The 57,671-nt window shown below is 62.6% G+C and carries 50 protein-coding genes (1 of these 50 running past the window's edge); 34 read left to right on the forward strand and 16 right to left on the reverse strand.

What is annotated here, in order from left to right:
* The first annotated feature begins 6 nt into the window (after positions 1-6).
* A complete protein-coding gene (locus Q1A52_RS21595) occupies positions 7-1,059 on the forward strand; it encodes a YeeE/YedE family protein (RefSeq protein WP_300019898.1) in 1,053 nt (350 codons plus the stop codon).
* Between the two features lie 12 nt (positions 1,060-1,071).
* Here the strand turns inward: Q1A52_RS21595 and Q1A52_RS21600 are convergent, their stop codons facing one another.
* Entirely contained in the window at positions 1,072-2,121 is a 1,050-nt protein-coding gene (locus Q1A52_RS21600; protein ID WP_300019830.1) for a Fic family protein, read from the reverse strand.
* Positions 2,122-2,737: 616 nt separating this feature from the next.
* Between Q1A52_RS21600 and Q1A52_RS21605 the strand changes: the two genes are divergently transcribed.
* The 25 genes from Q1A52_RS21605 (at position 2,738) to Q1A52_RS21725 (ending at position 34,907) form a co-directional block, all read left to right on the forward strand.
* Complete coding sequence (locus Q1A52_RS21605) at positions 2,738-3,679, forward strand: helix-turn-helix domain-containing protein (protein ID WP_300019831.1); 942 nt, start codon at positions 2,738-2,740, stop codon at positions 3,677-3,679.
* 39 nt (positions 3,680-3,718) lie between these two features.
* The gene (locus Q1A52_RS21610) at positions 3,719-5,014 is read left to right on the forward strand and encodes a ParA family protein (protein ID WP_300019832.1); all 1,296 of its coding nucleotides are present in this window, start codon (positions 3,719-3,721) and stop codon (positions 5,012-5,014) included.
* Positions 5,014-5,964, forward strand: a complete 951-nt coding sequence (locus Q1A52_RS21615) for a ParB N-terminal domain-containing protein (RefSeq protein ID WP_300019833.1) — start codon at positions 5,014-5,016, stop codon at positions 5,962-5,964. Before Q1A52_RS21610 ends, Q1A52_RS21615 begins: the two co-directional genes overlap by 1 nt.
* Before the next feature lie 159 nt (positions 5,965-6,123).
* Positions 6,124-6,741: a DUF4157 domain-containing protein gene (locus tag Q1A52_RS21620; RefSeq protein WP_300019834.1), complete on the forward strand. Its 618-nt coding sequence runs from the start codon at positions 6,124-6,126 to the stop codon at positions 6,739-6,741.
* 13 nt (positions 6,742-6,754) lie between these two features.
* Positions 6,755-8,038 carry a transporter substrate-binding domain-containing protein gene (locus Q1A52_RS21625; RefSeq protein ID WP_300019835.1) on the forward strand — a complete coding sequence of 428 codons (1,284 nt, stop codon included), beginning with the start codon at positions 6,755-6,757 and terminating at the stop codon, positions 8,036-8,038.
* Positions 8,038-8,826 (forward strand): class I SAM-dependent methyltransferase, encoded by a 789-nt coding sequence (locus tag Q1A52_RS21630; protein WP_300019836.1) that lies wholly within the window; start codon positions 8,038-8,040, stop codon positions 8,824-8,826. Before Q1A52_RS21625 ends, Q1A52_RS21630 begins: the two co-directional genes overlap by 1 nt.
* A 14-nt stretch (positions 8,827-8,840) precedes the next feature.
* Positions 8,841-10,424 carry a transporter substrate-binding domain-containing protein gene (locus Q1A52_RS21635; RefSeq protein WP_300019837.1) on the forward strand — a complete coding sequence of 528 codons (1,584 nt, stop codon included), beginning with the start codon at positions 8,841-8,843 and terminating at the stop codon, positions 10,422-10,424.
* A complete protein-coding gene (locus tag Q1A52_RS21640) occupies positions 10,421-11,023 on the forward strand; it encodes a hypothetical protein (RefSeq protein ID WP_300019838.1) in 603 nt (200 codons plus the stop codon). Before Q1A52_RS21635 ends, Q1A52_RS21640 begins: the two co-directional genes overlap by 4 nt.
* A 123-nt stretch (positions 11,024-11,146) precedes the next feature.
* Positions 11,147-11,719, forward strand: a complete 573-nt coding sequence (locus Q1A52_RS21645) for a DUF4255 domain-containing protein (RefSeq protein WP_300019839.1) — start codon at positions 11,147-11,149, stop codon at positions 11,717-11,719.
* Positions 11,719-12,456, forward strand: coding sequence for a hypothetical protein (locus Q1A52_RS21650; RefSeq protein ID WP_300019840.1), 738 nt, complete (start codon positions 11,719-11,721; stop codon positions 12,454-12,456). Before Q1A52_RS21645 ends, Q1A52_RS21650 begins: the two co-directional genes overlap by 1 nt.
* A gap of 13 nt (positions 12,457-12,469) precedes the next feature.
* Positions 12,470-14,647, forward strand: a complete 2,178-nt coding sequence (locus Q1A52_RS21655; protein ID WP_300019841.1) for a cadherin-like domain-containing protein — start codon at positions 12,470-12,472, stop codon at positions 14,645-14,647.
* A gap of 20 nt (positions 14,648-14,667) precedes the next feature.
* Complete coding sequence (locus tag Q1A52_RS21660) at positions 14,668-15,126, forward strand: phage tail protein (protein ID WP_195822711.1); 459 nt, start codon at positions 14,668-14,670, stop codon at positions 15,124-15,126.
* 5 nt (positions 15,127-15,131) lie between these two features.
* Positions 15,132-15,587 carry a phage tail protein gene (locus Q1A52_RS21665; protein ID WP_195822710.1) on the forward strand — a complete coding sequence of 152 codons (456 nt, stop codon included), beginning with the start codon at positions 15,132-15,134 and terminating at the stop codon, positions 15,585-15,587.
* Entirely contained in the window at positions 15,587-15,760 is a 174-nt protein-coding gene (locus Q1A52_RS21670; RefSeq protein WP_195822709.1) for a hypothetical protein, read from the forward strand. Before Q1A52_RS21665 ends, Q1A52_RS21670 begins: the two co-directional genes overlap by 1 nt.
* Before the next feature lie 3 nt (positions 15,761-15,763).
* Entirely contained in the window at positions 15,764-16,456 is a 693-nt protein-coding gene (locus tag Q1A52_RS21675; protein WP_299869632.1) for a peptidoglycan-binding protein, read from the forward strand.
* Between the two features lie 9 nt (positions 16,457-16,465).
* Entirely contained in the window at positions 16,466-18,229 is a 1,764-nt protein-coding gene (locus Q1A52_RS21680; protein ID WP_300019842.1) for a phage baseplate assembly protein V, read from the forward strand.
* A gap of 15 nt (positions 18,230-18,244) precedes the next feature.
* On the forward strand, positions 18,245-18,535 hold the full coding sequence (locus tag Q1A52_RS21685) for a PAAR domain-containing protein (RefSeq protein WP_300019843.1): 291 nt from the start codon (positions 18,245-18,247) through the stop codon (positions 18,533-18,535).
* Positions 18,536-18,537: 2 nt separating this feature from the next.
* Positions 18,538-18,969 (forward strand): GPW/gp25 family protein, encoded by a 432-nt coding sequence (locus Q1A52_RS21690; protein WP_195822705.1) that lies wholly within the window; start codon positions 18,538-18,540, stop codon positions 18,967-18,969.
* Positions 18,966-19,880 carry a hypothetical protein gene (locus Q1A52_RS21695; protein WP_300019844.1) on the forward strand — a complete coding sequence of 305 codons (915 nt, stop codon included), beginning with the start codon at positions 18,966-18,968 and terminating at the stop codon, positions 19,878-19,880. The genes Q1A52_RS21690 and Q1A52_RS21695 overlap by 4 nt, the downstream gene beginning before the upstream one ends.
* 150 nt (positions 19,881-20,030) lie before the next feature.
* On the forward strand, positions 20,031-23,939 hold the full coding sequence (locus Q1A52_RS21700; RefSeq protein WP_300019845.1) for a hypothetical protein: 3,909 nt from the start codon (positions 20,031-20,033) through the stop codon (positions 23,937-23,939).
* Entirely contained in the window at positions 23,936-24,781 is an 846-nt protein-coding gene (locus Q1A52_RS21705) for a hypothetical protein (protein ID WP_300019846.1), read from the forward strand. Before Q1A52_RS21700 ends, Q1A52_RS21705 begins: the two co-directional genes overlap by 4 nt.
* Positions 24,778-26,970 carry a hypothetical protein gene (locus Q1A52_RS21710; RefSeq protein ID WP_300019847.1) on the forward strand — a complete coding sequence of 731 codons (2,193 nt, stop codon included), beginning with the start codon at positions 24,778-24,780 and terminating at the stop codon, positions 26,968-26,970. The genes Q1A52_RS21705 and Q1A52_RS21710 overlap by 4 nt, the downstream gene beginning before the upstream one ends.
* Positions 26,967-30,242: a contractile injection system tape measure protein gene (locus tag Q1A52_RS21715; RefSeq protein WP_300019848.1), complete on the forward strand. Its 3,276-nt coding sequence runs from the start codon at positions 26,967-26,969 to the stop codon at positions 30,240-30,242. The genes Q1A52_RS21710 and Q1A52_RS21715 overlap by 4 nt, the downstream gene beginning before the upstream one ends.
* Positions 30,235-31,596, forward strand: a complete 1,362-nt coding sequence (locus Q1A52_RS21720; protein WP_300019849.1) for an ATP-binding protein — start codon at positions 30,235-30,237, stop codon at positions 31,594-31,596. Before Q1A52_RS21715 ends, Q1A52_RS21720 begins: the two co-directional genes overlap by 8 nt.
* A complete protein-coding gene (locus tag Q1A52_RS21725) occupies positions 31,593-34,907 on the forward strand; it encodes a hypothetical protein (protein WP_300019850.1) in 3,315 nt (1,104 codons plus the stop codon). Before Q1A52_RS21720 ends, Q1A52_RS21725 begins: the two co-directional genes overlap by 4 nt.
* A gap of 18 nt (positions 34,908-34,925) precedes the next feature.
* Here the strand turns inward: Q1A52_RS21725 and Q1A52_RS21730 are convergent, their stop codons facing one another.
* Genes Q1A52_RS21730 through Q1A52_RS21750 form a run of 5 tightly spaced genes read right to left on the reverse strand, consistent with a single transcriptional unit; the run spans position 34,926 to position 38,566 of the window.
* Complete coding sequence (locus Q1A52_RS21730) at positions 34,926-35,501, reverse strand: TetR/AcrR family transcriptional regulator (RefSeq protein ID WP_300019851.1); 576 nt, start codon at positions 35,499-35,501, stop codon at positions 34,926-34,928.
* Complete coding sequence (locus Q1A52_RS21735; protein ID WP_300019852.1) at positions 35,491-36,564, reverse strand: NAD(P)/FAD-dependent oxidoreductase; 1,074 nt, start codon at positions 36,562-36,564, stop codon at positions 35,491-35,493. The genes Q1A52_RS21730 and Q1A52_RS21735 overlap by 11 nt, the downstream gene beginning before the upstream one ends.
* A 3-nt stretch (positions 36,565-36,567) precedes the next feature.
* Positions 36,568-37,251 carry an SDR family NAD(P)-dependent oxidoreductase gene (locus tag Q1A52_RS21740; RefSeq protein ID WP_300019853.1) on the reverse strand — a complete coding sequence of 228 codons (684 nt, stop codon included), beginning with the start codon at positions 37,249-37,251 and terminating at the stop codon, positions 36,568-36,570.
* Complete coding sequence (locus tag Q1A52_RS21745) at positions 37,251-37,919, reverse strand: cupin domain-containing protein (RefSeq protein WP_300019854.1); 669 nt, start codon at positions 37,917-37,919, stop codon at positions 37,251-37,253. Before Q1A52_RS21745 ends, Q1A52_RS21740 begins: the two co-directional genes overlap by 1 nt.
* Before the next feature lie 26 nt (positions 37,920-37,945).
* Positions 37,946-38,566, reverse strand: a complete 621-nt coding sequence (locus tag Q1A52_RS21750) for a glutathione S-transferase (protein ID WP_300019855.1) — start codon at positions 38,564-38,566, stop codon at positions 37,946-37,948.
* A gap of 289 nt (positions 38,567-38,855) precedes the next feature.
* On the opposite strand from Q1A52_RS21750, the gene adhP reads away from it, so the two are divergent.
* On the forward strand, positions 38,856-39,878 hold the full coding sequence (gene adhP, locus Q1A52_RS21755; protein WP_300019856.1) for an alcohol dehydrogenase AdhP: 1,023 nt from the start codon (positions 38,856-38,858) through the stop codon (positions 39,876-39,878).
* 62 nt (positions 39,879-39,940) lie between these two features.
* A complete protein-coding gene (locus Q1A52_RS21760) occupies positions 39,941-42,610 on the forward strand; it encodes an HAD-IC family P-type ATPase (protein ID WP_300019857.1) in 2,670 nt (889 codons plus the stop codon).
* A gap of 15 nt (positions 42,611-42,625) precedes the next feature.
* Here the strand turns inward: Q1A52_RS21760 and Q1A52_RS21765 are convergent, their stop codons facing one another.
* The gene (locus Q1A52_RS21765) at positions 42,626-43,540 is read right to left on the reverse strand and encodes a carbamate kinase (RefSeq protein ID WP_300019858.1); all 915 of its coding nucleotides are present in this window, start codon (positions 43,538-43,540) and stop codon (positions 42,626-42,628) included.
* A 117-nt stretch (positions 43,541-43,657) separates the two neighbouring features.
* Complete coding sequence (locus Q1A52_RS21770; protein WP_300019859.1) at positions 43,658-44,281, reverse strand: hypothetical protein; 624 nt, start codon at positions 44,279-44,281, stop codon at positions 43,658-43,660.
* Between the two features lie 85 nt (positions 44,282-44,366).
* Here Q1A52_RS21770 and Q1A52_RS21775 point away from each other — a divergent pair, with 85 nt between their 5' ends.
* Positions 44,367-45,074, forward strand: a complete 708-nt coding sequence (locus Q1A52_RS21775) for an endonuclease/exonuclease/phosphatase family protein (protein WP_300019860.1) — start codon at positions 44,367-44,369, stop codon at positions 45,072-45,074.
* Here Q1A52_RS21775 and Q1A52_RS21780 read toward each other — a convergent pair.
* Both Q1A52_RS21780 and Q1A52_RS21785 read right to left on the reverse strand, forming a co-directional pair.
* Positions 45,064-45,903, reverse strand: a complete 840-nt coding sequence (locus Q1A52_RS21780; protein ID WP_300019861.1) for a universal stress protein — start codon at positions 45,901-45,903, stop codon at positions 45,064-45,066. The two genes, Q1A52_RS21775 and Q1A52_RS21780, sit on opposite strands and share 11 nt — an antisense overlap.
* Before the next feature lie 54 nt (positions 45,904-45,957).
* The gene (locus Q1A52_RS21785) at positions 45,958-46,443 is read right to left on the reverse strand and encodes an Hsp20/alpha crystallin family protein (protein ID WP_300019862.1); all 486 of its coding nucleotides are present in this window, start codon (positions 46,441-46,443) and stop codon (positions 45,958-45,960) included.
* Positions 46,444-46,591: 148 nt separating this feature from the next.
* Between Q1A52_RS21785 and Q1A52_RS21790 the strand changes: the two genes are divergently transcribed.
* Together Q1A52_RS21790 and Q1A52_RS21795 are read left to right on the forward strand one after the other, a co-directional pair.
* On the forward strand, positions 46,592-47,773 hold the full coding sequence (locus tag Q1A52_RS21790) for a hypothetical protein (protein WP_300019863.1): 1,182 nt from the start codon (positions 46,592-46,594) through the stop codon (positions 47,771-47,773).
* A gap of 20 nt (positions 47,774-47,793) precedes the next feature.
* Entirely contained in the window at positions 47,794-48,225 is a 432-nt protein-coding gene (locus Q1A52_RS21795) for a DUF2267 domain-containing protein (protein ID WP_300019864.1), read from the forward strand.
* 13 nt (positions 48,226-48,238) lie between these two features.
* Here Q1A52_RS21795 and Q1A52_RS21800 read toward each other — a convergent pair whose 3' ends face one another.
* Positions 48,239-48,916 (reverse strand): helix-turn-helix domain-containing protein, encoded by a 678-nt coding sequence (locus Q1A52_RS21800; protein ID WP_195822684.1) that lies wholly within the window; start codon positions 48,914-48,916, stop codon positions 48,239-48,241.
* Between the two features lie 173 nt (positions 48,917-49,089).
* Here Q1A52_RS21800 and Q1A52_RS21805 point away from each other — a divergent pair, with 173 nt between their 5' ends.
* The gene (locus tag Q1A52_RS21805; RefSeq protein WP_300019865.1) at positions 49,090-49,851 is read left to right on the forward strand and encodes a response regulator; all 762 of its coding nucleotides are present in this window, start codon (positions 49,090-49,092) and stop codon (positions 49,849-49,851) included.
* On the opposite strand, the gene Q1A52_RS21810 is transcribed toward Q1A52_RS21805, so the two are convergent.
* Entirely contained in the window at positions 49,818-51,368 is a 1,551-nt protein-coding gene (locus Q1A52_RS21810; protein WP_300019866.1) for an ATP-binding protein, read from the reverse strand. The genes Q1A52_RS21805 and Q1A52_RS21810 overlap by 34 nt on opposite strands.
* 163 nt (positions 51,369-51,531) lie before the next feature.
* Here Q1A52_RS21810 and Q1A52_RS21815 point away from each other — a divergent pair, with 163 nt between their 5' ends.
* Positions 51,532-51,978, forward strand: a complete 447-nt coding sequence (locus tag Q1A52_RS21815) for a universal stress protein (protein WP_300019867.1) — start codon at positions 51,532-51,534, stop codon at positions 51,976-51,978.
* Between the two features lie 13 nt (positions 51,979-51,991).
* On the opposite strand, the gene Q1A52_RS21820 is transcribed toward Q1A52_RS21815, so the two are convergent.
* Positions 51,992-53,122, reverse strand: a complete 1,131-nt coding sequence (locus Q1A52_RS21820) for a site-2 protease family protein (RefSeq protein WP_300019868.1) — start codon at positions 53,120-53,122, stop codon at positions 51,992-51,994.
* Positions 53,123-53,339: 217 nt separating this feature from the next.
* Here Q1A52_RS21820 and Q1A52_RS21825 point away from each other — a divergent pair, with 217 nt between their 5' ends.
* Positions 53,340-53,693 (forward strand): phasin family protein, encoded by a 354-nt coding sequence (locus Q1A52_RS21825; RefSeq protein ID WP_300019869.1) that lies wholly within the window; start codon positions 53,340-53,342, stop codon positions 53,691-53,693.
* Here Q1A52_RS21825 and Q1A52_RS21830 read toward each other — a convergent pair.
* The 3 genes in view from Q1A52_RS21830 to Q1A52_RS21840 are tightly spaced (at most 4 nt apart) and all read right to left on the reverse strand, a layout consistent with a single transcriptional unit that may run on beyond the window.
* Positions 53,690-55,342, reverse strand: coding sequence for an alpha/beta fold hydrolase (locus Q1A52_RS21830; protein ID WP_300019870.1), 1,653 nt, complete (start codon positions 55,340-55,342; stop codon positions 53,690-53,692). The two genes, Q1A52_RS21825 and Q1A52_RS21830, sit on opposite strands and share 4 nt — an antisense overlap.
* Positions 55,339-56,550: an HlyD family efflux transporter periplasmic adaptor subunit gene (locus tag Q1A52_RS21835; protein ID WP_300019871.1), complete on the reverse strand. Its 1,212-nt coding sequence runs from the start codon at positions 56,548-56,550 to the stop codon at positions 55,339-55,341. The genes Q1A52_RS21830 and Q1A52_RS21835 overlap by 4 nt, the downstream gene beginning before the upstream one ends.
* Before the next feature lie 4 nt (positions 56,551-56,554).
* Positions 56,555-57,671, reverse strand: partial view of an FtsX-like permease family protein gene (locus Q1A52_RS21840; RefSeq protein ID WP_300019872.1) — the final stretch only. Its footprint extends 1,247 nt past the window's final position; the window shows 1,117 of its 2,364 coding nt (coding positions 1,248-2,364); its start codon lies off the right edge, out of view; its stop codon occupies positions 56,555-56,557.

Here is a 57,671-nt window from a genome sequence, read left to right on the forward strand (position 1 = left end):
GACAGCATTTCAGACGCAGGGCTTTTGGCCCTGATCGGGCTTGGGGGCGGCCTCATCCTGGGACTCGCCGCACGACTTGGACGTTTCTGCACCCTTGGCGCCATCGAAGACGCGCTCTATCAGGGCAGCGACATACGGCTGCGTATGTGGATACTGGCCATCGGGGTGGCGGGCCTCGGCACCTTCGGCCTCGTGGCCCTCGGCGCGCTCGATCCCGCACAGACCATCTATCATCTGGCCCCCTGGTCGCCCGCCTTTGCCATCACCGGCGGGCTTCTCTTCGGCTATGGCATGTCGCTGGCGGGCAACTGCGGGTTCGGCGCGCTGGCGCGGTTCGGCGGCGGCGATCTGCGCTCTTTCGTGATCGTGCTGGTCATGGGGATCAGCGCCTATATCATGCTGTCAGGGCCCCTGGCCCAGCTGCGCCTCGCCGGTCTATCGCTCACCGAAATATCAACGCAAACCCGCAGCTACCCGCAACTGCTGAGCATGGCCACCGGCCTCCCTGCCCTGCCCTTCGGCCTGCTGATCAGCGCGGCGATCACTACCGCCGCCCTCTGGTCCCGCGATTTTCTGCGCAGCCCCAAGGCGCTTGCCTGGGGCACGCTGGTGGGCCTCGCCATCGTCAGCGGCTGGGCCGGCACGCAATGGGTGGCCGACGCCCGCTTTGGCGCCGCCCCGGTGAACAGCCATACCTTCACCTCGCCTTTGGGCGAAACGCTGCTCTTCCTGATGACCTCCAGCGGCGGCGGGCTGACCTTTGGCGTCGGCGCGGTCTTTGGCGTGCTGGCCGGGGCCTTCATCGGCAGCCTGATCAAGGGGCATTTCCGCTGGGAAGCCTGCGAGGACCCGCGCGAATTGAAACGTCAGGTGCTGGGCGCGGTCCTCATGGGCTTCGGCGCGATTCTGGCCATGGGCTGCACCATCGGACAGGGGCTTTCCGCCTTCTCGCTGCTCACGCTGAACGCCCCCATCGTCTTTCTGTCGATCTTCACCGGCGCCGCCTTTGGCCTGCGCCAGCTGATCATGGGCCGCCCCTTCGGCTGGCTGCAGTCCTGACCCCCCTGCCCTTCAGGGCAGCGCGTACCACGCCCCCCGCGCCCGCCCGTGCAGCGTCAGATGCCCGTCGTCCACCAGCTTGCGGAAATGCTGTTTCAGCGTGTTCCGGTTTGCCCCGGTCAGCCGCGCGGCCTCCGCCATGGTCAACCGCCCGTGGTCCCGCGTCAGCTGCACCAGTTCCGCCGCCAGTTCCGGCAGCGCCCCCATCATCAGCCGCTCCCGCTCCACCCGCGTCTTCAGCCGCGACATCTGGCGCTGCGCCGCACTAAGGAAAAACTCCATCCACGGCTGCCAGTCCGGATGGGCCGTACGAATGGTGCTCTGGGTCTGGCGCAGCGCCAGGTAATAGGCCTCCTTGCTCTGCTCGATCACGCTCTCCATCGACCCGTAGGGCACGTAGGAATAGCCCGCGCGCAGCATCAGCAGCGTGGTCAGCACCCGGCTCAGCCGCCCGTTGCCATCCTGAAACGGGTGGATTTCCAGAAAGACCACCACGAATATCCCGATGATCAGCAGCGGATGCAGCGCCTTGCGTTCGGTCTGCTCCGCATACCACGCCAGCAGCTCCCGCATCAGCCGGGGCGTGTCAAAAGGCGAGGCGGTCTCGAACACCACGCCGATCTGCACGCCGTCTTCATCAAAGGCCGCGATGGAATTGCTGGCGGTCTTGTACCCCCCGCGGTGCCGCTCGTCTTTGCCGCTGTGCCGCAGCAGATCGCGGTGCAGCTGCAGGATGTGATTTTCGGTAATGGTGATCTGATCCCAGGCGGCAAAGATCGTCTCCATCGCCTCGGCGTATCCGGCCACCTCCTGCTGATCGCGCGTCTCGAACGGCTGCACCTCGATGTTGCTCAGCAGCTGGCGCACCTCCGCATCCGACAGCTTGCTGCCTTCGATCCGGGTGGACGAGCCAATGCTCTCGATCGTCGCCACCCGCCGCAGCGCTGACAGCCGTTCCGGCGCCAGTGTCCCCAACGCCCGCCACGCGCCTTTGAACTCGTCGATCTCCGAGATCAGCGAGAGCATTTTGGGAGAGATGGTCAGGGTATCTGTGGTCAGCATACCCGCAGATACACCCATTTACACCCAATAAGCAACCCACAACCACACCCGTTTACACCCAATACCGGCGCAGGCTGTGACATTTCCAAACCGATGCATCCACCCACTTTGCGGGGGAATCATCCTCCGCGCTGTACCGGGGGATTCGCCAAGCGTGCCCCCCTGCCCCATGGGTACACGGGGAAACTAACCGCTCTACAGATCAGCCGACCCCCTGTGGAAACGCTATGAAAATAAGGGGATAAAGTATACAACTCATGTACTGCCCGCTCAAAGCAAAGAAAATCTTGCCATAGTCTTGGTATTTCGGGCTATATAGGCCTTAATACCAAGAAAACGCGGCAGTAGTCCGTGAATTGAGCAGGCGGCCCAAATGTGGGATCACTTTAAGACAACGAGCGTCCGGCGTCACCCGCAGGACCTTCCCCGACCCTTTTTTGCGCAGCCGCAAAAGGAGGCGCTGATGTAGTATTGGCAACTGCAAAAACAAAGCCGAGCGGCGGCAACCACTCGGCTTCATTCAAAACAACCATGTCGGCTGTCCTTATCTGATACCCAAAGATAGCGCGACACCCCATAACCTGCAAGCTTTTTGCATTGCAGCAACGAGGTAAATATGTCCGAGCACCCGTCATTTGACCGCAAAAAAGGGTTCGTTGCCCTCCCCGTCGAGATCCTCGACATCGACCTGAGCCCAGGCGCCTTTCGCACGCTGGTAGAGCTCTGCCGCATGGCCAATACTGAAGGCTACTGCTGGCCCTCCCTGGATCAGTTGAGCCAACGCTCCGGCCGATCAAAGTCCGCCATTTCCGGCTATCTCAAGGAGTTACGTAGCGCGGATTTGATCGAGACCGAGGAACAGCAAACCGCAAGCGGCTACAACTACCGGCTCAAATATCGCGTGACGTTCTGGCAGGATTGGCGGTCATCGTTGCGGGGTAAAACCACGCCCAGAATTGAACGCAGTGTTCAACCCAGTGAACGCCTCAAGGATTCTAAAAATCATATCCATAAAAATCACTCCGCGATGGATTTAGAATCCAATTTGGATCACTTGCTTGGACAATGGGCCCGCTGCTTCAAGGGCGCGCCCTACCCGTCCGCAAAGACAATGCCCACATCTCAAATGCTGACATCAACGGACGAGCATCTCGCGCGCAGAGCAACGGAATCCATCTCCGCGGATATAGCCGCACAACTTACCAAACTTTGGACGGAATTGAGGTTGGATTCAGGAGAGGCCCAAGTCTCAGAGCAGGTGGAATGGCTACATAAGTCCGGCTTTTCAGAGAGCGAAACTGCGGAAATTATTGTCCATATCCGGAAACATTGGCCACGGCATTGGCGCCAGTTTCCGACCATCCAGCAGTTCGAAAAGCTTGTGAAGGCTTCTGGCATCACCGCCTATGCCCAGAAAAGAAACCTGCTGAAAAGCTACCTGAAACGCTGGGGGCTGGCACAAAAGCACTTGCGTAAAGACACGCCCTCCTGTTCTTTGAACACAGCGTTCATCCCGGCGAAATCAGGGATGAATACACAAAAATATCCGTGGATATAATTGATGGCATACGGGCAGTTTGAGCAATTTATCCGGAATATGAGCCGGGTCATGGGCGCGGTGAACACCAAATTACAGCGCGATTTAACCCTGCGCACCCGCGTTGCAAGGCGGTTTTCCATGGTGGAAGTTGCAAGCTTGCTGGCCGTCGACACGACCTATCTGACCCGGATATCGAATGAAGAGGCGACGTTTCCGGAGGGTGAAAAGCAGGGCCGGGAGCGGACATTTTCGCCCTCTGAAATCATGCTGATCCGCGCGATCATCGGCTCGAACAAGGCGGCGAAGCGACCCTACTTGCACTGGCGACAGGCGGGCGATCCGGTCAAGGTTGTGACTTTCGGTGCGCAGAAAGGCGGGACCGGCAAATCCTTGAGCGCCGCTCATTTTGCGCAATATGTGAACTTGCACTACGGGCTGCGCGTGGGGGTGATCGACGCAGACCCGCAGGCCACCGTCAGCCTCTATTTTGCTGACGAAAAGCTGCCGCTTTTTGAGCCGGACACGCCGACGCTGGCGGATTTTATGGGGGTGGACGATCCGGCTGCGGTGAAGCTGACCCCACCGTCCGGGCGCGATCTGGATCGGATCTGGCAATCCACACCCTGGCCCGGCGTCCGGCTGATCCCGGGCGGGGCGAATATTCAGAACGGCGACATCAGTCTGTTTTTCATGTCGCAGCAATCCCAGGTGCCGGTCTACCGCGTGCTGAAAGATGCCATCGCGACATGGGATGCCGACAACGGGCCGCGCACTGCGAATGACGATCTCCGCGGAGAAGATGGAGCTTTTGATATGGCTGCCTACACAAGGGCCCTGTCGGAAACCGTCGATGTGATCGTGATTGACCAGCAGCCCTCACTGACGCTGATGCAGCTCAACGGGCTGGTGGCGGCGGATAATGTGGTGATCCCGCAGACGATGAAGGGCTTCGATCTGGCGACGCTGGCCACCTATGTGTCCAACATCGGCGAGTACCTGGAGTTCATCATGGGGTTCGAGGCAGATATCGAGATTGGCGCCGGTGAGCATATGGTTCTGCCAACGATCGTGCAGGAACAGAACACGCAGGACACCGATCAGATCCTCGACCTCTACCGCAAGGCACCGCGTGAAGTCATGCAGGTCTGGTACAGCCGGTCGGATGCCATTGCGAACGCCGCCGAAGAGTACAAGAGCATCTATGAATACATGCCGCCCAAGACCCGGCGCGCCTCGGCCAAGGCTTTCATGGCCAACGCCAACGCAGTCAATGACGCGCTGGTGCAGCGCATCTGGCCGGAGCTGCCCCCAAGAGAATTTGCCAAGACCTTCATAGAGGAGCGCTGGAGCTGATGGCCCGCAAACGCAAACTCGATGCCTCAATCCCGGATGAGGCTCTGACAGGCCCTGCAGAGACGGATTCAGACCGCAAGGGCGCCATGGGGGGCATGTGGGCCGGGTCGGCCATGAACATGCTGAAGCAGCGGATCGACGATGCGCATGGCTCCCTGTTTCAGGGGGTGATGGCGGGCACGGTGGTGCTGGACCTTGAACCCTCCCAAATCCGGGATGAGGTCGGCAGCGACCGGATTGCGCCCTGGCAGGAAGATGAGGATTTCGCCGCGCTGGTGGCCAACATCAAACGACGCGGGCAGACGCAGCCCATTCGCGTGCGCCCGGTGGAGGAGACCTGGGAAGCGGACCGCGCAAACCCGCTGGAGACCACGGCGGAATTCTACATCCAGTCCGGGCGGCGACGGCTGGAGGCCTGCCGGGCGCTGGGGCAGCCGGTCAAGGCGGTGATCGCCACGGTGCAGGGGGACCGCGACCTTGCCGATCTGGAAGAACGGTTCCACGAGAACACCATGCGGCGGGACCTCAACGGGTTCGAGGAACTCATCTCCATCGGGTTGCTGGCGGAAAGCCTGCGGGAGCTGACCCAGACCGAGATCGCGGAGCGGCTGAACGTGGGGCAGGGGGATGTCTCGCTGGGTCTGGCCTGCCTGGAATTGCGCGACAAAATCCTTGAGGAAGTGGACATCTCTACCACGCCGAAACGACAGTATCGGGCGATTGTTCCGAAGCTGAAACGGGGGGAACGGCTGTCGCCTTTGCTGCCGCCCGCGCTGACCGGAGACACGGTGCAGCGGTTTGATGTGCGCGGTATTCCGATGACAGCCAAGAAGCAGCCCAAGGGCTATCAGATCCAGATGCGCAACACGAAGGTGTCCGAAGACGATCTGGAGGCTTTGCTGGTCGATCTGGCGAAAGTGGTGATGAATTACCAGATCAAAAAAACCTGATGAATCGTATGTGTGCGAATAAAATATAATTAAATCAATACTTTATGATGAAGCAACACTCCGGTGTGACCTTCCTGCGCCGGTTAGGGTTTGATTAACCAAAGATCAAATGACGTAAGGGAGTTCCGGTGCTACTCTGCCACCATAAGGAGAATCCTCGTGGCGCAGATTTCAGCCTCCGACCGCAAATCCGTTCCGGTTCAGACCCCTGTCAGAAGCTCCGCGTCCTCGCAGCACAGCTCTGATATGTCTGCGGTTGCGCGGCAAGACAGCAGCCTGACTGTGTTGCAACGGCGCGCCGATGACAGCGCCGTGGTGGCGCAGCTGGCCCGATGGGGGCAGGGGGCGGCACAGCTCAAACCGGTTGATGAAGAGGGGCGTGCCAAAGGCGGATTGCCGGGTGCTTTGCGCAGCGGGGTCGAGCGCCTGTCGGGCATGGATATGAGCGCTGTCCAGGTGCATTACAATTCGTCCGAGCCGCAGAAGGTCGGCGCCCATGCCTATGCGCAGGGTACCGATATTCACCTTGCCAGCGGTCAGGAAAAACACCTGCCACATGAGGCCTGGCACACGGTGCAGCAGGCGCAGGGCAGGGTGCGCCCGACCCGGCAGCTCAAGGATGATGTCCAGATCAACGATGACGCCGGTCTTGAAAAGGAAGCCGATATGATGGGGGCCAAGGCGATGTCCCTGGGCGCCGGTGGGGTGGCGCAGGGCAAATCCATCCGCGGGCACCTGTTGTCGACCGCCACCAACACCACCACACCGGAACGTTAAGGCTCCTTTACGCATGTCCCACCGCTGCCCGATCCTTTGCCGTCTTGGTCTGCTGCTGATCCTGACGCTGACCTTCGCCTTGCCCGTCGGGGCCTGTGAGGTGCCCGAGGGTGACCACGATCTGGTGGTGGCCGTGCGGTCGGCGGAACCCTTCACCTACATGGGGCCGGATGGCATGCCGCGCGGGTTCGCGGTGGACCTGTGGCATTCGGTGTCGACGGATATCGACAAGACCACGGCCTTTGTGAATTGCGACAGCATCGATGCGCAGGAGCAGGGGTTGCGCCGGGGCACGGTGGATGTGGTGATCTCGCCCCTGACCATCACGTCGGAGCGGATGCTGACCTATGATTTCAGCCAGCAGTACCTGTCATCGGGGCTGACGCTGGCGGTGGCGCAGGATGGGGCGATCGATTTCGAGGTGGCGATCGAGACCATCACGGACACGGTGTTTCAGCCTACGGTCGCGCGGGCGATCATTCTGTTTTTGCTGCTGAACCTTGTGACCGCGTTTTTGTTGCGGGCCTTCATGCTGAACCTTGCGACGGGGTCGGAGGATGATCCGCCACCCGGTGTCGTGCGGACCTGGATGGCCTATATGCTGGAGGCGGTTGCGCGCACGTCCGGGCTGAAGGGGATCGGCGATGGGTTTGCAACGCTGATGGGCAAGATTTTCGAGATGATCATGGCGGTGGTGGGCACGGCGCTGTCGGCGATGATCCTGGGTGTGATCACCTCGGCTTTTGTCGGGGCCATCGGGGGGAATCCGCCGGTCTCCGCGCAGGCTCTGCCGGGGCTGAACATCGCCGTGCTGCGCTGTTCGACGGCGCAGGAGTTTTTGCGGCGGGAGACGACGGAGGCGGCGTTTCGCGCCGATGAGGGCAGCGAGAAACAGGAAAAGCTGAAAGCGCGGGCGCAGTGGCTGGCGTGCGAAGGTCACAATGCCAACACGCGCAAGATCGAAGCCATGCCGGCGGATGGCTTGCCCGGCGGTGTCGTGTTGACGCCCACGTGGAAGGAGGGGGTCGAGGAGCTCTATCAGGGCAAGGTGCAGGCGGTGCTGGGCGACTGGATTGCGCTGTCTTATATGTCGCGGCGGTCGCCTTATGACGGGCAGATCACCGTGCAGGACAGTGTCTACCGGAACGAGCCCTATGGCTGGGCGATCACGCGTGCGGGCAGCAACGACGATCTGCGTCGGGCCATCGACAGTGCGCTGATCGAGCGGATGCGCGACACCGACTGGCGCAAGCGGATCGAAAACACGCTGGGTTCCGGCGCGATTGCGCCGAACTGATGGGCCAGCATGAGGAGATACGCGCCGCGGCACCGCAGGATCTGACGACACAGTCCTATCTGCTCTATTTCCGGTCCGGGCATTACGACCGGCGCTACCCGAGCCCCAATCTGTCCACTTGGCGGCGGATGCTGGCGCTGCTGCCGCCGGGCGGTCACGTGATCGATTTCGGCTGTGGCAACGGGCGCTATCTGCTGCGTCTCAAAGGGCGGGCAGGGGTGGCGGCCGGGTTCGACATTAACCCCGCAGCGCTGGAGATGCTGGCGGCGCGGGCGGCGGAGATGGGGTGGTCCGACCTGCAGGTGCTGGGCCCGGAGGTAGCGGCGCTGGAGGCGCATGTCAGGGCGCAGGGACGGGCCGATCTGGTGCTCTGTCTCTTTGGCGTGCTGGCGCATATCGACGACCGGGCGGCGCGGATTGCGACCCTGCGCCAGATGCGCCGGTTGCTGAAACCGGAGACCGGGCGGTTGCTGATATCCGTCCCTAACAAGGCGCGTCGCTTCCTGCGGGAACAGCGGGCGGCGGGACCCGCGGCGCAGGGGCTGATCCGCTACACCCGTACCATGGAGGGCACCGAGGTCACATTGCCCTATCAGCTTTACGACCCGGACCGTCTGCGCGCCGAGCTTTCCGAGGCCGGGTTCCGGGTCGATAGCCTGCGCGCCGAAAGCGTGCTGTCCGAAAGCCTGCTGACCACCCATGCGCCGCTGCGCTGGATCGACAGCCTGCTGGTGCGGATGTGTCCGGCGCGGCTGGGCTATGGGTTGATTGCCGTGGCCGTGCCGTGATTCGGTTTCTGAGCGTGGTTTTCTGCTTGTGGGGGCAGGTGGTGCTGGCGCAGGTGCAGCTGCCAGAGACTGTTGACGGGCGGCTGGCCCATATCCTGCAGCGCGGCACGCTGATCGTGGGGGTGAAAACCGACTACCCGCCCTGGGGCATGCTGGATGCAGAGGGCAATATCACCGGGTTAGAGCCTGATTTGGCCCGGGCACTGGCCGCGCGGATGGGGGTCAAGCTGGAGCTGGTCTCCGTGACCGCCTCGAACCGGCTGGCGCGGGTGAACCAGGGGGTCATCGACGTGGTGATCGCCACCATGGGCGACACGGTCACGCGGCGGGCGCAGGCGGGGTTGCTGGAGCCCAGTTATTATTCGAGCGGGGTTGTGGCCTACGGGCCGGGAGACCGGGCGCATCAGTCCTGGGAGGATTTGCGCGGTCAGCCCGTCTGCATGACGCAGGGCGCCTATTACAACCGCACGCTGGAAGAAACCTACGGCGTGGCGGGCCAGTATTTTCCGGCCAATCGCGAAGCCAAGATGGCGCTGTCCTTTGGGCGCTGCGTTGCCTGGGCCTTTGACGACACGGCGCTGGTGCAGCGGGTGCTGGCCAATGCGGACGATCCCTATACCGTGATGGAGGAGCGTATCCTGGTCACGCCCTGGGCGATTGCCGTGGCGCAGGGGGAGGCCGAGGCGACGCTTGGGCGGTTTGTCTCCGCGATGATCGGAGAGTGGCACGCGACCGGGCATATTCTGGCGCTGGAGCGGAAATGGCAGATCGGGGAGAGCGCCTATTTGCAGGGGCTGAACGCGGCCTGGGCGCAGCCGTCTCCGTGCCGGGGGGATCCCTTGCCCGCCCCCTGTCTGGGCGCGCCACCCTTCCCGCAGGCCGAAGAGACCGAGCCCCCGCCTGCCTGGATGCTCACCCTGCGGGACCGCACCGGGATTGATCTGCGGGTTTTTCACGATGCCTACAGCCGGGGGCGGTTGATGCGCGGGCTGGGGCTGACGCTGGCGCTCTCGACGGTGGCGATCCTGGGGGCGCTGGCGGTGGGTCTGGCGCTGGGGCTGATGGATGCGGCGCTGCGCGGGCGGGGCCTCTGGGCGCGCCTGCTGCTGGCGCCGCAACGCATTCTGGTGACCGTCGCGCGGATGACGCCGCCGATCCTGCAGATGTATATCGTGTTCTTTGGCCTTGGCGGGGTGCTGGCGCAATCAGCGCTGATCACCCCAGGGGCCTTTGGGGTCGCCGCCCTAATCCTGTCGCTCTATGCAGGCTCTACAAACGCGGTTTTGCTGTCGCACGCGCTGGCGCAGGAACGCGGCGAACGGCCCGGGGCCACCGTCTGGGCGCTGGTGCCGGGTGCGTTTCAGCGGGCCTATGACGGGCTGGTGGCGGCCTGCGTGAACATCGTGAAAGCAGCGGGCATGGCGAGCGCCATCGCGCTGGCGGAGCTGGTGTCCACTGTCAATCTGATCGTCTCCGAGGGCGGCGATGTTAGCACCTTCATGAACGGGCTGCTGGTCTTTTACTTTCTGCTGATGCTGGGGGTTCTGTGGCTCTTTCGGCGCTTGCGTGGCTGGGTCGTGCGGGAGGGGGCGCGATGATCGAGGTGCTGCTGAGCCATACCGGCTATCTCGCGGGCGGCTTTGGGACCAACCTGCTGATCTCGGTGCTGTCCATGGCGATGGGAACGATAATCGGCGGTGCTTTGGGCTGGCTCCGGGCGCGCCGCATCCTCGGGGCGGGGCAGCTGGCGCATCTGGGGACCAATGTCTGCCGCAATGTGCCCAGTTTTGTGCTGCTCTTCTACATGGCCTCGATGATCCCCAGCGAGGTGACGATCGGCGGCACGATCATGGCGGTGCCGCTCTGGATCAAGGCAACGCTGGCACTGACCTTCCCGGTGATTGGTTTCACCTCGGACCAGGCGCGCGGCTATTTCGAGCAGCGCCGGACGGGCCTCTCCGGTGCTGGGGAGACCTTTTGGGTCGCCTGGGTGCAGTACTTCCTGATCATCATCATGGCCTCTGCCACGGCGTCGGTCATCGGCGCGGATGAGATCGTGGGCCGGGCAAACATCATTATTTCCCAGAACGAAAGCGCACCCTTCCTGCTTGTCACCTATCTTTATGTTTCGCTTTGGTTTTTGGCTTTGGGGCTGGTGCTGACGGGCCTTGTTAAGGCTTTGGGTCGGGTCCGTTAACTTTACGTAAGGGAAAGGGCGCTTGCTTTTTGGCGGCGGGTCGGTACGGTAAATTCAAACTAAAGTTGAATTTTCTATCCGCCCACACGTTTTCGTAGGCGGGTGGCGGGCGGAATATTGTCGATGATTGACCAGGCACTTCAACTCGTACGTGATCGGCTGAATGATCACCTCAGGGTGCGGTTTTCGGTGGCCGAAGACCTGGTGAACCTGTCCTCGCTGACCGATGCCGACGGCAAACCCGCGCAGGCCGCGCGCAACCGGCTGGCGCTTTTCCTGACCAACATCTCCCGCGATGCGGTGCCCAGATCGCGCCCGGGCGGCGGGGCAGGGCCGGTGGCGCAGGCGCAGCCGATGCATGTGGATGTCTATTTCATCGTGGCCTCGGGCCATGACGCGGATCTTTACGGCGAGGGGCTCAAGCTGATCTCTGCTGCCCTGATGTTCTTTCAGGCGCAGCCGGTCTTCACGCCGCAGAACACGCCCGATATGCCACCGGGTCTGTCGCAGCTGACCGTTGAGGTGAGCAACCTGAGCGTGGATGAGATTTCACAGCTCTGGTCCAATCTGGGCGGACGCTATGTGCCGTCGATCATGTTCAAGATGCGGTCGGTTCTGATTGATGCGGGCGCGGTTGCCGGTGTGACGCCGACCATTACCGCGCCATCGCAGCGGGCCGAGGCGGAAGCCGTCTGATGGCCTATGCCGAGATACTGCGCCTCTCGCTGAGGCATGCGTATTTCGGCTCCGGGGTTCCGCCGTTGTCGGTGGCCGCAACCGATGCACAGGGCTTTGGCCGGGCCGGGTGCCTGTTGCGCAAGCGTGGCGCGGTGGTGCATGTGCTGGCGGATGAGGCAGAGGCGCGGCCGGATGCCGTGCAGTTGACCGTCACGGCGCAATCGGATCACGTGATGCAGGTCACGCGCGGTGTGGTCTGGGGCAGGGGGGCGGCGGTTGCGGCCCCGTTGCAGGTGGCGGAGGTCGGCCTGCCGGACGCGGGCGATGCGCCGCCCTCCGATGCCCCCCGCACATTGGGTGCGGATATCTGTGTTTTGGAGATTGACCTGCCTGCAGAGGGGCTGCGCGATCTGACGCTGTCGCTGGAGGCGGTGGAGAGCCACTGGGCCTATCATCTGGTCGGCATGCGCGATCTGGATGGGCTGGAGGTGATCGACAGCGCCGGTGAGATGCGGTTCGAGGACCTTGGCCTTTTGGACCTGCCCGACGGTCGGCCCGCCCGCGTGATCCGTACCGCTGAAGCGCTGGCCGCCCGCGCGCGGCCCGGCGAACGTTTTGCCCTGCAGAAATCCGGTGCCTTCGGGCCGGAGACTCTGGTCTCTGTGCTGCCTGCGGCGACCCCCCCGTTCAAACCCATCCCGGAATCGGGTGCGCCTGCGCGCCTGCAATCCGACATCTTCGTCACGCTTTGGTAAAGGAGAGCCCACAATGGCTATGAAGACCCCCGGTGTATATGTCGTCGAGAAGAGTGCGTTTCCCAATTCGGTCGTTCAGGTTGCCACCGCGGTGCCTGCCTTCATCGGGTACACGCAGACCGCGATGAACGGGAATGTTTCGCTGCACGGCACACCGTGGCGGATCACCTCTATGTCGGAGTTTCACAGCTATTTCGGCGGTGCGCCGGAGCCGAGTTTCGAGATCAAACCCTATGAGGATTTCGATGATGTCTCGCCCTTGTCGGCGAAGGGGGCGGACAAGCCTGCGGCACTGCCCCGGGCGGTGTTCACCACCCAAGGCCCGCGTGGGCAGGAGCAATACGAGCTGGTGCAGAAGAACCGCGCCTTTGCCCTTTACGGTGCGATGCGGCTGTTCTTCCAGAACGGGGGCGGGGCCTGTTACGTGACCTCCATCGGCACCTATGAGGCGGATGAGATCGACGCCGAGGCGATGCTGGCGGCGATTGCGCGGCTGAAGAAAGAGCCGGAGCCCACGATGGTGGTGATCCCCGAGACCACGCGGCTGGTGCGGCAGAATGCGGTCAAGGTGCAGCAGGCAATGCTGAAGCATTGCGGCAACGACATGAAGAATCGCTTTGCCATTCTGGACATGTCGGGCGGCTACCTGCCGCAGGCCGATCCGCTGGGCAACCCGGTGGCGACCTTCCGCAATGACATCGGCATCAACAACCTCGATTTCGGCGCGGCCTATTACCCGTGGCTCGACAGTTCGATCTACCAGTCGCGCGATTTTACCTTTGAGAATATCGAGCCGGGCAGCCGCAAGACGCTGATCGGGCTGATGCGCCGCAGTGTCGGCAAATCAGACGAGCTGCGCCACGAGATCGAGCGGATTTCAGCGCCGGTGCTGATGGGGGATTTCACCCTGTCACTGCCCAAGGGCGGGACCATCGCGCTGACCACCACCGACATCAGCGCCAGCGATGACGAGAGCGATGCCGAGGGGCTGACCTATCTGGTCGAGGGCGACGAGGACGGTATGGCGGGTAAGCTGGTCAAGACCGGCAGCACCGATGCGCTGACCAGCTTTACCCAGGCGCAGCTGGAAGCGGGTGAGGTGAGCTTTATCCACGATCCCGAGAAAGGCAATGCGGGGCAGTTCGACCTTGTGGTGACCGATGAGAATGAGATCGCCACCGACGCGCGCACCATTGCGGTGGAGGTTGTCGGCGGTCTGCTGGACGCGCCTGCCGTGGCGGCGGGCACCTCTGTCGTGGTCGATGTCCCGGCGGATCATCCCGATGGCGACAAGGCCAGCGTGAAGCTGGTGGACGCGGATACCGACGCGGGCAAAGCCAAGACCGAGGAAGGCGTGGGCACCTGGAAAGTGGGCAGCGGCGGCAAGGTCACCTTTGCGCCGGACCCTGCCTTTGTGGGGCCGGAAGCCACGGTCAGCTATACCATCGAGGTCGGCGGTGCGGTGCAGCCGCCGCAGAAAATCCGCATCCTGATGAACGACAGCCAGGACGGGGTGGAAACGGACGGGCCGTCGCCCGAGACCATCGACAAGACGCTGCGCGCGGTGGTGCCGATGTACACGGATGTGATGAACGAGATCACCGGCTACATGAATTCCATGCCCGCCTCGGCGGCAATGGCGGGCATCTACACGATGGTCGACAACAGCCGGGGGGTCTGGAAAGCGCCGGCCAATGTCTCGCTGAATTCCGTGGTGGCGCCGATGGTGAACATCAGCCACGAGGAGCAGGAGAACCTCAACGTCTCGACCACCGGTAAATCGATCAATGCGATCCGGCCTTTCGTGGGTGAGGGGACACTGGTCTGGGGCGCGCGGACGCTGGACGGCAACAGCCTGGATTGGCGCTACATCAACGTGCGGCGGACCATGATCATGATCGAGGAGTCCATCCGGCTCGCCTCCAAGGCTTACGTCTTCGAGCCGAACAACGCGCAAACCTGGGTCACCATGCGCTCGATGATCGAGAACTTCCTGACATCCGTGTGGAAACAGGGCGGTCTTGCGGGCGCTGTGCCCACGGACGCGTTTTCCGTGCATGTGGGTCTGGGCGAGACCATGACGCCGGTGGATATTCTGGAAGGCATCCTGCGGATTACCGTGCTGGTGGCGGTGACGCGGCCTGCGGAATTCATCGAGATCACCTTCCAGCAGCAAATGCAGAAATCCTGAGTTAGAGAGGAAAATCAGACATGGCAGACGACGGTTCCGCACAAACGCAGGCCATCTGGCCGCTCCCCAAGTTCCACTTTCAGGTCAAGTGGGACGATACAGAGCTGGCCTTTCAGGAGGTCTCGGGCCTCGACATCGAGAGCGAGGCCATTGAATACCGGGCGGGCAACAACCCGGTGTTTTCCACCATCAAGATGCCCGGCATGATCAAGACCTCGAACATCACCATGAAGAAGGGGGTGTTCGCCAAGGACAACGCCATCTGGGACTGGTTCGCCGAGATCAAGATGAACACGATCACCCGCAAGGCGCTGACGATTTCGCTGCTGGATGAGGGTCAGAACCCGACGATGGTCTGGAAGGTGCAGAACGCCTTTCCGGTCAAGGTCACGGGCACGGATCTGAAGGCCGATGGCAATGAGGTCGCGGTGGAGAGCATCGAGATCGCGCATGAAGGCTTTGTGATCGAGAACGCCTGAGCCTCATGGACCTGTTTGATCCTCCTGTCGCGTTTCATTTTTCGGTGGTGTTTGTGGGCATGGTCCCGCCGGTGCCGGATATGGCGTTTCAGGAGGTCAGCGGGCTGGAGAGCGGCATCGATCTGGAGCCGCTGGTGGAGGGGGGCGAGAACCGTTTTGTGCATCAGCTGCCGAAACCGGCGACCCGGAGCAATCTGCAGCTGAAACGCGGGATGACCACCGCCGCCAGCGGGCTGGTGCAATGGTGCAAGAGCACGCTGGAGGGGGATTTCGCCGAGGCGATTGTGCCCAAGGACATCAACGTCTCGCTGCTCAACCAGATGCGGATTCCGGTGGCCTCCTGGTCGGTGGGCAATGCCTTCCCGGTGAAATGGAGCGTCGGGAATTTTGACGCGATGAAAAACGAATTGGCCATCGAGACGATCGAGCTGGCCTATACGACTTTGAAGAGGATGATGTGATGGCGATTGAAATCGGATCGCTGGTGGTCAAGGGGCAGTTTGGCCCCGCCCCGCGGGCTGCCGAGCAGGAGCGTGTGGATGTGGCGCGTGCGCTGGCGGAGATGCGGCGCGACCTGCTGGAGGACATGCGGGAGATGATGGCGGATGCGCAGCGCCGGTCGCAGGATCGCTGATCCATGGCGAAGCTGAAGATCATCCGCTGCAAGATCCAGAACGGGCAGATCAAGGAGCAGAAGGGGGAGGCCAATACCTTTGAAGCCACCATCAACCCCCAGGATTATTCCCACAGTTTCGGGCTGAAATATTCCGGCACGGGCGAGGGCAGCAGCACGGCGGGCGCGCTTGGCAAATCCGCGCCGGTGGCGAAATTCGCCCGCTCAGAGCCTGAAAAGCTGGGGTTCACCATCGTGCTGGATGGCACCGGTGTGGTGCCGGATGCCGCCGGTGTGACCGTGGCCGAGCAGATCGATAAGCTGCGCACCATTGCCTATGATTACGATGGCGATGAACATGAGCCGACGCCGGTCAAGGTGATCTGGGGCAAGGGGCTCAAGGCGTTTTTCGGGCGGCTGACGTCGTTGAATGTGGATTACAACCTGTTCCACCCCGATGGGTCCGCGCTGCGGGCCAAGATCAAGCTTGATTTCGTCGAGGCCAAGACCGATGCGGAAGAGGCGCGGGAGGCCAAGCGCAAATCCCCTGACATGACCCATGTGATCCGCGTGCAGGAGGGCGATACGCTGCCGCTCCTGTGCCAGCGGGTCTACAAGGACGTCAGCAAATACCTTGAGATTGCCCGGATAAACGAGCTCGACAGTTTTCGCGATCTGCAGCCCAACACGCTGCTGCGCTTTCCGCCGATGCGATGAGGGGGAACGATGGCTGACAGTCCCAATACCGGCGCCGACGGGCCGATCACAGTCACGATCAAAGTGGCGGGCAGTGCAATCGATGATGAATTGCAGATCGCGCGCGTGCAGGTGGACGCGGGCGTGGGGCGCCTGCCCGAGGCGCAGCTGGTGTTGATGGCCGGGTCCATCGCGGAGAATGAGTTTCCCGAGGCGGATGGGTCGGACTTCAAGATCGGGTCGGAGATTTCCATGGCCGCCGCCTATGGGGACGGGTCGGATCAGGCGCTCTTCACGGGGGTGATCATCGGCAAGCGCCTGCGCATCACCCGGGGCGCGCCGCGTCTGGAGCTGTCGTGCATCGACAAGGCGGCCAAGCTGACGCACACGCGCAAATCCGCGTTTTACGAGCAGAAGAAAGACAGCGATGTCATGGCGCAGATCCTGTCGGATGCGGGTTTGTCTGCCGAGGTCACCGCAACGACGGATACGGCGCGCGACATCCTGCGCCACGCCTGCACCGACTGGGGCTATCTGCGCAGCCTTGCGGACCGGAACGGTCATGTGCTGACGGTGAGCGACGGCAAGGTCACCTCGGCACCACCCGAGGCGGATGGTTCTGCGGCGCTGACGGTCACGCTGGGGATCGATATGATCAGCTTTGACGCGCGGGTGGATGCCCAGACCAGCCTGGGCGGCGCGCAGGCCAGTGCCTGGGATTCCGTGGCGCAGGAGATCGTGCAGGAAAAAGGCAAGGACCCGGCGACGGGCAAATGGGGCAACTACACGCCCTCCGATCTGGCCGATGTGCTGGGCGGGCGCGACCATCTGATCAACACCCCGCGCGAGATCCCGGCAGCGGATCTGAAGCTTGTCACCAATGCGCGCACCTTGCGCACGGTGCTGGCCTCGATCCAGGGCACCTGCAGCTTTCAGGGCTCCGGTCTTGCTGTGCCGGGCGCGGTGATCGAACTGGTGGGGCTGGGCGACCGCTTCAGCGGGGATGCCTATGTGGGCGGCGTGCGGCAGGTCATCGAGGAGGGGGCCTGGACCACGGAGGCCATGCTGGGCCTGCCCGACAGCTGGAACGTGGATGCGCCCGGTTTCGAGGGCGAAAGTGCCGCCGGGCTGGCCGCGCCCATCCATGGGTTGCAGGTCGGCAAGGTGGTCAAGCTCGACGAAGACCCTGACAGCAAGATGCGGATTAAGATCAAGCTGCCGATGATCGCCGACCCGGCCCCGGAGGTCTGGGCCCGCTATGCGCAGCCCTATGCCTCCAAGGATGCGGGCATCCAGTTCATGCCGGAGATTGACGACGAGGTGTTGGTGGGGTTTCTGAATGCCGATCCCAATGCGGCAGTGGTGCTGGGGTCGGTGCATAATGCCAAGACCCCGCAAGCGGAGACCCCGACCGCGGAAAATTTCATCAAGGGCATCGTGACCCGCGAGGCGATGAAGCTGACGTTCGACGAGGAGAAGAAGATCATCACCATCGAGACGCCCGGCGGTCACAAGGTGACGATGGATGATGATGCCACCAGCGTGACGCTGCAGGATTCCACCGGCAACAAAATCGAGATGACCAGCAGCGGGATCGACCTCAGCAGCCCCGGCGACATCTCTCTGACGGCCACGGGGGCGGTGACCATCGCGGCCACCAGCGACACCAGCATCAGCGGCATGAACGTCACCGCCGAGGGCGATGTCGGGTTCACCGGCAAGGGCGGGGCCACGGCCGAGGTCAGCTCCGGCGGTCAGACGACCGTCAAGGGCGCGATGGTCATGATCAACTAGGGGGAGGAGAGGGCAATGCCACCAGCAGCACGGATCACGGATATGCAGACCTGCCCGATGGTGACGGGGATCGTGCCCCATGTCGGCGGGCCGGTGATCGGCCCCGGCGTGGCCACGGTGCTGATTGCGAGCCTGCCCGCGGCGGTTCTGGGTGACAATTGCACCTGTGTCGGTCCGCCTGCGACCATCGTCAAGGGATCGGCCACGGTGATGATCGGCGGCATGCCCGCGGCGCGCATGGGCGACACCACCTCGCATGGCGGCAGCATCGTGCTGGGCGCCCCCACCGTGATGATCGGGGGTTAGCGGTGGCGGATCCGTCTTTCCTGGGGCGCGGCTGGGCCTTTCCGCCCGCGTTTGACAACGGCACCGGCGAAGCCCGTCTGGTGCAGGCCGAAGAGGATATCGCCGAGAGCCTGCGCATCCTGATGGAGACCCGCCCGGGCGAGCGGATCATGCACCCCAACTACGGCTGCCGCCTGCATGATCTGGTGTTCGAGCCGATGAACAGCGAGACCGAAGCGGAGATCGAAGTGGCGATTTCCCGGGCGATCCTGTTTTTCGAGCCACGCATCAAGCTGGGGGCCGTCACGGTGGATGTGCGCGCCGCGCTGGAGGGGCATCTGGCCGTGACGCTGAATTACACGGTGGTGGAGACCAACGAGCGCCACAACATGGTGTTTCCCTTCTACCTCACCGAAGGCACGCTGGTGTCGCAAAAGCCGGTGCCTGCCGCATGAAGGTTGCGGTCACATATCTGCTGGTCTTTGCGCTGGCGGGCTGCGGCGCGGTGGAGGCGGTGCAGACCAGCAAGACGTTCGAGTTGCTGGGGCTGGCGCCGGATGAACCCTGCGTCGTGACCCGCCGCGAAGGCAAGCGGCTGGCCGGGTCCTATCTGCGGCAGCCGGTGGCGTCCGAGGGCAGCGATGTGTTTTTCGTGACCGGCAAGACATCCCGCAAGGGCTTGCCGCGTAATCTGGTGTTCAACGATCAGACCCTGCGCCGCATTCGCCCGCAGGAAGATGGCACATTGGATGGGTCCCGCCGGTCGGTGGCCACACCGATTGACGGGCTTGGCATCGCCGGGCAACTGCCCGCCGCCTATACGATGAAGTACCGCGCGGAGCGGATTGATTATGACGGTCCGGTGGTGGTGGGGCCGAGCCCGACCGGCTTTGAAATCCCGACGACGGGCCGGGTGGTCTATGTGGGCAAGGTGCAGCTGACGCTGACGACATCCCCCGACGCGGGGGCGCCGATCACCACGGTCAAGACTGCCAACTTCACCGCCGATATTGGGTACGGATCGCAGCAGGCACAGTTTACCGTGGACGCAAGCGCTGCCGGTCTGCCGTTCGAGGGCGTGCAGTGGACGCGGCTGGGCCTCTGCGGCACGCGGGTGACCAGTTCGGGGCAGGGGCAGGTGTTTTTCACGCAGCAAGACGGCAGCCGCCAGATCCCGTTCCAGGTCGGGCGTGCGGCGACGCCGATTCGCGCTTTGCTAGAATCATCGCAATTTGCCAGCGCTGACCGGCCTGGCCCGCCGGACAGTTTCGGGGGGACATTCATTATTGCCGGAGATGTCGGCACGCTCAGCGGTGTTTTCATCGCAACACAACCTGAAAGGGAAGAAAATAACGACTCGTTATAGGGTCAAGGACTGCGGTTTTGCTTGCATCAGGCAAGCGGACGCATAGTGTTAAAAGGTCTCCTATTGTTCTCAAACGTTTATGATTGCTCAGGTTTTTGTGGCCAGGGGTGGCCGCTGTTTCAATGACTGCCAGAGGTGTCGATAGCTGCCGTGCATCGAAATTGGGATGATATTCTTGTAACGCCGGGGTCGCTCAGCAGCGACAGGTTGCCGGTCGCGTTGCACCGGGGTCGCACAGATGTGCGGCCTGAAACGCTGGCCGAGGCGTTTTGCAAGGCCGGGCGCAGGCTGCACGCAAAAGATGTGCCACGGGGTGACCGGCCCAAGAGATCCGGCCCCTGGGTGCGGCTTTTCCGGTCCGAACCGGCCTATATTTATTCGGAGCTCGCGTCCTTCGACGTGCGCCAGGCGGCCTTTGCGTTTGACCGGGCCATCGAGACCGATCCGGAGCGGGCCGCGCAGGTCATCTCTGAGCTTGCGAGGCGGTTGCAGGATTGGATTTCACGGCTGGAGACCGGGCGATCCTCGCCGTTTTCCAAACAGATCCAGCAGCTGAATGCCGAGGCCGATCTGCAGGCGCGGCTTGCCAGGCTGACCAGCGTCGCGCCGCCGGGGATCCTGCGGGTGGTGCGCAGCATCATCCCCAATGTCAGCCGCACGCGGGGCGATGCGCTGACCCAGGCGCGCGCGGTGGTCACGGCTTACCGGTCGATCCATGCTTTGTTGCGCAATGCGGTGGAAACACTGCGGCCCCATGCGATTGCCGCCTTCGAGGCACGCATTAAGTCCGGTGATATGGACCCGGCTTTGGGCCTGCTGGTGGCGGAGCTGCAGACGGCATTGCAGGTCGATGGGGTGATCAACGGCGTGATCGACCGGTTTGTGCATTTCTACTACGAGGACATCATCGGGCAGCAGGCGGCCCCGGCCTCGCCGGAACGGGTGCTGTTGCATCTGGATGCGGGACAGCAGGCGCTGTTTCTGCCGGAAGGCACCACGCTCGCCGCGCGCAAGCCTGATAATACTGTGCAGCGCTTTGCCACCGAAGCGCCGGTGCACGTCAGTTCCACCCGTCTGAAATCCGTAGCGACCCTGACCTACGAGACCGACCCGCAGATTTCCTTCAACGCAGAGCTGGGCGGGATCACCGGCCTGCAGGTCACCCATTGGCAGCCGAAACCGGAGGTGGCGCAATCCGCCGGGGCAGGGGTTTTTTCCGTAGGCACCGCAGGGCCGGTGCGCATGGGGCTCGACATCAGCTCGCCGATGCTGGCGCTGGCGCAGGGCACCCGCCGGATTGAGCTGGTGCTGGTGCTGCAACGGGCCTCCGGTCTGCCCGCGTTGCCGGACAAGGCGGAGGTGGCGCGGTTCTCGGAAGATGCTCCGCCGGCAGCGGAGATGCTGGTCACCCTGCAATCGGACCCCGCGCTGGTGCGGGCGTTTTTTCCGGGCAAGCTCGAAGCAGGTATTCAGTCGCTGGCCAAAGGGGCGGAGCGCATGGCCGCCGAGGCGGGGGAGGGCCTGTGCCTCAGCAGGCTTTATCACTATCTGGCGACGCGGATCGAGACGGCGGGGCAGCTACGGTTGCTGCTGGGTCGGATTGTCACGCTCTGCCTGATTGAGCGGGTGCCCTTCCCGCAGGACGGCTTCCGCGATCTGCTCAACAACAAGATCGAGACGCACCGCGCGGCGCTGTCCGAAGGGGTGCGCGACACGGTGGGCATCGGCGATGTGCCCGCCTCCATGATCCTTGAGATTTTTGCCGACGGGCCGGACAGCCTGACGCCGGAAGACCTGTTCCAGAAGCTTCTGGGCGATGCCTTTGACCTGTCGCTGAGCACCGCAGAGGGGCCGATCACCGCGTCGGTCAGTCAGGTCTTGCCGTCGGGCAAGCCGGGGCAGGCGGGGATCAAGCTGGTGCTGGTGCTGGCACCGGGCATGCCCGCGGTCGCGGCGGGGGAGGGGATGCCCGCGCCGACCCTGATGCTGCGCAATGCCGCCAATCCGCGTATCTGCCCGGTCTCGTTTCTGGAGATGTATACGCTGGAGGCCATCGACATCGAGGTGTCGGCAACCGGTATGCAAAAGCTGCTGGCCTGGTCGGACGACGGGCCGCTGGCCACGGATCAGTCGTTCCTGCCGTTCGGGGCGCGGCCGCAGGATGGGGCGAGTTTCATCGTGGCCAGCCCGGAAATGGCGCAGAAACCCGTGACCGAGATTGCCGTGGCCTTGACCTGGGCGGAGATGCCGGACCCTCTGGGCGGGTTTGCCGCCCATTACGCCAGCTATGCCGGGAAACCGGACATCCCGCAGCCGGAGCTGTCGGTGACCTATCTGAGCGGCGACGGCTGGAAACCGGTGAGTGACGCGCCGCTGCCACTCTTTGAAACCCTGCCGGTGACCGGGGAGCTAACACCCGAGCGCAGTTTCAACGGGCGCATCAAGGGGCATTCGGTGCGCGCACCGGGACGCTTGACGCCGGAGATGTTCACCGCGCGGCAGAGCCTGCGCGCCGGGGCCGTGCGCCTGACGTTGTCGGGCACGGCGGGGGGGTTTCACGCCGATCAATACCCGCTGGCGTTGGTCGAGGCGATGCGCCCCCGGTTGCTGCCCTTCCGCGAGCGCAAGATCCCGCCCGCGCCCTTCGTGCCGAAGATCGATGCGTTCGAGCTGTCCTACACGGCGCGGGCGTCCATTGAGGTCAACGCGCCCGATGCCGCCAACCCGGGCGAGCGGATCGTGCAGATCAACCCCTTTGGCCGGGTCGAGGTCTTTCCCAACCGAATGCTGCGCGAGATCGGGGTTTTCCCGCGCAGGCTGGGGTTCGGGCATCTTTTCCTGCATCTGGTGGGCGATCATGCCACCGGGCCGGTGCCGCTGCTCTTTGATATGGCAGAGAGCGGTCATCTGCGGCTGGTGCCCCGGCCCAACCCGGTGAAATGGTTCTATCTGGCCAGCCACGGTTGGACCGAGCTGCCCGACACTGCCATTTCCTCGGATACAACGGCGGGGCTGATGCGCTCGGGGCTGGTGATGGTGGACCTGCCCGAGGACGCCGCGCAGCATTCGCCGGAAATGCCCGCAGGTGGGGTCTGGATGGCGGCGGTGGCAACCGGGCCGGACCTGAGCGTTTTCCCGGACCTGTCGGATTTGCGCACAAACGGTGTTTGGGCCACGTGCACTGATGGCAGCTATCACGACCGTAGCCTTGACCGGGTATGGACCTTCAACCCCGCGCAGCCGGGGATTGCCGCGATCACCGAAATCCCCACCCCCGCAGAGGTGCGCCCGCCCGAGCATCGCGACGCCTTTGTCGCGCGGGTGTCGGAGCGGTTGCGGCACCGCAAGCGGGCGATCACGCCCTGGGATGTGGAACGGCTGGTGCTGGACGCCTTCCCGGAGGTCTGGATGGCGAAATGCCTGCCGGGTTTGCGCCGTGACGATCCCGCCCCCGCGCCCGGTCAGGCGATGCTGGTGGTGGTGCGCCAGCCGCCGCCCGAGCCCACGGCACAGATGTTTGATGTCAGCACCCTGCAGCGCATCCGCGACTATGTTGACAATCACGCACCCGGTTTTGCCCATGTGGAGGTGGTGAACCCCACCTATGACCGGCTGCTGGTGCGCGCCAAGCTGGCCTTCGACCCCTACCGCGACGACGGGGCCATGGCGCAGCGGCTGCAGCGGGATCTGCGGCGGTTCCTGTCGGTCTGGACCGCCCCGCGCGATCTGGGCCGGTTCGGCTGGTCGCTGAACCTCAAGATGCTCAATGCCCATATCAACGATCTCGAATACGTGCGCGGGGTGACGGATTTCTCGCTGCTGCATCTGGCCGCGGATGACGCGGGCGCGCATGTGCTGCTCGATTCCGCGCAAAGCGACTGGCGCGGCACCCTCGGGCCGAGCCTGCGCGGGTCGCGCCCGTGGAGCCTGCCGTTGTCGGCGGACGAACACGCGCTGACCGTGGTGCAGGCCACGCAGAATGAAACGCCGGTGCAAAGCGGGATCAGCCGACTGTCTGTGGGCGGCAATCTTATCGTCGGTCAAAGGAGTCCCTCGTGACAAAACAGGATCGCACCACTCTGAAATCGTTTTTCCGCGACGGGGCGCTGCCGACCGCGCGGGAATACCGGGACCTGATCGACAGCAGCGTCAATCAGGTTGAGGACGGATTTTCCAAGACGCCGGGCGATGGGCTGCAGCTGAATTCCGTGGGCACATCGCTGCGGGTGATGAGCCTTTACAAGGGGTTGGGGGCGCCGCGCCCGGCCTGGGTGATGGAGCACGGCAAGACCGAAGGCGCGCTGCATCTGCGGCCTGAGCAGGGCATTCTGACGCAGGCCGATCCGGCGGCAGGTGTCGAGAACCCGAAGGCCTTGGGCCTGTGTTTCACGGCAGACGGGCGCGCGGGCATCAACACCGACACGCCCGACTGGCGGCTGGACGTGGACGGCGTGGCGCGCATGGGCGGGCGGATCGGCGTCAAGTCGCCCGACATCCCGCATGTGCCTGCGGATGGCAAATGGCACGATATCACGCCTGACATCACCGGCTGTCAGGCCTTCGAGGTGATGGCAGGGGTGGGTGGCACGCCGCGCATGGGGCGCTATTCCATGCTGCATGCCATTGCGATGAACGCCTATCACCCGCGTAACCCAATCCTGAACTGGCTGTTCAAGCGGCGCAGCATCAAGGCGCAGACGGCGGTCTACGGCAGCTATGCCGACCGGCTGAAACTGCGCTGGGTGGCGGGGGAGGGGCGACATTTCTTCAAGCTGCAGATCCGCTCGAACGCGCGGTTCGGCAAGGGCATGGTCATCCGCTACGGGCTGACGCGGCTGTGGTTTGACGCGACCATGGGCGGATCGCGCGGTGAAGGCGACCGCGACGCAGGGCTGCTATGAGCGTGCCTGAGGCCACAGATTTTGAGAGCCTGCGCGCGCGGGCGGTGCAGTTTGCCCAGGCCGCCTCGGGCAACATCTGGACCGATTACAACCTGCATGATCCGGGCGTGACGCTGCTGGAGCAAACCTGTTTCGCGCTCAGCGAAATCGGCTATCAGGCGGCGCATCCGATCCGCGATCTCTTGACGGATGCGGACGGCCAGCTGCGGTATTTTGATCTCGCACTTTACGACCCGCGCGCGGTGTTGCCGTCGGCCCCGGTCACCGATCTGGATCTGACCTCCTCCCTGTCGGACCAGCCCGAGGTTTCGAGCGCTTGGGTCACACCGGGCGCGCGCCTCGGGCTTTACGATGTGGTGGTCATCCCCTCCGAGCCGGAAGCGGGGGAGGTGGATGAAACCGCCCTCGCGGCGCGGGTGGCGACGTGCTTTGCGCAGAGGCGGCCGTTGGCCACCGATCTGGGGCAGATCACCATCGCGCGGAAACGCGACACCGTATTGAGCGGTCGGATCGAGGTCAGCCCCACGGCGGACCCGGAGCGGGTGGCGGCGCGGTTTTACTATCATGTCGCAGCCATACTGCGCGGCCGTACCGCGCCGCGGGACCGCAAGCACGGGGCCACCCGCGATGCGGTCTATGACCAGCCGGAGTTGTTCTTTCGCCCCCGGGTGGAGACCGGCGAGCGCATCCCCGACATCGATGTGCATCTGACACGGCTGCGCGCGATCCCCGGCATCCGGGACATCGGTGAGCTGTCCTTTCGCAAGCTGCCGGTGGCGGACCCGGAGGAGGAGCTGAAACCCGGCTATCTGGCGCTTGTCCTGCCGCAGTCTGCGCAGGAGATCGAGCTGGATCTGCGCGTCGGCGAGAACCGCCTGACGCTCGATCACAACCGCATCCACGAAGAATATATCCGGGTGTCGGCGGAGAATATCTCGCGCGCGCACCACCATCTGGCAGAAGCGGATTGGTCGGTGCTGAAAGACGGTCGGCGGCGGGATTTCACCCGCAGCCATGTGGACGATATGCTGCCCGCAATCTATCGGCTCTATGGCACCTCCGCGCGGGCGGTGCAGAACCCCGCCACTCCCAAAACACCTGTCGATGATCTTTTTGTGCAGTATCGCGATGCGATCAACACACAGCTGGATGGCATGTCACAGGCGCTGGCGCAGCTGCCCGCGTTGTTTGACGCCGAGACGGATCAGGATACGGATGATCCGGCTGTGCATACGCGCCGGATCAAGCTGCTGGATCTGCTGCTGGCGATACAGGGCGAGACCCTGCCCGTCATCCGCCATTCCGGCCTGCACCACTACCGGTCCATCGCGGCGCGCCAGCGGTTTGAGCTGCACTGGCGTCTGGCCTACCTGCGCGCCCTGCCGGTGCTGAATGCCACGCGCGGCACCGGACCCACGGGACCGATGCCCGGCGGGTTCATGACGCGTCTGGGGCTGCTGGCGGATATCGCCGTTGAAACCTGGGCCGCCGGGCCGGGCCGGATGCAGGAACTCGGCTGGGTTCTGGATGATCAGACCGACATGCCCGCGCCCGGTTTTGCCCGCCGCGACTTGCTGCTGCCGCTGAACCCCTTTGACATGATCGTGCCGCGGGATGATCTGGCCGACCCGCTGCCCGGTGAGGTCCTGCAAGGCCTGACCCCCTTGGTGGCGGACGGGGTGATGCACCCGGATCTCTTTCAGCGGGCCGCCGATGCGGATGCCTTTGTGATCAGCCCGGTTAGCGGCGGGCGCTACGCCGTGCTCTTCGACAGCGGCGATGCCGAGATGCTCTACGAGATCGAAACCACTGCTGATAAATTCGAGGCGATTGCGCGCGTAAACGCATTGCGGGCCACCTGGCGGGGGCTGCATGAGGACGCCGAATGCGCCTGTCTGGTGGAAGACGTGCTGTTGCGCGGGCCAGAGGCGGCGTTCGAGGCGCACAGCTGCACGCTGCTGCTGACCGGGTGGACGGCGCGCACCCGGCGCACGAGCTATCGCAGCTATGTCGCCGAGCTGGTGCAGCAACTGGCGCCGGCGCATGTTGTTGTCACTCTGCGGTGGCTGGACATGGCGCAGATGGCGCGGTTTCGGGCGCTGCGGCTGGCCATTGACGCGCAGGGGCCGGAGGCCGATGCCCGCGCCGAGCTGCGCGCCTTTCTGCACGAGATGGAGGGGGCCGCATGAGCGCCCGCCCGGCCCGATATGACGTGGAGGAGCGCCACAGGATCGGGCGTTTCGAGACCGATTTCAAGGTTGCTGCGGAGGAGGGGCCGCTGAGCACGCCGGAGCGGTTGGCGCGTCAGGTCCGGGCAGAGATTTTGCCTGCTTTGGAGGATGTTTTTGCGCATGACAGCGTGGTGGGGTGCGACGCCCGGATCGAGACGCTGGAGATTGATCTTGGGGCGTGGCCCGCAGACCCGGATTGGCCCAGCCTGCGGGACACCCTGCGTGAGCAGCTTCTCGCGGCGCTGGCGCCGTACCTGCAGCAAAGGGCGGTTGGCGAGATCTCAACCGATCAATTGGCCCCGGTGGAACCGCAAGGGTCTGCGCGCCCCTCTGTCGACAACGTGGCGGCCGTATCGCCCGACGCGGTGGGTTCTCCCAGCGGCGCGATCATACCCCTTGTTGCTGGGGATGATGCGCCGCAGGTCTCTGATACATCCGACAAGATCGTGCCGCTTGTGGCCCAGCCGGATCCGGATGTGTTTACGGTCCTGCGCGCGGTTTTCGGGCGCAGCCCGCAGGGATTTGAGAAAGCCTTGGCGCAGTTGCCCGATGGGGCTCACCGACAGGCATTGCAGCGCGTTTTGTCGGAGGCCGGAGCGGTTCCGGGGCACTACTACATCGACGCTATGAACATGGCCTTGATCGGCGTTTTCACCCGCGCCGGTCATCCGTTGGAGATCGCACAGCGCAATGCGACAACACTGACTGCACGGCTGCTGGTGCATCCTGAGGGGGCGGCCCTTCTGCGCCGCGATTCTGGTGCGGCCCCGCAATCAGATGCCGGGTTGCCAGCGCCTGATCCTTTGGAAGGCCCGACAGCGCGCGGATCGGATAGTCCCGCGATGCGGGGGACTGCAGCGGCGGGTGCTGCCCACTCGTCCCAGGTCCGGGGAGAGATCTCCGACGCAGATAAACTGCGGGCCGATTGGAAAGTGCGGCGCGCATCGGTGGCAGGGTTCCTTGCGGGGCAGACAGCCGAAGAGCTGCAGCGCCTGCTTGAACATCTGGTGCCCGCCAGCCCGTCCGAATTTCACCAAACGGTTCAGGGGGTCCTTGCGGATACTGCGCACCCGCAGAAGGCGTTGCTGACGATTCTATCTGCGATTTTGGACGAGACACCGGTGGACATCGAGGCGCTGCGACGCGCCGAGAAGACGGCGGCCAAGGGGGTGTCACCGGAGGCTGAGGAGGCCCGGCGGGGGGCGCGAGAGAGTTCGTTGTCGCCATCCGCTGACGCGGGCCTAGACGGGTGGGCAGGTCGTAGTGAATGGGCCCCGGTTCTGCAGGTGTTCGCGGCGGCGGCGCAGCCAGCGGGGGGCGGACAGCGGGCGCCAACATCAGGTGTTGACCGCAGTGTGCCGGTGCCGATCGAGAACCAAGCTTCGCCGAGGGTAGTTGGCGTGGGATCGCAGCCGACAGCGACCTCGTCGGAGGGTATAGCCGACGGCGGCGCAGGGCAGCCGTCTGGCCTGGATCGTGGACGCGGCAGCACAGATGCACCTCTGCCGCAGGGCGCCACCGATGGCGCGCCAACGCAGCCAAGAACTGACAAAGAAGAAACGACCGCCCCGGACCTTGAAGAGCAGGGGGCAGACTTTTTTCATGCTTCCTCGACGGCGACGACCGGCAGTGTGCCGTCCCCGGAGGACCGTGGCGCAGGTGCTGATCCGGCAGAGCATGGAGCGGGTGAAGCCTCGGAAAATGACACGCCTGAGCGTCTGGTCGGACCCGCCCCCGGGGCATCGGGCGATCTGGAAGCCCAACCGGGCATCGATCCTGCGACCTTGGCGCCGCGCGGCGCAAAGGTTCAGGAGGAGCCTTTCGCTTCGGGCGAAAAATCTGGGATTTCTGATGTGGCGACGACGCCCGCCGTGGAGCGGACGGGGAACACGCGCGGGCGGCATGGGTCCCTTGAGGAAAAAGAGACCCGTGAGGGTCGCGCGGATACCTCTGGCCCGGGAAAGGGTGCCACCGGTCGGACGGGGGCGGGGGCGTCACCTGCTGCATCCGAAAGCTCTGAGGTCGGGCAAAAAGGCGCGTTCGATCCAACCGCGCGGGAGGCGCAAGATCGGGCCGAGCTCGACGATCCCGCCCGAGCGGGAGAATCGGCAGGCGGGTCAGATGCCGGGCGCGATTTCGGCGATCCAGAAAGCCGTGATGAGGGCCCGCCACCCCCATCGGCAGATCGGCTGGCGGCAGACCATCCAGCCACGGATCACCCGCGCGCGGGTGCAGCCGATGCCGCGCCGGTGATCGCGCTTGTCGAAGCGGCCTTTGGCGAGGCCTCCTCCGACATCATCGCCATCGCGGATATGATCTGGGACGCCGTGCCCGGGTCTTTCAAAGCGACGACCGGGGCGCGGACAGGCAGTGGTGGATTTGAAATGACGGCGGACGCGGCAGGCGAGAGCAACCCGAAACTGCCTGTCGATGTACTGCTGGACCTGATCGCGCGGGCCGGGCCAACCGCGCCGCGCCAGAAGCTTGTCCTGCAGTACATTGTGGAGTTCGCCAGCCCGGAGGCGGACGACCGGCAAACCCTGTTGCGCCACGTGATCGCGCGGTTGAGTTACCCGGTCTCGGGCCGCTCGCCCGCGCTGCGGCGAGAGGTCTTGCGTGGTTTGAAAGAGCTTTTCGATGAGACGAGTCATCCCGCTCCTGAACCCTCTGGCGATTCCGATATGGCGGAGCCTCAAACACCCGACAATGGGCCGAAGCCCCGCATTCTGAGCCATCACGCGGGGCTTGTTCTGTTCCATCCCTACTACAAACTGCTCTTTTCCCGGCTGCAGCTTTTGACCGAAAAGAATGAACTGCAGCCGGATCAGCTGGGCCGGGCGCGATCTGTGCTTGCCGCGCTGGCCGGGGAAGCGGAGGCGACGGCCCCCCTCGATCCGCTGGTGTGCGTTTTGCTGGGGGTGCCGGATGGCGCCACACCCCCGCCACCGGTGCCGCTGACCGAGGAAGAGGCGCAATTGATCGAGGGTCTGATCCGGTCTGTCATCGCGCAATGGTCGGCACTGGGACAGACCTCCCCCGCCGGGTTGCAGGAGGCGTTCATCCGCCGGGGCGGACAGCTTTGGATCGATGCAACGGGGGCGCATCTGCGGGTAGATCCCGGCCCCTTCGATGTGCTGCTCGACAGCCTGCCGTGGTCGCTGGACACGGTGGTCGCCTTGCCCTGGATGCCGGTGCCCTGTCACGTCATGTGGAGGACGCAGGATGGATGATGGCCGCGAATTGTCCCTGTCGCTGGACAGCGGCACACCCCACGCCGTGGCCGTCGCGGCGGAACTGACATGGCTGGCGCAGGTCATCGATGCGCGGCTGACGCATTTCTTTGACGCGCCCGAGAGTGCCTGTGATTTGCCGCCCGCGCCGCAGGCTCTTGTCGGCTCCGCCCTGGGGGACCTCATTGCGGAGAATGATCTCGATATCGGCGCCCGCCTGGTGCTGGCGCTGGCCATCGCGCCGCATGTCAACTCCGCCATCCTCGATCCGTTTTTCGTCAAGAATTCCGCCATTGACCGGGCGTTTTCGCAATTCGGCGGCACGGGGGCAACTGCGACAACCTTCCAGCCGACGGCGGAAACGGCGCTGTTCCTGCTGGCGGGGGCGGATACGACGGCGCGGATTGCGGCGATGTCGATGTTTGACGCGGACCATCCGCTGCGCCGCAAGGCCGGTGTGACGCTGAGCACGACAAATCCCGATACGCCTGCATTCGGCCAGATATTGACGCTGCCGGTGCACCGGATCGTGGCGCTTTGTGACGGGGCGGCCCCGCGGCCCGACTATTCGCCGAGCTTTCCCGCGCAGCGTTTGACCACGGCGCTGGACTGGTCCGATCTGGTCCTGCCCAGCGATCTGCACCACGCGCTGGGTCATATTCTGGCCTGGCTGGAGAACCGCGACAAGATCCTGTCGGACTGGGGCCTGCACCGGCAGTTCGGTCGCGGGTTCAAGGCGCTGTTTCACGGCCCGCCCGGCACCGGCAAGACGCTGACCGCGTCGCTGCTGGGCAAGCGCACGGGCATGGATGTCTACCGGGTCGATCTGTCCATGGTGGTGTCGAAATACATTGGCGAGACGGAAAAGAACCTCGGGTTGGTGTTCGATCTGGCGGCGGAGCGTGAGTGGATCCTGTTTTTTGACGAAGCGGATGCACTTTTCAGTGCGCGCAATGCGACGACCACTTCCAACGATCGTTATGCCAATCAGGAAGTGGCCTACCTGCTGCAGCGGATCGAGGAATGCGAGAGCCTTGTGATCCTCGCCACCAACCTGCGCAGCAACATCGACGAGGCGTTTTTCAGGCGCTTCCAGATGTCGGTGGGTTTTGTGAAGCCGGACGCCAGCCAGCGGTTGCAGATCTGGTCGAATGTGCTGGCTGAAGTGCCGTTGGCGGAGGATGTCGAGGTGGCCGCGATGGCAAAGAAACATGCGCTGGTCGGCGGGGCCATTTCCAACGTGGTGCGCACGGCGGCGATCACCGCGTTGCGGCGGGGTCAGTCCCAGGTGGCCGCCGAAGATTTCGACCACGCCATTGCAACTGAGTTGCGCAAAGAAGGACGCACCACATGAGCGTTTTGAGCCGAATTGTGACCCGCCTTTGCATGGCGTTTGCCTTTTGCGTCATGGCGCCTGCTGCCGTGCTGGCCAATTGCGCGGATTTCCAAAACCTCAATGAGGATGCACTGGAAGGTTATGATATTGCGACCGTGCAGACGGGGTTGCGGGCAGCGCTTGAACGGGATGATCGCAATCTTCGGGACGGACGGCTGGGGGCTGTGACGCGGACGGCGCTGGCGGATTTGTGTCAGAACGTGCCGCGAAAAGGGGCGGGGACGGATATTGCGCAAACGCTTGATCTGGCGACGGATTACGGCACGCTGTCGGCGCTTTTGCCCGAATGGCGCAGCATCGCTCTACGGCCCGACCGGCTGTCGCAACTGACGACGTCAAACAGTACCTCGCAGATTGCCTTGCGTCTTGCCGCCGGGCCGCAGATGGCGGCTGGTGTGCTGACAGATGCGGCACCTCCCGCGGATTGTGCGGCATTGGGGACGGCATCAACCCTAGGTTCGCAGGCGGTGCAGACAGCGCTCGATCTGCTGGCGGGGCCAGAGCTGGGCTACGCGCTGGTGGATATCTGTCAGGCCTTCCCGATTGTCGGAACCGGGGAGGATTTCCTCGCGGCCATGGCGCGGTTGGGGCAGATGGATGTGCAACTGCCCGACGCGATTGACGATCTCAGTTCTGACACCTTCGGGGCGTGGCTGACCCTGTCCCCGGGCAATAGGCTACCGCGACTTATGGGCTCGCCCCCCGCCGTGTTGGCGCTGCTGGAGGAATATCAGGCCAGCAAATCCCAGGCGTCTCTGGTGCCGGATGAGCCGACATCCAGCCCGCTACCCGCCTCCTGCACGGTGAACACAACCGACAGTTCCACCCGCTTTTTCGCCTTCTCACAGGAAAACCTCGACGCGTTAACCGAAAGCGCCGATCTGAAAGCCGCCTTTGACGCGGTACAGGAGCTGCAATTTGCCAGTGCCGCACAGCTTTGGGCAGCCCTGGAGACCAACCTGAAAGCAGTGCTCGACCAATGCACGCTGGACCAGATCAGGGCGCTGGTGCTTGGGCCCGATTTTCTGGGCCGGGCGTTCCTGATCGATGAAGAGGCCACCAAGTCGTTGAGTTTCATCGAAGACCTGCAGGATGTCATGCCGGTGGTTGAACCCTTCATCGGTCGGATCGCCCCTGATGAGGCGACATTGGTGTCCGGCCTGACGGCGGCCGTCACCCAAGCGGTATCCGAGACGATCAATGCCGAGGTTGAACTGGCGGCCACGACGCTGGCAGCTGCGGCGGAACCGGTGGCGCCAGTGCTGGACACGCGGCCCGAAGGTGTGCCGGAGTTCGAGCTGCCGCCCCTGCCGGAGGTGGTGGGCGTGACCGATGCCACCGAACTGGCCATTGCCAGCACCGTGCTCAATGAGCCCTTCCGCGAAGCGCTGGCGCAGAGCAACTATTTGCCTGCAACCCAGCCTGAAATTCTCAAGGCAGATGTGCGGCGGATCCTGCGCCCGGTGGCACAGGGTCAGATCGACACTGCCGTGTCTACCAAGATGGCGCAGATCAAACCGGTCATCGTTTCGACATGGTCCCTGACGCCAGCGCTGAAGGCGCGTATTCTGGGCCTGCCTGACATCGGCACGACAGTGGACGACCCAACCGGGGTGGATCTGGCGACGCGGATGCGGTCGCTGGTGGGTGTGGAATACCCGAGCGCCGGGCTCTTCCGCGCCGCGCTAGATGCCGTTCCCCCGGCACCGGATGCGCCTGAAGGTCAGCCGCCGTTGTCCGTTCCTCTGATCCAGGCCGCTACGGCGCTGGCGCAACGTACCGTCGAGGACCCGTTCAAGGAGCGCCTCTTTGGCCCGCTTGCCGCGCCCGATTGCGGGTGCGTGCCGAACCGCCCGCCGACTGCGGATGTCTATGGGTTCTACCCCTTCTGGTTCGCACCGCTGAAGGACGCACCCGAACCGCCCGAAAGTGAGGAGGCCCCGCCCGCCCCCGCGCTGCAACTGGTGGATTTTGGTCTGGTCAGCCGCCTGGCCTTTTACGGGATGGAGCTGGCTTATGCCAACCCGCAGGGGGATGCCGCAAACCGCAACCTGTCGCTGTTGCATGCGGACCGCTGGATTGAGGCGCGCCGCGATTTCGTCAATTCGGCGCACCGGCATCGAGCACGGGCGGATGTGGCCTTTGATCTGCGCGACTGGTCGAACTGGTCGGCGCGCGAGATTGACCGGGCCACGACGGATATCGCCAAGCAGCTGCAGGCGTTTGAGCGTATCCCGACCACCAGCCTCGCGGACATTCGGGCGGCGCTACCCACGTTCTTTGATCCGACCCATCCGGACGGTGTCACCCTGATTTTCGAGAGCTACGAGGGCAAGACCCTGAGCGATCTGAATGTGCAGAACCTCATCGATATCGTACAGGCGGTACACGACAAGCTGCCCCAGCCCGATCATCAAAAAGTCAACGTCGCGGTCGATTTTGCCATGGTGGATGTGCCCGGCACGCAGCCCGTCCTGACCGATCTGAGTGACTTGCTGCTGACCGGCCGGATGCTGGAGCAAAAGCGCGCGGACGGGCTGGAAGAGGGCCAGTTTTCACAACGCGAACAGCTGGAGGCGGAGATCGTCAACAAGATCCTGATCTTCCTCGAACGCCCCACGACAGAGACGAAAAAGACGCTGCGCGCGCGCATGGACCGCAGCAATTTCCGGGGCAAGGAACGGTCAGAGATCCTGCGCAGCATCGTGCCCATCCTGCCGCCCGGCGGCCATGAGTTTGTGTTCCAGCGTCAGCAGGCGAATGAAACCGCCAATGAGGAATCCTTGAAATTCTCGCAGTTCATCGATGATGTGATTTATTTCGAGGACAATTTTTCAGGTGTCGGGTTCTGGCCGGTACCGCGTCTGAGGGACCCGGATTTCCCGGCGATCCGTCAGGCTGTGTCGCTCGATTGGGATCAGTCCCGACTGCCCGCGCATCTGAGCGGATTGGAGACGTCGGTGGTGCAAGTCTGCACATGGGCCTGTCCCAACCGGGCCTATATCGCCTTTGCTGCGGCGGGGCTCTTTGCGGTGGTACTGCTGCTGACGGCGCGGTCGTTTTATAGCGGTGCGATCAACCAGCTTGCGTTCCGGTTGGGGGTTGTCTGGATCGGTATGGGGGTAGTGATTGCCATGCTCTTTGTGCTGGACGTTTGCGATCACGAGTCCTTTTGGCCGGGGGTGTTCATGATCTGGCTGATCGCGATACTGGCGCTGATCATCGGGTATAATTTCGTGCAACGGGTCAAGAACGGGCCGAAACCCTGACCGATCCGCGCGGGTGGATCAGGAGGGATTGGCGAGCCGTTGGCGCAGCAATTGCACGCCGTTCTCGAAGAGGTCGAGGTTTTCCTGCGCGCGTGCGGTGAGCTGTGCGCCCTCCAGAAGGGGCAGGCTGGCTGCGGCTTCTTTTGCGGGCTCCGTCACCTCGGCAATCGTGCCGTCGGATTGGCCCAGTTCAAAGGTGTTGGTCAGCCAGCCGATGACCATCTGGCGAAAGCTGCGGATCTCGGTGATCACATCGGCGGGCAGGCTGTCGCGGCTGGTGGAAAACGAAACGCAAAGGCAAAGGCTTTTGCCGCCATTCAAAGCGCCGCGGTAGTGGTCGATCAGCGCGGCAAGACGCGCGCATCCCGAGGGGTGCGTCGTGTCAATCGCGCTCAGAGCTTGCCTGATCTCGGCGGCATAGCGCTGCATCAGCGCCACTGACAGCGCGGCCTTGGTTGGGAAATGGTGGTGAATGCTGGCCTTGCGGATGCCCACGTCCTTTGCCAGATCGGCATAGCTGAACCCGTCGAACCCACGCCTGCGTGCGGCCTGTTCCGCCGAGTTCAACAGGGCTGTTTTTGTATCAATCCGCATGCACGTGACCTCTGCCATAGTCTTGCATCGTCAGTAATACGTTTTCGGCTGCTTCCAAAGCCCCTTCGAGGTAACCGCCGAACTGCGGGGCCACTTCGGTGCCCGCAAATTGCAGCCGTCCGTCCCAAAGCCCGCGGAAAGCCTCCGGCAGCCCGTAGGTGGGATGCGCATACAAGGGGGCCTTGTCCGCTTCGGTTGCGGTACAGGGGTCAAAGGCCCAGTCTTTTGTGTACAGCGTCGAAGGGGTTGAAGCCTCCGGTCCAAACAGGCGGGTTAGTTGCGCGATGACGTCCCGGCGCAAAGCATCTTCCTCCGTCCGGTGCGGCGGCGGCGTCCCGATGAAACCGAAAAGGGCATAGGGTCCGCCGTTTTCGGGTGACGCGTCGTGCACCTCGACCAGCGGGCCTTTCCGGCTCATCGCGTCGCCGGAAAACCCTGCGTGGCGCCAGAACGGTCTGTCATAGATGGCAACGACCTTGGCTTGCCCGGCCATCCATGTGGCGACGCCCTGCATGGTTTGGATGGACGCCGCAGGGAGGGCAGGGGTGCAGGCAATCTGCGCAGCGACGCGCGGCGGCAGGGCCAGAACCACCTGACCGGCTTCCAGTTTTTCACAGTCGCGCAGCGTTGCGGTCACGCCGCCTGCGGATTGGGTCAGCGTCACCACCGGCGCGTTCAGCCGTTTGCGGCTGTCGGGCACCCGTGCGGCGAGGGATTGGGTCAGGGCCTCAAGGCCGCCCTTGAGCCGCCACGATCCCTGCATCGACGAAAATCCACGCCCGCGGTCCACCTGGCCGCGCTCGTCCTCGTAGGTCAGAACCCCATCGGAAAACTGATCGAATTTCTCCAGCCCAAGACGGTCGATCAGCGCCGCGATGCGCGGTTGCCCCGGCCAGAACCACGCAGGCCCCAGATCAAAAGTGCCGCCTGCGTGCACCGCTGTCTTGATCCGCCCGCCAAAGCGCCCGCGCGCCTCGACCAGCATATAGTCACGGTTTTGCGCTTCCAGCGCTTCGGCCACGGCAAGGCCGGACAAACCGCCGCCGATGATCAGAATATCCATGGTTCAGAACCCTTCGGAGGCGGGGCGCAGGTCAAGTTCCTGCGTCCATGTCGATCTGGGCTGACGGGCGAGTTGCCAATAGGCCTCGGCGATGTCTGCGGGGTCGATCATCCGGGCCGGGTCTAGCCCGTGCCGATCGCGTGACCGGGCGCTATCGATGATGCCGTCGAGGATGACGTGGCAGACATGGATGCCAGCGGGCTGGTATTCCCGCGCGAGCGATTGGGTCAGCCCCCGTAAAGCGAATTTGGCGCTGGCGAAGGCGGAAAATTTCGCACAGCCGCACAGGGATGCGGTGGCCCCGGACACGATGAAGCTGCCACCGCCCGCGCGGACCATCGGTTGCAGCGTGGCTTGCGCGAGCAAGACCGCCGTTTGCACCATGGAGGCCCATGTTTTCTGGTAGTCCTGCAACGTGGTGTCCGAAAACGGGCTGATGACCAGTTCGGCCGTGTTGTGCACGACGATTTTCGGCGGGCCGTGGTCTGCGATGATCTCAGCGATGGTGTCCGGCACGGCGCGTTCATCCGCCAGATCAAGGGTGTGAAAGATGCCGACCGGCGCGGCAGGGCAGCTGCGGCCAAGGCCAACGGGGGTCAGCCCTGCGGCTGCGAAGCGCGCCAGCAGGGACTGGCCAAGGCCAGCCCCCGCGCCCGCGACCAGCGCCAGTGGGTTGTCGTGTCCCATCAGACAGCGGGTGGTTTTGCGTGGGGCAAGTGACCGGTCTTGATCCAGACCTTGGCCCCCGCATCCCCGGCAACAGCCGTCAGAGGCGCGCCTTCGGGCAGGCGCAGCCACGCGCCTTTGCCGAGGGTTTCGCCGCTTTCCACGACGGATCCGCCGATGACCAGCATTTCGATGCCGCCCGCATCCCTGTTGTTGAGCGTCGCGCCCGCATCAAGATGGCTGTAGGTCACCGTCTCGCGCGCGTCGCGGTGCAATTCGGCGGTGGCGACACCATCGACGGCGGCACCCAGTTCCTCCGCCATGGTTTTGCGGAACTGATTGCGATCCTCCATGTCGAACTGCCACAGCTTCACGAAGATCGTGCAGCCCGCCTCTGACCCCGGCGTATGCGAGGTGGTGGGGGGATTGCGGACATAGGTGCCCGCCGGGAAATCACCATGCTCATCCTGAAAGACCCCGTCCAGCACGATGAATTCCTCACCTCCCGTGTGGGTATGGGCGGAAAACTTGCTGTTCGGCGCATAGCGCACGATGGTCGTGGCGCGGGCAACCTCACCGCCGATGCGGTCCAGCATGCGCCGGTCCACGCCGGGCATCGGCGAGGCGCTCCAGTCCAGTTGATCCGAGTGCACGACCACCCGGGCGTTGAAATCTGCGTTCAGCTGCATGGTTTTTCCTTTCCGATCCGGGCAGGTTACCCAGCAATGCTCGGGCGCGCCGCAACTTTTGTGCGCCATGCGATAAGATTGGATAGGCTATCGGGGATGTCCACCTTGGCGAAATCGGCAAAGACCAGCCCGGCAAAGGCGGTGATATCCGCGATCGAAAATCTGTCTCCCGCCAGATAATCATTATCCGCCAGAACACCGTCCAGATAGGCCATTGTCTGGCCTGCAACGTCCTTTTGTCTGTGCCCCCAGTCCACACACTGATCGGTTTCGATGTCCGGACCAAGGCCAGGTGTCGCGTGGTGGAAATACGTGCTGACCGCATTCAGCAAACCGTTTTCCGCCCGCAGGTTCATCATGGAGACCCGGGCCCGTTCCTTGGGGGTCTCTCCGGTCAGCGATGGCCCTTCGAAATGCCCGTCAATGTATTCGGTGATCGCGTTGCATTGGGCAATATGGCTGCCGTCTTCAAGCTCAAGACAGGGCACAACCGCATCGGGGTTCTTGGCCCGGAAGGCCTCGGACCGGTGTTCGCCGCCCATCACGTCAACCGGGATGAACTCGACCTGATCGGTCGCCCCCTTTTCGGCCAATGCGATGCGCACACGCGCGGGGTTCGGGAAGCCTTCGACGTCATAGATTTTCATGGAAATACCTTCCTTGCTCTGGGTTTAATTTTTATCTACCTACTACTTGGTTGGTAAATTCACAAGAGAGTTTCTGACTGAAACCGGGAGGTCACGCGACTGTGATAGCCCCCATGTCCCAGTGTGCGCTCTTGGTCGGATCAGCCAGACTTTGGCGGATTGATCAACGGACGCTCATCAGCGGAAAAATATTGCTCAACACGCGCTGCAATTGATGTCGATCAACGCTGTGGCCCTCCTGCGCGCTAACCATCCGACAAACTGAAATCTGAGCGCGGAGTGTTGGACGATGCAAAAGACGATGAAGGCGGCGGTGGTAACGAAACTGGGCGATCCTCTGGATATTCGCGAGGTGGCGGTGCCCGAGATCGGACCGGGGCAGGTGCTTGTCAGGGTGCGGGCGTCCGGGGTCTGTCATACGGACTTGCATGCTGCCATGGGCGACTGGCCTGTGAAGCCCACCGCGCCCTTCATTCCTGGTCATGAAGGCGTTGGGGAGGTCGCGCAGGTCGGGGCCGGCGTGACACATCTTAAGGAGGGCGACCGCGTTGGCGTGCCATGGCTGCACACGGCCTGCGGCCGTTGCGAGCATTGTTCGGGCGGGTGGGAGACGCTGTGCGAAAGCCAGCAGAACACCGGCTATTCGGTGGATGGAGCCTATGCCGATTTTGTGCGGGCGGATGCAAATTACGTTGGCCACATCCCGGATGCGCTTGACTTTGGTACCTCCTCACCGGTGCTTTGTGCTGGTGTGACCGTCTACAAGGGGCTCAAGGAAACCGAAGTGCGCCCGGGCCAATGGGTCGCGATCTCCGGGATCGGCGGTTTGGGGCATATGGCGGTGCAATATGCGAAAGCCATGGGCATGAATGTAGTCGCGGTTGATGTGGCCGACAGCAAGCTCGATCTGGCGCGGTCCCTTGGGGCAGATGAGACGATCAACGCGGCCAATGTCGATCCAATCGAGGAAGTGGAAAAGCATTTAGGTGGTGTGCACGGCGCTCTCGTCACTGCCGTCAGCACCAAGGCCTTTGCACAGGCGACCGGCATGCTGCGCCGCCACGGCACCATGTCGCTGGTTGGCCTGCCGCCGGGTGATTTCCCGCTGCCAATCTTCGAGGTTGTGCTGAAGCGGCTGACCATTCGTGGGTCCATTGTGGGCACCCGTCTTGACCTCTCCGAAGCGCTGTCCATCGCGGCGGAGGGGAAGGTTTCGACCACCTACACATGGGACAAGCTGGATAATATCAATGCCGTTTTTGACCGCATGCGTGCAGGCACGATTGATGGCCGCGTTGTGCTGGAAATCTGATCCCCCTCTGATTTCCGAAAACTGACTTCTGGCTCCGCAAAGGGGCCCGACCGGAGAATGCTGTGTCCCCCGTCCTCACCCATCCGCACGCCGATACGACCGATACCTGCCTGACCAAGCTTGGTTCCTTTCCCCAGGGTCTGGCCACCGGCGAAGCCCGGGTGAGGCTGGACCGCCATGGCAAAAATCACCTGCCCGAAACACCGCCGCGCCCTGTTGTTCTGCGGTTCCTGATGCATTTCAACAACGTGCTGATCTATGTCCTCATCGGCGCGGCGGCGGTGACGGCGGCCTTGGGACATATGATCGACACTTGGGTGATCCTGGCCGTGGTGCTGGTCAATGCAACCATGGGCTTCATCCAGGAAGGCCGCGCGGAAAACGCGATGGCCGAAATTCGGCAGATGCTGGCGCCGCATGCCTCGGTCCTGCGCGATGGAACACGGATCAGCATCGATGCGGCTGATGTTGTGCCGGGCGACATCGTGCTGCTGGAGCCCGGGGATCGGGTCGCGGCGGATTTGCGTCTGTTGCAGGTGAACGGGTTGATGGTGCAGGAGGCCATTCTGACCGGCGAATCCGTACCGGTGGAAAAATCGGTGGCGCCCGTGGGGGCAGATGCAGCCCTAGGGGACCGTACCTGTATGGCCTTCAGTGGCACGCTGATCACCGCCGGGGTCGGGCGCGGCGTTGTCACGGCAACCGGTGCCGTGTCAGAGATCGGGCGGATCAGTGGCATGCTGGGTCGCGTGCGCGGGCTGAAAACGCCGCTGGTCGTGCAGATGGACAAATTCGCCCGATGGCTGACCGTGCTCATTCTGCTGATCGCTGGGGCGCTGCTGGCTTTTGGCTACTACGTGCAGCATTTTGACTTCCACGCGATGTTCATCGCCGTGGTCAGCCTTGCCGTCGCTGCAATCCCCGAAGCCTTGCCCGCTGTCATGACCATCACACTGGCCATAGGGGTGCAGGCGATGGCGAAACGTCATGCCATTGTGCGCCGCTTACCCGCAATCGAAACAATCGGGGCGGTTTCAGTGATTTGCACCGACAAGACCGGCACGCTGACCCGGAACGAGATGATGGTGGCGTCGGTTGTGACTGGTGCCGGGCGCTTTACGGTTACCGGGCACGGTTATGCCCCGACCGGCGAGATTACTGCCGAAGAAGGTGTGGCGATTGACACCACGCTTTCGGAGATCGCGCGGGCTGCGCTCTTGTGCAACGATGCGGCGTTGCGGGAGGCAGGCGGCACCTGGACCGTTGACGGCGATCCGATGGAGGGCGCGCTGCTGGCCTTTGGGCAGAAGGCGGGAGAGGCCGCATCCGGCTGGCAGCGCACCGGTGAGATTCCGTTTGATGCGGTCCGCCGGTACATGGCTGTGCAGGTCGAAAACGCAGATGGCGAGTCCCTGACGGTGGTGAAGGGCGCCCCTGAAAAGCTGCTGGAGATGTGTCGCGATCAGATCGGCGCGACCGGGTCTGAACCGCTGGACGCTGCCCATTGGACAGCTGAGGCCACGCATATTGCGGCCCGTGGACAGCGTGTGCTGGCCCTTGCGTGCAGGTCGCCAGAGGCTGGTGTACTGGCAGATACCATCGAAGGAGACTTGAGCCTGATCGGTCTGGTAGGCCTGATCGACCCGCCGAGGGCGGAGGCCATCGCTGCGGTTGAGGAGTGTAAAAAAGCCGGGATCGCCGTGAAAATGATCACCGGAGACCACGCAGGCACGGCGTCGGCCATTGGCCGTCAGATCGGGTTGGCCAATCCCGACGCGGTGCTGACAGGCGCGGATATCGACGCTATGGATGATGGAATCCTTGCCGTGGAGGTCATGAGCACGAACATCTTTGCCCGCACCTCGCCCGAGCACAAATTGCGTCTGGTCACCGCCTTGCAGGCGCATGATCTGGTTGTGGCCATGACCGGTGACGGGGTGAATGACGCGCCTGCGCTCAAACGCGCGGACATTGGGGTCGCCATGGGGATCACCGGCTCGGCCGCCTCCAAGGAAGCCGCCGATCTGGTGCTGGCCAATGATAACTTTGCCTCCATCTCGGCAGCGGTGCGCGAAGGGCGCACGGTCTGGGACAACATCCGCAAACTCGTCAGCTGGGTTCTACCCACCAGCGCCGGGGAGGCGGGCACAATCGCCGCCGCCCTCCTGCTGGGCTTTGCGCTGCCCGTGTCACCGGTGCAAATTCTCTGGGTCAATATGATCACAGCGGTCACGCTGGGCCTTGCGCTCGCCTATGAACCGCCCGAGGCCGAAACCATGCAGCGCCCCCCGCGTCACCGCAATACCGGGCTGCTGACCGGCGGCCTTGTCTGGCACGTCATTTTTGTCACCACGCTGTTTCTGGCCATCGTCTTCGGCCTTTTCACCTACGCGCTCGAAAAAGGATATCCGCTGGTACTGGCGCAGACCATGGCCATGAACATGCTGGTGGTGCTGGAGATTTTCCACCTCTTCTACATCCGCAATATCTTTGGCACCTCGATCAACTGGAACGCTTTCAAAGGCACGCGCGCGGTGTGGATCAGCGTGATTATCGCGACGGTCGCGCAGTTTGCGGTGACCTACCTGCCCTTTGCGCAACCGATCCTTGGCACGCAGGCCGTGCCGCTGGTGGACGGGCTGCTGATCATCGGCATCGGCATCGTGTTCTTCGCTGTGATCGAGACGGAAAAGCAACTACGTCTGGTGCTGACGGGGCACAACGGGATTTAGCGGATTTGCGGGGCCTCAGGCCTCCCGCGCAGCCTCCCGCCGCAGGCTGATCCGCGTCCCGGTTGTGCCATTGATCAGATCCAACGTGTCCGAGAGACGTCCGATGGCGGCGAAACCGCCCGTGGCCTGCGCAAATTCACAAGCCGCATCGACCTTGGGTCCCATGGAGCCTGCGGGGAAATCCATCTGCGCCACCTCTTCCGGTGAAAGATGGGCGATCAGCGCCTGATCCGGCGTGCCCCATCCGGAATAGACACCTTCCACATCGGTTAGCATCAGGAAGGCGTCCGCCTCCAGCATGCGCGCCAGAAGCCCACTGGCGTGGTCCTTGTCGATCACGGCCTCGATGCCGATCGTCGTGCCATCGTCTTTCTGTACAACCGGGATGCCGCCGCCACCCGCGCAGATGACCACAACACCCTGATCCAGCAACAGGCGGATCACATCCAGTTCCAGGATGCGCTTGGGCGGGGGCGAGGGCACCGTGCGCCGGAAATGCGCGCCGTCCTGCCCGATTGTCCAACCGTGATCGGCGCGCAAGCGAGCGGCCTCTTCCTGCGTGTAGATGGGGCCGATGAACTTGGTCGGCTTCTGGAAGGCAGGGTCGTTTGGATCAACTTCGATCTGGGTCAGCAGGGTCGCATATCTGGCGTCGGGCAGATAGGCGTTGTCCAGCTCCTGTTGTAGTACATAGCCGATCATCCCATCTGTTTCCGCGCCCAGAACATCCAGCGGAAAGGCGCCCCCGCGCAACGCCAGATAGCCGACCTGCGGCCCGTTGCCGTGGGTGATCACGACCTCATGTCCGGCGTCCAGGACTTGTGCAAGTGCACCTGCTGCGGTGCGAATACTGGCACGCTGGCTTTCGGCGGTCAGGGTCTCTCCCCTTTTGGACAAGGCGTTTCCGCCCAAAGCGACGACAATTCTCATTCGGGACCTCGACATGTCAACAGGATTGGATGCACGGATAGGCTCGCGCATTTCTGTCTCAGTAGTGTGAACTGCTGCCCACCGGTTGAGATTGATCAATCGGGCAGACCTCTGTCGTCACTTCTTGAGACGGTTTTTCGACTTTTGATAGAGCCGCTTGTTAAGGTCTATGAACTGCGCAAGGCCGCGACCAAGCAGTCCGGCCGCGTTGCGCACGAGGTAGAGATAACCGGTCACACTCGCAATCAGGCTGCCGACGGTATTGATCATCAAGTCACCCATGGTGTCCATCAGACCGGATTTTTGCATGTTCAGCCCAAAGATCTGGTCCATGCCGAACTCGAAAATCTCCCAGACGGCCCCAATGGTCATGGCGACGCAGAAGGTGACGAAGGCAACGGCAGAGGGGGGTGCTGCAAAACGGTCCCCCTCGAACAGCATAAAGACAAAAAGGAACCCGATCAGGCCAAAGCCGATGGCGGAGAATCCGTGCAGAGCCAGGTCCCACCACCATAGGCGTTCGTAGAAATCGAAGGCTTCCCCCAGAAAGATCGAGGCAAAGAAAAACAGGGTGGTGGCCAGAAGAAAGGGCACCGGCAGGGTCAGCGACCATCGGGATGCCAGAGTGGGCGGCACGAGCGACAGGGCCAGTGTGGCCAGCGTGACAAAGGCCAGCGACCAGCGGGCCAGACCAAAGGCCACGATGACGGCAAGCAGCAACGAGGCCCAGATGGCCAGCATAATGGGTTTAAAGTTTTTCGCAGTATGCATCGCAAGATCGCTTTCTTGACGTTCAATCCTGATGGGCTTGCCCTATATATAAGGTATGACCGACACAGTCCTAAGGATCGCAAGCTACAATATTCGCAAAGCCCGGGGCCTTGACCAGAAACGCGTGCCGGGGCGGACCTTGCAGGTGATCAACCAGCTACAGGCCGACATTGTTGTTTTGCAGGAGGCAGACAGGCGGGTCGGGGTACGCAAACCCGCGATCCCGCGCAAGCTAATCGAGGCGGAAACGGATTTCCGGCTGGTTGACGTGTGTGAGAACGGGATCAGCCTTGGCTGGCACGGCAATGCCGTTCTGATGCGCGATCCGGCGCAGGTTCTGCGAGTCGAACGGGTGCCGCTGCCCGGGCTGGAACCTCGGGGTGCGGTGCGTCTGGACATGACGTTTGGTGGGGGTCTTAGCGTTGTCGCAGCCCATCTTGGGCTTTTGCGCCGGGATCGCCGGGAACAATTGCAGGCGCTCTGCCAAGCGACGGCAAACAGCCCGCATGCCGTGATCGCAGGAGATTTCAACGAATGGTCGCACTGCAAGGGGCTGGAACCCCTGGTTGGCAAGTTCGAAACCCACGCGCCCGGCCATAGTTTTCACGCCCGTCGCCCCGTTGCGGCACTGGACCGGTTCGCCTTGAGCCACGGGGTGGAATTGCGCGGTGCAGGCGTGGAGCAGGGCGCACTGGCCAGACGCGCGTCGGACCATCTGCCCGTTTGGTCAGATATCGCCATTCCAGCAGCCGCTACGTGCTGAACATGACGGGCAGCTTCGCATCGCGCAGCAGCGCATAGGTGGTTGCGCCAATCACGAAGTCGTAGACTTTGGAGTGCCCAAAGGCCCCCGTCACGATCATATCTGCGCCGCGTTCAAAAGCCACCTGACCCAAAACATCCGCGACGGTGTCACCGGCGGTGTTGCGATGCTCCAATGTGGGCTTCATCCCATGTCTTGAAAACATCTCGGCCACGTCGACCCCTTCGGAATCCTCCAGAGCATCAGACGGGGTGCTGCCAACACGCAGGACGGTAAGGGTCGCCCCCTCATCAGCAACATGCAGCAGATCAAGCGCAGCGCGTGCGGCTTCCCGCGTCGCACTCCAGCCCAGCAGAACGTTCTGGCCAATCTCCGCACCGTCGTATTCTGGCGGCACGACAATCACCGGCCGACCACTCTCCTGAATGACCTCGCTCTGCGCATTGCGCTGTTCATAGCGGTCCGCTTCCTTGTCACCCCGGGCCATGATGACCAGATCGGCTGTGCGGGCACTCTCCACAAGGCGCTCATTGGCAGAGACGGCGTCGGCCCGCACAAGGCGAAATTCGCTTTGGAAGTCTTCATTGGTCGTGTTTTTGGTGAAAACCGCCTTGATGGCCGCAGTTTCGATTTTCTGGCTTTCGTTGAATGCCTCGAAGGCGGGCTCGGGGATGTGCATGGCGATGCCCGGATACACGACCAGCGCCTGCAGGGTGTGCAGCCCGATCAGATGTGCGTTGTGTTTACGTGCCAGCGGCACCGCGAGCTTCAGCAGCGTTTCGGCGTGTTCCGCCGTGGTCAGGCACACCAGAAGTGTCTTGATCCCCATAGCATAGGTCCTTTCCAAAGAGGCGGGGGCACCGGAGGGCGCCCCTCGCGCGTTTCAGGTCTTGCTGATGTCGATTTTATGAAAGTCGGCCTTGGCCGCTGCCGGTTTCGCAATCCGCAGCTTCAGGATGCCATCTGCGAATTTCGCCTCGACGGCCCCCGCATCCGGCGCGAACCCCAGCGGTATCTGCCGCCGAAAGCTGCCGTAGCGCCGCTCGATCAGGTGATATCCGTTGTCGGATTTTTCGTGATCCGCGCTCTTTTCGCCCTTCAGTGTCAGCAGATCGCCCGTGATCGACGCGTCCAGATCCTCTTCCGCAACACCGGGCAGCTCTGCGCTGATCTCGACCGACTCTTCGGTCTCCACCAGATCGATGGCGGGAAACATCGGCGTGGAGAAAACAGAAGGCGCACCCGTTTCCGGCATGGGGAAACCCGTCCGGAATTGTTCCAGCAGCCGGTTCATCTCCTTCTGGAAGGACGGAAAAAGAGCAGACCCACCGGCCTCGGAGCGCAGTTCGGGAAGTATTTGGCGTGACATCACACGTCTCCTTTCTGAAGTCCCGACACGGGAATGTGTCGCCGGTGTCCTAGCAAACCAGTGTCTCGTGCGATTGATTCCGATCAATCCACAGCCTCCTGCCTGCGGTAGCTCATAGGCGACTGCAGTCTGATTGGAGGAGCATCCCATGCTGTTGCTCAGATACGCGCTGACCCTTGTCGCCGTCCTTGGGAGCGGCTCGCCGCTCTGGTCCGAGACGGTTTCTGCCCAAAACGGCAGCGACACGTTCTTTTCCGGATCGGTCGTCAGCGAAACGATTGATACACGCGGCGATACGTTTCTGTCCGCGCGCTCGGCGGTTGCCCGCGGTGTTTCGCAGGGGGATCTGCATGTCACCGGGATGGATGTCTCCGTGCAGGCCGATACCGCCGAAGATCTCTATGCCTTTGGGGGCACGGTGATCATCCGCAGCGCCGTCGCCCAGGATCTGACGGCGGGTGGTTTTTCGGTGCGCACGGAAAGCAGCTCTGAAACAAGCGGGAACGCGCGCCTGTTCGGCAATTCCGTCACCATTGAAGGCAGGGTCGAGGGCGCGCTGCTAATCGCCGCGCGTGATGTCATCCTGAACGCGCCGATTGAGGGGGATGCGCGTATTCTGGCAAAATCCATCTCCTTCGGTCCGAACGCGGTTGTCGGCGGAACCCTGACCTACAGCACGCGGGAAAGACTTTCGGTGCCCGAGCGTGTCGCCCCGACCGAACGGGTGGTGTTTGAACGGGCAGTGGATCGCGATGTCTGGAAGGAATGGAGCGAGATGCGCAAGGACATGCCCGTCTTGCCCACCTTTGCGTCCCTGTTGAGCGCCTTTGTCATCTCGCTGCTGTTCTTTATGGTCTTGGGCACCTTGATGCTGACCTTCATGCCCAAACGCCTGGAAAAGATGCACCAGAGCATTGCCACAGCGCCCGGTCAGACCATGCTGCTCGGCATCATTGGCCTGTCCATCCTGTTTGGCATGGTACCCATCACCGGTCTGACGCTCGTTGGGCTACCCTTTGTTCCGATTGCGGTGCTGGGCATCATCGTTACATGGACGCTTGGATACGCATTGGGCGCCTATAGCGTTGCGATGCGTATCTGGACCGGGTTCGGGGGTGACCAAGACCCCGGCAATGTCGCGCGCCTGCTGGTCTTTGCCGTGGCGATCATCTTTGTCGCACTGCTGAATTTCATCCCCTTCTTTGGATGGGTGGCGAACTACACGCTTGTGTTGCTGGGTATCGGCGCCATGACCCATGCGGTGTTTCAATACCTGATCGGCAACCCGGGTCAGGCCTTTGATATTGATATGAAACCCATCGAAGACTGATCCCGGAAAGGAGCGCGCATATGTCAGCACAAGGTTTGGAAGTGATCGATCACACCGTTCAGCTGACCCATGAATGGATCAATGAACTGGCCGCCCTGCTGGACTGGTCCTCGAAACGCAGCGCCCTGCGGTTGCTCCGCCTGACCCTGCACCGCGTGCGCGACCACCTTTTGCCCAATGAACTGGCGCAGTTCTCCGCGCAGTTGCCCTTGCTGGTGCGAGGCATGTTTTTCGAAGGCTGGGTGCCCAAACACACACCGATCAAGGACCGTAATGCCGAGGAGTTCAAAAACGCCATCGACAGCCAGATGCGCGAGGCCGAGGAGTACCGCGGCCCCGAAGACATTCGTTGTGTGTTTGACCTGCTGAATGCCCGTCTGACCCAGGGTGAAATCGAAGACGTCCGGGCCAATCTACCCATGGCCATTCGGGCCCTGTGGTCAGCACCCTAGCGGCATCGTCCCTCTAGCGTCCGCGATCCCCGAGCGACAGCGCAAGCAGCGCTTTCGGGCGCAGAATGATGATCGTGTGAATGTTGTCGATCGCGATGGTCTCAGACTTGCGCAGCTGGGTAAAAGTGCGGCTGATCGTTTCCGTCGTCAGCCCGAGGAAATCCGCGATATCGGCGCGGCTCATCGGCAGGTCCACCTGCCTGTGCCCTGCCACATCCTGACCCACCCGGTCAGACAGGATACACAGGAAGGACGCCACTTTTTCCAGCGCTGATTTCTGCCCGAGCATCATGAAATGATCCTGCATCGCGCTGATCTCGCGCAGCGCGGCCTGCAGCAGTTCCTGATGCAGTTTCGGATCGCCTTCGCCATTTTCCAGCGCGGATCTGCGATAGGGTTGCAGGCGCGCATCCACCAGCACCTCGCAATCCGTGTGGTGCAGCCCGCCGGCCGGAAAGCCCACGACATCGCCGGGATATCCAAAGGCGATCACCTGGCGGCGGCCATCTTCCAACAGCCGGGTCAGCCGCAACACACCGGTGGTGATCTGGTAGAGCCAGACCACCGGGTCCCCTTCGAAGTAGACGTATGAGCCGGCTTTCAGGCGCGCTTCGGGACATTTGACGCAGGCGCTTTCAAGCGGGACTGCGGGCGTGGTTTCGGCGTGTTCTTTTGGAATTGTGACATACATCCTTGCAGGCCCCCCGAGGAATTGGGCGCCAACTTGGACAGTCCTTGTATTTTCGCTTATCCTGCTCCTGCAAGATTTTGTATCATTTTGTATGAGACACTATTTGGCGCCGAACCTTCGTACTAAATTGAGATGGCAAGAGGCCACATCAAGCAGGGCCGGGGACGCAGACTATGTCAGATCAGAAAATTCTTGTTGTTGAGGACGATGCAAAGATCCGCACGCTTCTGCGCAACGTGATGGAACACGAGGGCTATTCCGTTCTCGAAGCGGAAAACGCCCGTCAGGTCATGGATCTGGTCAAGTCTTCCTGCATCACCCTGATCACATTGGATATCCATCTGGGCGCGGACAATGGTCTGGAGCTGGCGCGGGACATCCGGCGCCTGTCCGATGTGCCGATCATCATGATCACCGGCAAGGACGATATCATAGACCGCGTCGTCGGTCTGGAGATTGGCGCGGATGACTACATCACCAAGCCTTTCCATGTGCGCGAAGTCATCGCCCGGATCAGAAGTGTGCTGCGCAGAACCGCGGACACCACACAGCAAGCCATTTTGGTCGATGCCAACACCGCCGAAAGCCCGGAGTTCTGCTTTGATGGCATGACGGCTATTCCAGACCGCCTTGAGCTGCTGGACAGGTCCGGGGCGGACTGCGGACTGACCAGCGGCGATTTCAAGCTGCTGATGGTCTTTCTGGAGCGTGCCAAGCGGGTGCTGTCGCGGGATCAGCTGATGGATCTGACCGGGGGCGTGGAATGGAGCCCGCTGGACCGGACGGTCGACAACCAGATCGCCCGACTGCGCAAGAAGATCGAACGTGATCCGTCAAACCCGAAACTGGTCAAGACGGTGCGTGGCGTGGGCTATACCTTTGCCTGCGACGTGCATTCGGTTCATCCTTCGGAACGGTCTGCCAAAAGCGCCTGAAGCCGCTGCGCCAGGTCAGATTGGCGATAGGGTTTGCGCAGGATATCGTAACTCTGGCCGCGCGCCATTGCATCCGTCACCACATCGCTTGCGTATCCGGAGGTCAGCAGCACCTTGAGATGCGGGAACTCAGACGTCACCTTGGCGGCGAGGTCATATCCGTTGAGCGCACCCGGCATGACCAGATCCGAAAAGAGGACATCAGCACGGATGCCATTGGTGAGCATCCTGTAGGCCTCGTCACCGGTGCTGGCTTCTTCGGTCCTGAACCCCAGGTCGCGAATGCGTTCGACCGACAGCTTGCGCACTTTCGGATTGTCTTCGACCACAAGGACCGTTTCACCGTGCCCAAGGGGCAGATCACGCCGGGCCTTCGTGTCACCAGACGCGTCAGACAGGTCATCATGGACAGGGACTGCGGGGAAGTAGAGGCCAAAGCTCGTCCCATGGCCAAGCTCGCTATAGAGGGTTATGTGCCCGCCCGACTGGCGCACGAAGCCATAGACCATGGCCAGCCCCAGACCCGTCCCGCCACTCTCCGACTTCGTGGTAAAAAACGGCTCGAACGCACGCTGCTGTGCCTCGACACTCATGCCTGCGCCATTGTCACTGACCGACAGCCGGACGTAATCGCCAAGCTTGATGTCGGTTTCCTGCGCCATGTAGGTGTCGTCGATGGTCACATTGGACAGCGACACAAGAAGCTCGCCATTCGGCCCCATCGCATCGCGGGCGTTCAGCGCCAGGTTCATCAGGGCCGATTGCAACTGAACAGGGTCGATCATCACCGGGTTCAGGTCGGGCGCAAAATTTGTCTTGATGCGCGTGTTGGCCCCCAGCGTGCGCCTGAGAATGGCCAGCGTTTCTTCACACAAAACGCGCAGATCGGTCTCGACCGGCTTAAGATTGCTGCGTCGCGCAAAGACCATCAGCCGCGCCGTGAGATCGGCCCCCAGTTCGGCGGAATCGAGCGCATCCTTGATCAGCGCCATTTGTCGATCATTTGCCCCGCGCATCTCAAGCAGTTCCAGGTTGCCGATTACAACCGTCAGCAGGTTGTTGAAATCATGCGCGATGCCACCCGTCATCTGGCCAATCGCATCCAGCCGCTGCGAGCGGGAGAGGGCATGCTGCGTTGCCTTGTCCTGCGTCAGGTCATGCATGATCGCAACAAACATGCGCTGGCCCGAAACATCCGCGTAGCTGACGGCAATATGCAGCGGAAAGACGGATTTGTCCTTTTTCTGACCCTCCACATCACGGCCGACACCGATGATACGCTCTTCTCCGGTCTTCACGTGATGCGCCATGAACCCGTCATGCAAATCCGCCAGCGCCGTAGGCATCAGGACGTTGACGCTTTGCCCGATCAGCGCCTCCGCATCGTATTGAAACAGGCGACAGGCTGCGGGATTGGCGCGTGTGATCATACCCCGCTGGTCGGACACAACCATCGCATCCGCCGCCATTTCCAGAATGGCATGCAAAAGCCCGTTTTCCTGATCGTCGTTACCCATTCAAATCATCGCTTTTCGATCAGCCTGCCAAAAGGTCGTCCAAAGGCGCAAGTCTGAATTGATATTCCTCAATGCCGCCCTGCAGCGCTGTGAAAAAACACTCTGGCGCCTCCCCGAACTCTAGAGCGCGCAAAGCTGTCGACCACAAGAAGGAACCAGATGGATGTTCAGACAAATTATTGTGGGCATGGATGGCTCGGACAAGGCAGAACGGGCCCTGCGCATCGCCTGTGATCTGGCCAAACACTATTCGGGTACGGTCACCATTCTGCACGTGCCGCACGCTGAAACAGCCGCATTTTCCATGGGTGCCGTGGCCGAGTACCACGCCGCGATCGACAAGCCGACCTTTGCGCAAATCGAAGAAGCCGGTCAGCAGGTGTTGGACAACGGCGTGAAAATCGCCGACGACATGGGATGCAAATCGGTGAAAACACATATGCCGCATGGCGATGCCGCCACTGAAATCCTGGCGCATGCAGAGGACATTCAGGCCGATCTGATCGTCACCGGACGGCGCGGTCTGAGCAGTATCTCCGGCCTTGTTCTCGGCAGCACCACGCAACGCATCAACCATCTGGCACATTGCGCCTGCCTCTCGGTGGCCTGAATCTCGGTTTGCCTTACCGGTGGCGAACGAGGTCGGAAAGGCGCAGGTAGCGGGTCAGATCGGCCAGCGAAATGACACCCATCAGCTGATGCCCGTCAACGACGAGGAACTTGCGCCGCCCGGTGTCGGCAATCCGCACCATCAAGTCCTGCACCGGCATCTCGCCTGAAATCGAGGCCTGTCCATCCAGCCCAGCAAAAACATCACCCACGCGGGTGTTGGACCAGTGTTCGCGGTCAATCCCTGCGAGCACTGCCTGATCCATATGACCCAGGAGAACCCCGTCTTCGACAACCGGCACAAAACTGACGTTGTGGCGCAGCATGATGCGGTTCACGAATTCCGACAGCGTCATCTCCGGGCTGATCACGATCGGGTCGCGTTGCATCAGGGCAGCCACCGTCTTGTGGTCAAACGCGACCTTGGCCAGTTGGGTCTGATAGGCTGCGCGCGCTGCCATCAGGACAAAAAACCCGATCATGATTTGCCACAGCCCGGCAATCAGCGCCCCGTTGAAGAGCGCCACCAGGCCAAATCCCATCAGCACATAGGCGAAGATCGTACCTGATTGCGCCGCCGTTTCGGTAGCGGCCAGCACGTCCCCCTTGCGGTGCCAGAGATAGGCGCGCAACACCCGCCCGCCGTCCAGGGGGAACGCAGGCACGAGGTTGAAAAGCGCCAGGATCAGATTGATCAGCGCGAGATAGCCAAGCACCATCGACACAGGCGTCGCGGCCGCCAGCGTTTCCGACAGCTGTGCAAGGATCCAGAACCCCAGCGCCAGCGCAAGGCTCATCACCGGACCGGCAAGCGCCACCCAAAACTCCACCGCTGCCGAACGCGGCTCGGCCTCCAGCTCCGCCACACCGCCAAAGAGGAAAAGCGTGATCCCCTTGATCGGCACACCCAGACGGCGCGCGACAACGGAGTGGGCAAGCTCGTGCAGCAAAAGTGAGGCGAAGAAGCAAAGCATCGCGATCAGGGCCATGGCCAGATAGGTACCCGTGCTCTGATGTGGCAAGATGGCTGGGAAGTATCCCTGAGACAGGGTCCAGGTGATCAGCGCGGCGATGAGAAGCCAGCTTGGGTCCAGCTTAATATCGAAGCCGTTGATCGAAAAGAGTTTGACTGCGTTTGAGAACATAAGCCGCCTCGTCTTTGGCCACCAGACTAGCGGTGAACAGCGCGTGTTCATTGACTTTTCTCAAGAGGCCGGGCGCTTGTGACGATCCGCAGTTGCCGCACCGGCGCCTGCCCGCCGATGTGCGCCACGTGCGATGCTTGGGATTGAGCAATGTCAATCAGGCAGGGGCCTTCGGACCTAGACTTGGGATGCGCTACCCCAAACTGGAGGACCAGACATGGCAAACAAAGCGGAGAAATCACCCTCATCCCTGAGCGAAGCACCCCTGGCCGCGTTCACCCAATTGCAGGAAGCCGGGCTTGGAAACATGGTCGGCATGAGCAATGCGTGGCTCGAAACCATGGGCGACATGGGGGCTGAAGTGGCCAGTTTCATCGCGGAACGGATCAAGGAAGACGTGAAAACACAGCATGCGATTCTGCAGTGCAAGAACATGACAGACCTACAGACGATCCAGACCGAATTCGTCCAGAAAGCGCTGGACCAATACCAGGCCGAAACCGGCAAACTGGTCGAGATGGGAACCAAAACCTTTGCGGCAAACCTCAAGGATCAGGACGGCAAGTCCTAGCCAAAAATATAGCGCCCCGGCGCTTTGTCCAAAACGCTGATGCGTGACGAGCGGGGATCTTCAGGATCGCCGCTTTGTTTTTTCAGCCATGCAGACCAGTGTTCCCACCACGACCCGTCTTGCGGAGATTGCCGGTCAAACCAATCCTGCGCCGTGACGTGAGCGTCGCCTTCCACCTTGTGCCCGTGGCGAAAATGCCGACCCGCATGACCGGGCTCGGACAGGATACCGCCGTTATGCCCGCCGTTGGCCAGCACGAAGGTGACATCGGTATCGGTCAGCAAGGACAGCCGGAAAACCGATGTCCAAGGCGATACGTGATCGCTTTCGGTCGCCACGCTGTAGATCGGCGCGCGGATATCCGTCAGGGCAATGGCAACGCCGTCGACCTCGAACCTGCCCTTGGCCAGATCATTGTTCAGAAACAGCCGTCTGAGGTATTCCGAATGCATCCCCGCCGGCATTCTGGTCGCATCCGCATTCCAAGCCATCAGCGGGTTGTCCGCCGTGCGTTCCCCCAGAAGATAGTGCCGTATGACCCGGCTCCAGATCAGATCGTTGGAGCGCAACAGCTGAAACGCCCCGGCCATCTGATCCGCTTCGAGATATCCGCGCGTCGCCATCATGTCTTCCAAGAACGCGATCTGACTTTCATTGATGAAGAGGCCCAATTCCCCCGGTTCGGAAAAATCAACCTGAGAGGCCAGCAGGCTGACCGTGCGCAGCGTGTCATCACCGTCGCGCGCCATCGCCGCCGCCGTGATCGCCAGCAATGTGCCCCCCAGACAGTAGCCGGCGGCATGCAGCCTTTTGGCGCCCATAGATTTGATCTGCGCCACAGCGGCCCGAACACCCAGATCGACATAATCCTGCATCGACAATCCGGCATCTTCCTCATCCGGGTTCTTCCACGAGAGGATAAAGACCTCGAACCCCTGATCGCGCAGATAGGCCACCAGGGACCGCTGCGCCGTGAGGTCCAGAATATAGTACTTCATGATCCACGCTGGCACGATCAGGATCGGTTCCGGGCGCACTCTATCCGTTGTCGGATGATAACGGATCAACTCGATCAGGTCGTTGCGGAACACTACATCGCCCGGCGTGGTCGCAAGGTCCTCGCCAACAGCATATGTACTCGGGCGGCGCGGCTGGTTGGAGATCAGCCGGTTGAAATCTTCCATCCAATAGCGCGCGCCCCGGACAAGGTTCTGACCCAGCTCCTCGCGCGTTCGCTCCAGAACCTGTGGATTGCTGCCCGCGAAATTCGCAGGCGAAAGCACATCCAGCCACTGCCGCACGGCAAAATGCACGATCTCGGCATGTTTCGGGTCCACCCCCGGCATGCCGGTGGTTGCCGTATCCCACCAGTTCTGCGCGGTCATGAACCCTTGTGCGACCAGATTATAGGGAAACATCTGCCACGCCGGGTGACGGAACCGCGGGTCCTGCGAAAAATCGGCATCGGCGGCAGGCGATATCGCGAGTTTCAGCAGGTCCGATTGCTTGTCCGGCGAGGCCATCAGGTGAAGCGACCAATCCAGATAGGCCGTGGCCAGCGCCGCCGGGGACAACCCACCGGTCAGCTGACCAAAGGCGGCATGCCACTTGGGGTCAAGCTTGTGCTGTTTTGCGGATGCATCCGTCATAGTTGCGACCTTTCAACGAGGGTGACGCCACTTGAAATGGCATCGCTGGGATGGGTGACGACCTGTTCACCGGGGTCCAGACCCCCCTGAACCTCGGTCATCCGCGCATTGCGGCGGCCCAGCGTCACGGTCCGTTTCTCTGCCACCCCGCCGTTCGAGACGAACACGGCCCAATCCGCCCCATCCCGAAAGGCGGCACTCAGCGGCATTTGCAGCACATCATCCGCATGCCATTCGACGATCCTGAGAAAGACGGAGAAGCCGTCCCCCAGATTGGGCCGATCCGCGCGCGGGCTGGTCAGGGTGAAATAGGCGTCCACCCGCTGCTCTTCGATGCCCAGAGCGGAAACCTTGGTGCGCGCCTTGGGGTCGATACGGTCAAGCCGGGCCTGAAGGGTCTTGTCACCGCCCCACCGTTCGACATAGGCCAGCGCCCCGGCCTCCAACCGGACCGCATCATGGGACAGGATGTCGGCCACCAGTTCGAGGTCTTCCGGATCGCCGATGCTGACCAGCGGGGTGCCGATGGACACCGGGCGTTGACTGATGGCACCCACAGACAGGATGACACCATCCGCCGGGGCCCTCAGTTCAACGCAGCAGCTGGCAGGCCGGTGGTCCGTTTCATCGGTCTCCAGCAGGCTCGCCCGCGCGCGTTCGATCGTGCCTTGCGCCATTTCGATCCGCGCCTCTTCGGCCTGCACGGCGGCCTCGGCAACCGCCAGACGCTGCGTGTCATCCTCCAGCTTGGTGATCGAGGCGACACCCCGGTTGACCAGGGCCTGCGTGCGGTCGAATTGCGACCGGGCAAAGCTCAGGGTTTCCTCGGCCTGTCGCAAATCCGCCTGCGCCACGTGACGCGCTGCCAAGGCTTCCTGCAGAGTGGCCTCAGCCTGCAGCCGGGTGCGGGCGTCCAACAGGCCCGAGGACGCGGGCTGCACGATGGCGACCACCGTTTCACCCGCCCGCACCCTGTCGCCCTCCTCAACGGGGGAGCGCAGTGCCGTGCCCGCAATGGGGGAGGCCACCTCGAAGAGGTCGCGCACTTCGGTTTCGCCTTCGGCATTGATCGTCACTTCCAGCGGTCCGCGCGTGACCTCTGCGAGGTCCACAGGCACCGGATCCTCGCGGAAGCTGACGTAGGCCAGCCCGGACACCACGGCAACGCCGAACCCGATCAAAACCAATGTACGTGTAGAATAGGCCATGATTTCATTCCCTTGTCTTCATGACGGCGACCAGATTCAGCCGATCCAACCGCCGACGGACGATCATCACCGACACGAAAGAGGCGGTCAGCACGACCAGACTGGCGCTGGTAAATGTGGCAGGCTGCAACACCAGCGGAATGGCATAGACATCGCTGGTAAAGGCGTTGGTCATCGTGCGCGCAATCCATGCCCCGATCAGCCAGCCAAAGGGCTGTGCGATCAGGGCGATCAGCATCATTTCCCCCACGAGGATGTAGGACACCTCGCCCCGGTCGAACCCGAGGATGCGCAGGCTGGCCAGCTCGCGCGCCCGTTCCGACAGCTGGATACGCGCGGCGTTGTAGGTCACGCCGACGGTGATGAGCACGGCAATCACGATGTAGATGGTGTTCATCACGGTCACATTCTGGTCGATGGTGTCCTGAAACGATTGCCGGTTCTCGGTCATCTCGATCAGGCCCGACAGTTCGGGCAATTCCTTGATCGCCTTGTGCAGCGCCTCCGTCTGGTGCTCATCCAGCGTCACATTCACCGTCGTCAGCTGCGGCGCCTGCCGAAACAGCGCATTCAGAAACGCCAGGTCCATGTAGGCCCCCAGCCCGAAATGCTGCTCCACCAACCCGGTCACCACCAGATCAAAGGCCTCGCGCCTGCCGCTGAGGAACTCTGCTTCGATCACATCCCCGGCCTGCACGTCCAGCTGATCGGCAAGACGGATCGACAATAGAATCCCGCCTGGCGGCGCCGTCATCAGGCGCCCCGAGGCATCGATAACGCGGCTGAGATCCGTGCCGGGGCGGCGCGCTTCGACGGCCACGCGTTTTGACAGATGCCCCTTGTGCAGGATGGCGGTGTGAAACTGCTGGCTTTCGGCCTGCAGGACACCGGGCAGGGTGCGGGCCTCTTCCAGGGTGGTTTCAAGGACATCATCGGAAAAGATCAACATCGCGTCCTGACGATTGGTCTGGTAAAAGGCGAGGTCGACGATTTCATTCAGCGCGTCATTGATGAAGATCGACGCAATGACAGAGGCAACGGCCAGTGCCAGCCCCAGCGAGGTCAGAAAGCTGCGCAAGGGCCAGCGCAAGAGGCTGCGCAGGATCATGATCGTCGGCTGC

This window comes from uncultured Roseobacter sp. (assembly GCF_947488185.1).
In the GTDB taxonomy this organism is placed as follows: domain Bacteria; phylum Pseudomonadota; class Alphaproteobacteria; order Rhodobacterales; family Rhodobacteraceae; genus Roseobacter.

Bases quoted from the DNA above. Each gene is read 5' to 3' on its own strand.
- Q1A52_RS21600 (WP_300019830.1), bottom strand. From the start codon at position 2,121: ATGCTGACCACAGATACCCTGACCATCTCTCCCAAAATGCTCTCGCTG.
- Q1A52_RS21605 (WP_300019831.1), top strand. From the start codon at position 2,738: ATGTCCGAGCACCCGTCATTTGACCGCAAAAAAGGGTTCGTTGCCCTC.
- Q1A52_RS21610 (WP_300019832.1), top strand. From the start codon at position 3,719: ATGAGCCGGGTCATGGGCGCGGTGAACACCAAATTACAGCGCGATTTA.
- Q1A52_RS21615 (WP_300019833.1), top strand. From the start codon at position 5,014: ATGGCCCGCAAACGCAAACTCGATGCCTCAATCCCGGATGAGGCTCTG.
- Q1A52_RS21625 (WP_300019835.1), top strand. From the start codon at position 6,755: ATGTCCCACCGCTGCCCGATCCTTTGCCGTCTTGGTCTGCTGCTGATC.
- Q1A52_RS21630 (WP_300019836.1), top strand. From the start codon at position 8,038: ATGGGCCAGCATGAGGAGATACGCGCCGCGGCACCGCAGGATCTGACG.
- Q1A52_RS21640 (WP_300019838.1), top strand. From the start codon at position 10,421: ATGATCGAGGTGCTGCTGAGCCATACCGGCTATCTCGCGGGCGGCTTT.
- Q1A52_RS21645 (WP_300019839.1), top strand. From the start codon at position 11,147: ATGATTGACCAGGCACTTCAACTCGTACGTGATCGGCTGAATGATCAC.
- Q1A52_RS21650 (WP_300019840.1), top strand. From the start codon at position 11,719: ATGGCCTATGCCGAGATACTGCGCCTCTCGCTGAGGCATGCGTATTTC.
- Q1A52_RS21655 (WP_300019841.1), top strand. From the start codon at position 12,470: ATGGCTATGAAGACCCCCGGTGTATATGTCGTCGAGAAGAGTGCGTTT.
- Q1A52_RS21660 (WP_195822711.1), top strand. From the start codon at position 14,668: ATGGCAGACGACGGTTCCGCACAAACGCAGGCCATCTGGCCGCTCCCC.
- Q1A52_RS21665 (WP_195822710.1), top strand. From the start codon at position 15,132: ATGGACCTGTTTGATCCTCCTGTCGCGTTTCATTTTTCGGTGGTGTTT.
- Q1A52_RS21670 (WP_195822709.1), top strand. From the start codon at position 15,587: ATGGCGATTGAAATCGGATCGCTGGTGGTCAAGGGGCAGTTTGGCCCC.
- Q1A52_RS21675 (WP_299869632.1), top strand. From the start codon at position 15,764: ATGGCGAAGCTGAAGATCATCCGCTGCAAGATCCAGAACGGGCAGATC.
- Q1A52_RS21680 (WP_300019842.1), top strand. From the start codon at position 16,466: ATGGCTGACAGTCCCAATACCGGCGCCGACGGGCCGATCACAGTCACG.
- Q1A52_RS21685 (WP_300019843.1), top strand. From the start codon at position 18,245: ATGCCACCAGCAGCACGGATCACGGATATGCAGACCTGCCCGATGGTG.
- Q1A52_RS21695 (WP_300019844.1), top strand. From the start codon at position 18,966: ATGAAGGTTGCGGTCACATATCTGCTGGTCTTTGCGCTGGCGGGCTGC.
- Q1A52_RS21710 (WP_300019847.1), top strand. From the start codon at position 24,778: ATGAGCGTGCCTGAGGCCACAGATTTTGAGAGCCTGCGCGCGCGGGCG.
- Q1A52_RS21715 (WP_300019848.1), top strand. From the start codon at position 26,967: ATGAGCGCCCGCCCGGCCCGATATGACGTGGAGGAGCGCCACAGGATC.
- Q1A52_RS21720 (WP_300019849.1), top strand. From the start codon at position 30,235: ATGGATGATGGCCGCGAATTGTCCCTGTCGCTGGACAGCGGCACACCC.
- Q1A52_RS21725 (WP_300019850.1), top strand. From the start codon at position 31,593: ATGAGCGTTTTGAGCCGAATTGTGACCCGCCTTTGCATGGCGTTTGCC.
- Q1A52_RS21730 (WP_300019851.1), bottom strand. From the start codon at position 35,501: ATGCGGATTGATACAAAAACAGCCCTGTTGAACTCGGCGGAACAGGCC.
- Q1A52_RS21735 (WP_300019852.1), bottom strand. From the start codon at position 36,564: ATGGATATTCTGATCATCGGCGGCGGTTTGTCCGGCCTTGCCGTGGCC.
- Q1A52_RS21740 (WP_300019853.1), bottom strand. From the start codon at position 37,251: ATGGGACACGACAACCCACTGGCGCTGGTCGCGGGCGCGGGGGCTGGC.
- Q1A52_RS21745 (WP_300019854.1), bottom strand. From the start codon at position 37,919: ATGCAGCTGAACGCAGATTTCAACGCCCGGGTGGTCGTGCACTCGGAT.
- Q1A52_RS21750 (WP_300019855.1), bottom strand. From the start codon at position 38,566: ATGAAAATCTATGACGTCGAAGGCTTCCCGAACCCCGCGCGTGTGCGC.
- adhP (WP_300019856.1), top strand. From the start codon at position 38,856: ATGCAAAAGACGATGAAGGCGGCGGTGGTAACGAAACTGGGCGATCCT.
- Q1A52_RS21765 (WP_300019858.1), bottom strand. From the start codon at position 43,540: ATGAGAATTGTCGTCGCTTTGGGCGGAAACGCCTTGTCCAAAAGGGGA.
- Q1A52_RS21770 (WP_300019859.1), bottom strand. From the start codon at position 44,281: ATGCTGGCCATCTGGGCCTCGTTGCTGCTTGCCGTCATCGTGGCCTTT.
- Q1A52_RS21775 (WP_300019860.1), top strand. From the start codon at position 44,367: ATGACCGACACAGTCCTAAGGATCGCAAGCTACAATATTCGCAAAGCC.
- Q1A52_RS21780 (WP_300019861.1), bottom strand. From the start codon at position 45,903: ATGGGGATCAAGACACTTCTGGTGTGCCTGACCACGGCGGAACACGCC.
- Q1A52_RS21785 (WP_300019862.1), bottom strand. From the start codon at position 46,443: ATGTCACGCCAAATACTTCCCGAACTGCGCTCCGAGGCCGGTGGGTCT.
- Q1A52_RS21790 (WP_300019863.1), top strand. From the start codon at position 46,592: ATGCTGTTGCTCAGATACGCGCTGACCCTTGTCGCCGTCCTTGGGAGC.
- Q1A52_RS21795 (WP_300019864.1), top strand. From the start codon at position 47,794: ATGTCAGCACAAGGTTTGGAAGTGATCGATCACACCGTTCAGCTGACC.
- Q1A52_RS21800 (WP_195822684.1), bottom strand. From the start codon at position 48,916: ATGTATGTCACAATTCCAAAAGAACACGCCGAAACCACGCCCGCAGTC.
- Q1A52_RS21805 (WP_300019865.1), top strand. From the start codon at position 49,090: ATGTCAGATCAGAAAATTCTTGTTGTTGAGGACGATGCAAAGATCCGC.
- Q1A52_RS21810 (WP_300019866.1), bottom strand. From the start codon at position 51,368: ATGGGTAACGACGATCAGGAAAACGGGCTTTTGCATGCCATTCTGGAA.
- Q1A52_RS21815 (WP_300019867.1), top strand. From the start codon at position 51,532: ATGTTCAGACAAATTATTGTGGGCATGGATGGCTCGGACAAGGCAGAA.
- Q1A52_RS21820 (WP_300019868.1), bottom strand. From the start codon at position 53,122: ATGTTCTCAAACGCAGTCAAACTCTTTTCGATCAACGGCTTCGATATT.
- Q1A52_RS21825 (WP_300019869.1), top strand. From the start codon at position 53,340: ATGGCAAACAAAGCGGAGAAATCACCCTCATCCCTGAGCGAAGCACCC.
- Q1A52_RS21830 (WP_300019870.1), bottom strand. From the start codon at position 55,342: ATGACGGATGCATCCGCAAAACAGCACAAGCTTGACCCCAAGTGGCAT.
- Q1A52_RS21835 (WP_300019871.1), bottom strand. From the start codon at position 56,550: ATGGCCTATTCTACACGTACATTGGTTTTGATCGGGTTCGGCGTTGCC.